The following is a 57,671-nucleotide window of genomic DNA, read 5'->3' as shown; positions in this document are numbered from 1 at the left end:
CAGGGGTAAGTAATAATACCCCTGCAATTACAACGCATATTCCGGTAAATAGTTCTTTGGCTGGCATTTGCCCTTGCGCCATTTGCGCTTGTACGTTTTGCAGCGCACCCATACCTTGTGTTTTAACCATTTTGGCACCTAAAATCGCGGTAATAACAACAAGTGCAATTGTTGCAAATCCGCCAATCACATCGCTTACTTGAATCAGCAAAGCGATTTCGATAATAGGGATGATGATAAACAACACAAATAAAAATCTAAACATAGCGCTCTCTAAATAATGACACTCAAAAGAGTTGATGAAATATAAATGAGGGTGACTAGGTCTCTTTTCAAGGTTAGGGCATAGGTATAGTCATTTTACTGATATTTAAGCGTCTACACATTGTATCGGCTATCAGATACTATGAAGCTAGACACTGTCCAATAAGAATAGGTTCATAATGACTACGCATTTTAAAATGATTTTTACGACCTGCAAAGACGAAGCAGAAGCACGCAGCCTAGCAAGGGCGTTGGTAGAAAAAAAGCTAGCAGCTTGTGTAAATATTTTACCTAACATGGGCTCTATTTATATGTGGGAGGGCGAAGTAGCAGAAGCAACTGAAGCCAAGCTACTTATAAAAACAAAAGCAGATAAAATGAACGATGTGTTTTTAACAATAAAAGAGCTACATAGCTACGAAGTGCCGGAGATTCAGGTTGTAGAAGTTTCAACTGGTAATTTGGCGTATTTTAATTGGATGGACGAGGTACTGAATTAATGCGTTTTTTCTTTTTATTGTTGGTTACATTATTAACCGTACCCGTAAAGGCTGCAACTAATAATGTGCTTGGTGATCTACTTGGGCCTCCTCAACAGACTTTTTTACCTGTAGACCAAGCGTTTGTTTTTGATTTTGACCAACAAGGCAGTACCTTGTTTGTAGGTTGGGATATAGCGCCAGACTATTATTTATATAAAAAGAAAATAGAAATTATCGCCAAAGGTGCAAACATTCAAGTAGGCGACTCTGGCCGTGGCGAAATTATTGAAGATGAATTTTTTGGTAAAACAGAGGTTTTTTTTAATTCCGCGAGTGTTATTAGTAAGCTAAGTAATGTAACCGAAGGCGCTGTGGTTAAAGTTCGTTACCAAGGCTGTGCAAAAGCAGGGCTTTGCTATCCACCAGAAGTAATTAGCATCCCACTTAGTGTTATTAGTGGTGCACAGGTTAAAAATGTAGACCAAAATAACACTACAGATGAAGCAGCAACTGCGCAAAGTACATTTGCAGCACTCAACGAGCCAGCTACTGAACCTACAACAAATTCGGATGATACCGAAAAAGACCTTACTTTTACTGAGCAATTAGCAAGTCAGGGCTTAATAACTAATTTACTTATATTTTTTGTTGTTGGTGTAGGCCTTGCTTTTACGCCTTGCGTATTTCCAATGTTTCCTATTTTGTCGAGCTTAATTGCGGGTCAGCAAAACCTTTCAACTAAAAAAGCGTTTGCGTTGTCGTTTGTATATATACAAGGCATGGCAGTTACCTATGCAGCGTTTGGTTTAGTTGTTGCGGCGCTTGGTGGGCAAGTGCAGGGGTATTTACAGCATCCATTTGTATTAGTTAGCTTTAGTTTACTATTTGTATTATTGGCTATGTCGATGTTTGGTTGGTACGAAATAAAACTGCCAAGCAGTATGATGAGCAAGCTAACTCAGGTAAGTAACAATCAAAAAGGCGGCAACTACGTTGGCGTATTTTTAATGGGCGTACTGTCGGGGCTAATTGCATCACCATGTACTACAGCGCCACTGTCGGCGGCACTCTTATTTGTTGCGCAAAGTGGTGATTACTTAGTAGGTGGTTTAACACTATACGTGCTTAGTTTAGGTATGGGGTTACCACTTTTATTACTTGGTACATCTGGCGGTAAATTGCTGCCTAAAGCAGGTGGTTGGATGGAGCAAGTTAAAACCTTGTTTGGTTTTGTGATGCTCGTTGTGCCGCTTATATTACTTGAACGCCTAATCAGCGCCGACATTATATTATTAATGGCAGGTGTGCTTGCATTAGCAACGGCACTTTACCTACATCACTGGCAAAGTAGCCAAACACAAAGCAAGTTAAAAACTGCATTATGGTTTGCTGCAACGCTATTAGTTATGACAGGGTTTACGTTAACTAAAAACTACTTTTGGCCAGTACAAGCTGTGCAAGTAAGCACACAAAGTAATGAGTTTAAAAAGGTGGCGGATTTAGCTGAGCTAAAAGAGGCCGTAGCGCAAGCGAGTAATGAAGGTCGAATGGTTATGGTCGACTTATATGCTGACTGGTGTGTGGCGTGTAAAGAGTTTGAGCATTACACGTTTCCAGATGCCAAAGTGCAAAGTGAATTTAGCCATTATCAGCTAATTCAAGTTGATTTAACTAACAGTGACAATAAAACAATTGAGTTAATGGAAGAGTACACCGTGTTTGGTTTACCTAGTATTTTGTTTTTTAACACCCAAGGTAAAGAGCTAACTACACAACGTGTAACCGGCTTTTTAAACGCAGAAGATTTTGCTAAACACCTTGCTACAGTGCGCGCCAGCGCACAATAATAGTGCAATAGAGCCACTTGGATATACCAAGTGGCTTACGACTCCCTCCTAGTTATTCGTTCCCAAAATAGAGATTGGACCAGTATTTTGCTGCTATTTACATCGAAATCACTATAATAGTTGGTTAACGTGAGAATTTGTTGCTACATTACTTTTTTCTGCTTACTTAAAAGCGAAAAACTACTTAGCAACCGCTTAACTCATTACTTATAGGATATATCGCGTATTATGGCTGCAAAATTTAACCTTTTAGTTATAAATGGTCCAAATTTGAACATGCTTGGCAAACGTGAACCGGATAAATACGGTTTTCAAACGCTAAGTGAAATTATGAGCGAACTAACCAGTGCCGCTGATAGTCTAGATGTTGAGTTAGCACATTTTCAAAGTAATAGTGAGCAAGCCCTCATTGAGCGAATACACAGTGCTTGGCAAGCGGTTGATTACATAATAATTAACCCTGCTGCATTTACGCATACAAGCGTTGCATTACGTGATGCATTGCTAAGTGTTGATATTCCGTTTTTTGAAGTGCACTTAAGTAATGTGCACGCACGTGAAGCCTTTCGTCATCATTCGTATTTTTCTGATGTGGCACAAGGCGTGATATGTGGATTAGGTGCAATGGGTTACCACGCAGCATTAAATGCCGCTGTGAGCCGGTTGAAAAACTCGATTTAATTTTAAATTAACACACAAACAAACAGGCGGGTCGTGTAATGGATATTCGCAAGATAAAGAAGCTTATCGAATTAGTAGAAGAATCAGGTATTGCTGAGCTAGAAATCACTGAAGGTGAAGAATCAGTACGTATTAACCGTAACAACATGAGCGCAGGCCCTGGTTACCCGCAATTTGCTCCACAGCAATATGCACCGGCGCCAGCAGCCCCAGCTCCAGTTGCAGCAGCTCCTGTAGCAGTTGAAGCAGCAGCTCCAGCAGAACCTACTGGCCATCAAGTTAAATCACCAATGGTTGGATCTTTCTATGCAGCAGCGTCTCCTGAAGCTCCAGCGTATGTAGAAGTTGGTCAGCAAGTTAAAGTTGGCGATACGCTTTGTATTATCGAAGCTATGAAAATGATGAACCAAATTGAGTCAGATAAAGCCGGTACAGTAAGAGCTATCTTAGCTGAAAATGGCGAGCCAATAGAATTTGATCAACCTCTATTCATCATTGAATAATAGCGTAACCTAAAAGGCCAACTCTAATGTTAGATAAAGTAGTCATTGCAAACCGAGGTGAAATTGCACTTCGTATATTGCGCGCCTGCAAAGAGCTTGGGATCAAAACGGTTGCTGTGCATTCAACGGCGGATCGCGATCTTAAGCATGTATTGCTTGCAGATGAAACCATCTGTATTGGTAGACCATCAGCAACTGAAAGTTATTTAGATATCCCGCGCATTATTGCTGCGGCTGAAATAACTGACGCTGTAGCGATTCATCCAGGTTACGGTTTCCTTGCAGAAAACGCTGATTTTGCCGACCAAGTTGAGCAAAGTGGTTTTGTATTTATTGGTCCAAAAGGTGACACTATTCGCCTTATGGGTGATAAAGTTTCTGCTATTTCAGCAATGCGTAAAGCAGGCGTTCCATGTGTACCAGGGTCTGATGGTCCGGTATCAGATGATAAAGAACGTAACATGCAAATCGCTAAACGAATCGGTTACCCGGTAATCATCAAAGCCGCTGGTGGCGGTGGTGGTCGTGGTATGCGTGTTGTTCGTAGCGAATCTGAACTTATTGATTCAATTGCATTAACACAGCAAGAAGCTAAGCAGTTCTTTGGTAATAGCATGGTTTACATGGAGAAATTCCTTGAAAACCCACGCCATATCGAAGTTCAAGTATTAGCAGATGGCCAAGGTAATGCAGTACATTTAGGTGAACGTGATTGTTCTATGCAACGTCGTCACCAAAAAGTAGTTGAAGAAGCACCAGCGCCAGGTATTACTGCAGAAACACGTAAATTTATTGGTGAACGCTGTACACGTGCATGTATCGAAATCGGTTACCGCGGTGCAGGCACGTTTGAGTTTTTATACGAAAACGGCGAGTTTTACTTCATCGAAATGAATACACGTATTCAGGTTGAACACCCTGTAACTGAAATGGTTACTGGTATTGATTTAATCAAAGAGCAGTTAAAAATTGCTGCGGGTCAACCATTATCATTCACGCAAGACGACGTTGTTATTCGTGGTCATGCTATTGAGTGTCGTATTAATGCTGAAGACCCTGAAACGTTTATCCCTTCACCGGGTAAAATTACACGTTTCCATCCTGCTGGTGGCTTAGGTATTCGTTGGGACAGCCATATTTACGCTGACTATACGGTTCCACCACATTACGATTCAATGATTGGTAAGTTAATCACTTACGGTGAAAACCGTGACGTAGCTATTGCCCGCGCGCGCAATGCACTTAACGAGCTAGTAATTGACGGAATTAAAACTAATACTCCTTTGCATAAGAGAATTCTTGCAGATGAAAACTTCCAAAATGGTGGTACTAACATCCACTATCTTGAGAAGAAATTAGGATTGTAATTCTAGCCTGTAAAAAGGCGTTTTATCTTAGTTAATAACCCGAGTTATTAAGCTGATTTAAATAATTAAAAATCCGATATCAGGAGACTGATATCGGATTTTTTAATGCCTGTAATTTAAGTTTTATAGGCAAAAAAAAGTCCATAAAATATACTGCAAAGAGTAAATTCGATGGACTCAATATTTATACAATATGTTGAACTAACATTAAACTAATTTAGATTCAATTAACTGCAGTGCTTCTTCTAAAATTGTTTCTACTGCTTTTTTAGCGCGTTCAGGGTCGCGTGACTTTATGGTCTCTAAAATATCAGCGTGCTTAGCAACGTCTGCGCCCGGTACACCTTTAATGTGGTTTGTATAACGAATACTTACTCTAAGGGCTGTACTAATAAACTCAGTTAACTGCACAAAAAAGCGATTGTTACTGGCAACTAATATGCTGGTATGAAAAGCAATGTCGGCTTCTAATGGGTCGTCTAAGCCTTCGTCTGCTTCAGCCATACGGGCTAAGGCGCTATCTATATCAGCGAGTTGTTCAGCAGTTGCATTTAGTGCTGCAAGAGCGGCCGCTTGTGGTTCAAGGGCTACGCGTACTTGAGTAAACTCTTTTAATAACGACAGTGATGGCTTACTGCTTAAAATCCAACGTAGTACGTCGGTATCAAACATGTTCCAGCTACTTTCAGGTAATACACGAATACCTTGCTTAGGACGCGATGAAATTAACCCTTTAGCAGAGAGCATTTTTACCGCTTCGCGGGTAGCGCTGCGACTTACATCATACTTTATACATAAATCGGCTTCAGAAGGCAGGCCTTCGCTTACAGGGTAAACACCACGCACAATAGCAAAACCCAAATCGTGGGTTAATTGTTGTGTTAAATTTTGACGGGGTTGGCTTTTCATTGCGCAGGATTCCGAGTTGATATATTGCTTTATTATATATCATATATCATATTAATGTACTCAAGGATATGATATAAACTTTTAATTAGCTAAATATTTTAACACAGCAATAACGACTTAGTTTGGCTCTTTATACTGTAAATGTAAGTTTATAAAGAGTTTAAATAAAATTGAAAATGCGCTGTATGGAGAGTTGAATTTGAACACCCTAGCTCAATATCATAGTCTTTCTGGTAAAGTTATTTTTATTACAGGCGGTGCATCAGGCATTGGTAGAGCAATGGTTAAATCCTTTGTAAACCAAAATGCAAAAGTAGCATTTATAGATATTGATGATAAGGCAGCGCAATCGCTTATTCGTGATTTACCCAATGCAAAACTATGGTATAGGCAAGTTGATGTAACTGACTCTCATGCACTTCAGCAATCACTTGTGGATGCATGCGCCGCTTTTGGTGCCATTAATGTACTAGTTAATAATGTAGCGAACGATCGCCGTCAAGCAAGCGAAGACGTTACAGTGCAAGACTGGGATCAGTGCTTACAAATAAACTTAAACCCTGCATTTTTTGCCTCTCAAGTTGCTATGTCTTTTATGAAGGGCGATGGAGCGGGCAGTATCATTAACTTTAGTTCTATTAACGCTATTATGGGGCAACCTCAAATGGCAGGCTATGTAACCGCAAAAGCAGGCCTAATTGGTATGACTAAGGCACTGGCTCGCGATTACGGCGAGTTTGGTATTCGCGTTAACGCTATTTTACCAGGGTGGGTGGCTACCGACCGTCAACTAGCAAGCTGGTTTACCGAAGAAGAGCAAGTTAAGTGGATGGAAGCCATGGCGCTTAAAAAATTAGTAACTCCTGAAGATGTTGCTAATTTGGCACTCTTTTTAGCCGCCGATGAAAGCAGTATGATCACCGGGCAAAGTATTAAAATTGACGGTGGGAGGCTTTAAAGCTTGGCTACTTCATCTCTTTTTATTGCTGTTGACTGGGGCACGAGCCATTTACGCGCTTATTTGTGCGAAGTACGAGCGCAATCAACACTTAAATTATTAGCACAACGTGATGGCCCAGGTGTTGTTAAAGCAAATCAAAATTTTGAGCAAACCCTAATCGACACCATTGAGGTGTGGAAGCAAGAATATGGAAGCTTACCTATATATATTGCAGGACAAATTACCTCAAGCATCGGCTGGCACGAAACACCTTATTTAGAATGCCCAATTAATCCCGAAGGGTTACTTAATGCTGCTGTTAGCTTTGATTGCGATGGACATATTATTAAAGCGTTACCTGGCACAAAGTGTACGCTGCAAAATGGCTTGTTTGATGTAATGCGCGGTGAAGAGCTGCAAATTTTAGGGTTTTTAAAGCAAAACCCAGAGTATCAACAAGGTAAAATATTACTCTGTTTGCCTGGCACACATACCAAATGGGTGCTTATAAACAATGGCGAAATCATTTGCTTTAAAACAGCCATGACCGGTGAGTTATATGATTTGTTATGTCATCAAAGTGTTTTAATTCCTAACGACTGTGCAGAAGGTGAGTTTGACTTTAAAGCATTTGAGCAAGGCTGTGAGCTAACTTTAGGTAGTGATAGCGGTAACTTGGCACATGGTATTTTTAGTGTGCGTACCCGCCAGCTTTCAAAGGAGTTAACGCCAGTACAAGCTAAAGCCTATTTGTCGGGTGTATTAATTGGCAGCGATGTACGAGCAGCTCGCCACGCTAGTGAATGGCAATTATTAAGTGATACACAAGTTGTGGTGATTGGCACAAAGCAGCTGAATAAGTGTTTTACTACGGCGCTTAACCAAATAGGTGTGAAGTGTGTTGAGTTTGATATTAAAACAGCGACGCTTAGTGGCTTTAATTATTTATTTAATTTAGAGTCAAAAAAATAAACCCCTTTATAACGGTTAAATTATAAAGGGGTTAACAGGAAGCTATTATAACTTGATAGTTAAGCGCTTTTAGCTGCTTGGTTATGCTCAATATAATCATTAAGCGCAGCAACTTGCGCCTCATTAAAACGTAGTCCTAATTTACTGCGGCGCCATAAAATATTGTATGCGTTTTCTGCCCACTCTTCATTTAGCAAGTAATCTACTTCTGCTGCAAATAAACCATGGCCAAAATCCTGGCCTAAATCACTCAGCCCAGTTGCACTACCTAAAATATGTTTAGCACGAGTACCATAAGTGCGTACAAAGCGTTTAAGTGTTATTTCAGGTAGCCATTCGTATTTTGCTTTTAGCTCTGATTTAAGTGCTTCTACAGAGCTAAAATCACCACCAGGGAGCGGACTATGTTTGGTCCACGCATTGCTCATTTGCGGATAAAAATCTTCAAGCTTATTAACCGCAGCTTCGGCAAGTTTGCGATAAGTTGTAATTTTTCCGCCAAACACACTCAGTAGAGGTGTTTGCTTAGCATCACTCGAAAGCTCTAATTTATAATCGCGAGTAACGGCTTGTGCATTAACTGATTCGTCATCAAGTAATGGGCGTACACCAGAAAAGGTATGTACTATGTCTTCGCGTTTAATCGGTTGTTTAAAGTAGGTATTAGTAATATCAATTAAGTAATCAATTTCTTCATCACTAATTTTAACGTCTTGTGCTTCACCTTTGTGCTCAACATCAGTCGTGCCAATAAGTGAGTAATCATCTTCAAACGGAATAACAAACACAATACGCTGATCTTTATTTTGTAAAATATAAGCTTGTTTTTCATCGTGAATACGAGGCACTACAATGTGGCTACCTTTTACAAGGCGAATATTTTGTGGTGATTTTTCTGTTAGTGCTTCGTCAAATAATTTAGCAACCCAAGGACCCGCAGCATTAACAATCCCTTTGGCAGAAATGGTGTATTTAGCTTTACTCTTTTGCTGCTCAAGCGTTACCTGCCATTTACCTTGCTCACGTTTAGCATGTACACACTTAGTTTGCGTAGTAATAACAGCACCTTTTTGCTGCGCTGCTAGGGCGTTTAAAACGACTAGGCGAGAGTCATCAACCCAGCCATCTGAGTATTCAAAACCTTTAGTAATAGAGGGTTCTAAAACGCTATTTTCACCAAATTTAATGCTTCGAGAACCCGCTAGTGTTTCGCGTTTTGCTAGGTTGTCATACATAAACAAGCCAATACGAATCATCCACGCAGGGCGGAGGTGTTTTTGATGCGGCAATCTAAAGGTTAGCGGCCACATAATATGAGGTGCGTTTTTAAGTAGCACTTCACGCTCTGCTAGCGCTTCTTTTACTAATCTAAATTCGTAATGCTCAAGGTAGCGCAGACCGCCGTGGATCAGCTTAGAACTGTTTGAAGATGTTGCACAGGCAAGGTCTGATTGTTCGCACAATAGAACTTTTAACCCTCTGCCAGCTGCATCAGCTGCTATTCCAGTGCCGTTTACACCGCCACCGATGACTAGTAAGTCATATTCGTTATCTGCTAATTCCACCGAGCTAACCTTTTTATTTGTAATATAAATAAGACATAAACATCATAAAGCTGCTGTTTTCATTTGACAATAGAAAACCCAGTTTTTTATTCGTTAATTTTGACGCCAATTCATTTTCAATTTAAAGCAGTAAAACATGCCTTTTAAATCTAGCATTTAGCTAAGTTAAAAAAGCAAAGTGGCTAAAGTACTGGCCTTAACCACTTAGTATTTACTGCGGGCAGTTTTTATTCGTTAAGCAGACTTGAGCTACGCAGTGCTGCCATTTTGCGTATAGATCGTTACGCTCGTCGGCACTCATGGTGGGCTCAAAGCGACGGTCGCATGTCCACATTTTAGATAACTGTTCAGTTGACTCGTACACACCTGCTTGCAAGCCTGCTAAATAAGCGACCCCTAAAGAGGTGGTTTCGGTCACTGTTGGTCGCTCAACTGTTGCACCTAAAATATTTGATAAAAAGGTCATAACCCAATTATTTTTTACCATACCGCCATCTACACGAAGCACACTTGGGCGAAGGCCATCACGCTCCATCGCTTTTTGTAAATCTTTGGTCTGGTAGCCAACTGATTGCAGCGCTGCAGCAACAATAGTGCTAATACCAGAGTCGCGTGTTAGCCCTAAAATAGCGCCACGTGCATTAGGGTCCCAATAAGGAGCGCCTAAACCAGTAAACGAAGGCACTAAAAATACACCATGATCGAGCGGTACATCTTTAACCATCGACTCACTTTCGCCAGCATGGCTAAGTAGTTTTAAGCCTTCAACAATCCACTGCATAGTTGCGCCAGCCATAAATATACTGCCTTCAATGGCGTAAGTTGGCTTGCCGTTTAATCTATAAGCAACAGTGGTCAGTAAGCGGTTTTCTGAGGTCAGTGCTTTTTCGCCAGTGTTAAGCATTAAAAAACAGCCAGTACCGTAAGTACTTTTAGCCATGCCTTGTTCAAAACATGCGTGTCCTACAAGCGCAGCTTGTTGATCGCCTGCAATACCACAAACACGAATTGGCGCGCCAAAAATGTCAGCGCTGGTTGAACCAAACTCGTCAGCTGAATCCATTACTTCTGGCAGCATAGATTCTGGAATATCGAATAACTCTAAAAGCTCTTGATCCCACTGCTGGGTATGAATATTAAATAACATGGTGCGCGATGCATTGGTTGCATCGGTTCGGTGCTCTTTACCGCCAGTTAGCTGCCAAAGTAGGTAAGTGTCAACCGTACCGAAGGCGAGTTCGCCTGCAAGGGCTTGTTCGCGTGCGCCTTCAACGTTATCTAAAATCCAACGAACTTTAGTGGCCGAAAAATAAGGGTCGAGTAATAAGCCTGTTTTATCGCTTATTGTTTGGCAAAGCTCATCAGTTGTTAGGCTTTCGCAATAGTCACTGGTGCGACGGTCTTGCCATACAATAGCGTTATAAATTGTTTTGCCTGTTTTTTTGTTCCATACCAAAGTGGTTTCGCGCTGATTGGTGATACCAATGGCAATAATTTCTTCAGGCTTTACATCGTTTTTAGTTAACACTTCGCGACTAGTGCTAAGCACTGTTTGCCAAATATCGTTAGGGTCGTGTTCTACCCAACCATTTTGTGGAAAATGCTGCGAAAATTCTTGTTGTGCTGTACCAAAAACGTCTGCATCTTTTGTAAACAAGATGGCCCGAGAGCTTGTGGTTCCTTGATCAATTGAGAGTATGTATTTGGACATGATATTTGTGTTATTTATCTTATCTTATATATGACTAGATTGCCTTTAACCGAAGTTAATGGCAATGGTTTTTTCTTAAAATAGCAGATTAAAAAATAAACACGCTGATATTTGCTGGTAACTCTTTTATATAAAAGGCGTTTTATTTTTGCATTATTTTAAGGGCGTATGCGGCTATTGATTAAAATAACCGCTTAAAGCTTATTATTACTTGGTGTGAGGTTTAGCTTGTTGCCAATCCATACCGGTAGAAAAGCGATTATCAAACCCGCGCCACTGTGGCAGCGGCTTACCATCAACAACAGCTTGGTCGCCGTTTTGTGGTAAATCTAAGTATTTACACTCGCTGGCTATGCCTTTTACGTGGCAATCCATCATGGCAAGTACAAAGTGTTTGTTGGTCTCGTTTAGTGTGCGCATAGACCACGAAGGCTCGTAGTAATGGCCTATATCTAGCTCACTGCTGCTTTGTGCAATAGCAGGGGCTGGGTGTGGTGCAATATTATGGCGTGCATTTTTGTAAGTAAGCATGTACTTATATTTGCTGCCTGTTTGTTCATAAAGACTTTTAATGCCTTCATAGCCTGAAATGTCATCTAAGTCACCAGCTACATAAAGCGAAGGTACTTTAATATTTTCCATTGCTTTGGCATCAAATATAGCGTGCTGTCCGCCCCACGGTGCAAAGGCCACCATCGCTTTTATACGAGGGTCTATTTTTGGGTTTTGGTATTGTCCACCAGCGCAGCTGTTTAGTAATTGCTGTACTTTTTTAATTTGAGCTGGGTCTTTCATACCCGTAAACATAGCCGTAGTTTGCTCATTAAAAGCGTAACAACCACCTATCGTATTTACCGCGCCATAGCCACCCATTGAGTAACCAATTACACCTGCGCTTTTGTTATCTATCTGCTTGCTGGCAAAGTTGTTTTGCTCATTAAAGTAATTAATTACAAACTGCTGATCGCGTGAGCGATTTATAAGCGTGCTAAAAAAGCCAGAAAACGGTGCGTTTTCAAAATCAACATCGGCATTGGTTGAGTCAGTATGGTCAATAGCTACCACAATGTAACCGTGCGACGCTAAATGCTCGCCAAGGTAGTACATAATTGTACGGTAACCGGTATAACCGTGCGAAAGCACTATCACAGGGTAGTGCTCTTTATTATTAATGGCGACATCACGCATTGCATCGGCTTGCAAAGTAAACTCTTTACCTGAGCGAGTTTCATCTGTGTAGCTGCTAAGTGGCGCTTTTGCTGTATTTGCAGCCGGATACCACACCTCTACTTTTAAAGGACGATCTTTTTGACCTTGTGTAGCGGGGTCAAATTGCGCAGGGTTAACTAAATCAAGTGTTTGCACACCTATATTGTAGCTACCTTTAGCTGCAAGCTCTGGCAGTACTTCGCTAGTGAGTGGCGGGTATAGCTGCTCTGGTTTATTAGATTCAGCAACAGCTACACTGGCAGATAAACTGCACGTTGCAAGTAATATGGCTTTTGAAAGCGCCTTGAGTGTGTGTGTCATTGTGTGTCCTTGTTGTGTATTTTTATTTTTTAATTAGTCAGTTCAGCCGACTCGACGACATTGCTATATTGCAACTGCCACTGTGCTCGCAAGGTATCCATTATGTTCATAACTCGTAAGCTAGTACTGAGGGGCAACACGCTGCTTTGAGTTTGTTTTTGTAATATACACTGCGTGACATGTGCAATTTCAAACTTAAAGTTTTCATCGTCGCTAAAGTCGTATTCAAGGTACTGAGGGTCTTGGTCTTTTATGTGTAGCTCTAGCGTTTGTGCACCTACAAACTGAGGTATTCGAATATAGCCAAGCTCACCATTAATACATGCTTCTGTGGGGCCACTTTGTTGTAATGCGCTGGCAAGAGATGCAAATTGCCCGTTACCGTAATCAACTATAGCAGTGCTTCGCTCATCAACGCCGGTTGTGCTTTTATGTACAAAGGAGTTGATGTGTTCAGGGGCTTTATTAAATACCACATCAGCAATCGAAATAGGATAAATACCTAAATCGAGCAGGGCGCCACCCGCTGTTACAGGGTTCATTAATCGGTGAGTGTCGGCAAAGCTGCCAGGTAAACTAAAGTTGGCATTAACACTGTGCACATTACCAATAACACCTTCACTTAGGAGCTGTTGTAATTTTACTATGGCTGGTAAAAACCGCATCCAAACGCCTTCCATTAAAAAGCAGTTTTGTTGCTTGGCAAGCTCAGTGAGACTTTGCAACTGCTTAGCATTAACGGTGATTGGTTTTTCGCTTAGCACGTGCTTATTGTGTTTTAAGCATTGGGCTATCGTTTTAAAGTGTTGATCGTGGGTATTGGCAATATAAATAGCATCTATATTTGGGCATTGCACAAGAGCTTGATAGCTTTCATAGCCTTGAATATTGTACGGTGTGGCAAATTCTTTAGCGCGCTGTATACTCGTTGATGCCGCGCCAATAAGCTGTGCGTCACTGCAATGCGCAATGCTTGTAGCAAAGGTGTGAGCTATATTGCCACACCCAATAATTCCCCAATTAACCTTTGCCATGCTTATTCCTTAAGTTTATTTAAAAAGACGTAATTTGTAATCCTGAACCCGCTGAACATACGTAAATATCAGCATTTAAATTAAAGCGTTCAAAGTAATGCTTTTCTACCGCTGCTTTAATTAGTGGTACTTCCGCATCACGACATAAACATACAATTGCGCCACCAAAACCACCCCCTGTCATACGAACTGCGCCACGCTCGCCCATCGCTTCTTTACAAATTTCTACTAAGCCATCGGTTGCAGGTACGGTTACTTCAAAGTCGTGTTTAAGTGATTGATGCGATGCAGCCATTAGCGTACGAAGTGCATCCATATCGTTATTTTGTAGTGCAGTAGTTGCTGCAATTACACGGTCGTTTTCGCTAATTACGTGGTGTGCACGTTTATATTCGTTTTCGCTTAATGTCGCTTTTACTGCTTGCAGGGCAGTCATGGTTGCTTGGCGAAGTGTTTCTACACCCATTTTTACAGCAGCTTGTTCGCAGTCAATACGGCGCTGGTTGTATTCGCTATCAACTAATTTACGCGGGTAGTTAGAGTTAACAATAACAATATTTAAATCATCAGGAACTTTAACTGATTTAGTTGCGAGGTTTTCACAATCAATTAATAGCGCATGCCCGTTTTCGCCTTTAGCTGAAATAAGCTGATCCATAATGCCGCATTGGCAATGCATAAAGTCGTTTTCGGCTTCTTGGCCAAATAGCGCAATTTGCTCTGGCGGTAAACCAAGCTGTGCAATATGGTTAAACATACCGCCTACAGCAACTTCTAGTGCGGCCGATGACGACAAGCCACTACCTTGCGGTAAGTTGCTGTCAATAAGTAGGTCGGCGCCACGCAGTGTGTAGCCCGCTCTTTTAAGAACATAAGTAACAGCACGAATGTAGTTACCCCATTGCGACTGGCCTTCAGTGATTTCTTCATCAACACTAAAGCTGTCTTTTTCGCCTGGGTAATTTAAAGAATGCACAGTAATAATATTGTCGTCGCGCTCTTTAAACATCACTTGGGTACGAAACTCTAACGAACACGGTAAAACAAAACCGTCGTTGTAGTCGGTAAATTCGCCAATAAGGTTTACACGCCCCGGTGCTGCAGCAATACCTTGAGCAGGCGCGCCATACAGTGACAAAAATTGTTGTTGGAATTCGTTAAGCTTCATCTGTGTGTCCTGCTGTATCTTTATAGTGTGTTGTACTGGCTGCTTTTAAAATAGAAGCAGCGGTTTCTGCGCTTAAATCGCGTTGGCTTTCGCCTAGCATTTCGTAGCCTACCATGTGTTTTTTAACAGTAGCAGAGCGAAGTAGCGGCGGATAAAAATGGGCATGCAAACGCCAATGTTGCTCATCAGAGCCCCTATTAGCCGGTGCATTGTGCCAACCCATTGAGTATGGGAAGCTGCAATTAAATACGTTGTCGTACTTAGTGGTTAATACTTTAAGTGCCTGGGCCAAAGAGTCGGTTTGCGCATCGTTTAGCTGGCTAAAGTTTTGAATGTTATCTTTAGTTACTAGCATTGTTTCAAACGGCCACGCTGCCCAAAATGGCACAACAACAAGCCAATGTTCGTTTTCAAATACAACACGTGTTTGATCTGCTTGCTCTTTTTGCGCGTAATCGGCAAGCATGGCTGTGCCATGCTTTTTATAATAGCTAAGCTGCTGGTTATCTTCTGCTTCTATTTCGGTTGATAAATGCGAGTGAGCCCATACTTGGCCGTGAGGATGAGGTTGCGAACAACCCATTATCTCGCCTTTATTTTCAAAAACTTGTACGCATTCGTACTGCTGTGCAAGCTCTGTGTAATTTTGTTTCCAGGTTTTTACTACTTCGTGCAATGCGTTTTGGCTAAGCTCTGGTAGTGTTTTATTATGCTCTGGCGAAAAACAAATTACGCGGCATTCGCCACTGGCTTCGTCGGCAATAAATAAATCGCTGTCTGATTCTAAGCTTTGTAATTGCTCGCTGGCATTAGGTGTGAGTGCACCAAAGTCATTTCTAAATACGTGTGTGTATTTATAATCTGGGTTACTGTCGCCATTTGCACGGGTATTACTTGGGCAAAGTGGGCAGCTTTCATCGTGTTTTGGTAATACGTTTTCGTTAACGGCTTCTGTTGCGCCTAACCATGGGCGGTTATTACGATGTGGTGAAACTAATACCCAACGACCCGTTAGCGGATTTTTACGTCTGTGAGTACTTTCTAATAAAGCCATGTTAACTCTCCAACCCACTTGGGTAATTAGTTTGCCAGCGCCATGTGTCGTTTGTCATGTCGCTAAGTGTTAGTTCTGCGTGCCAGTTAAGTGTGTTTTGCGCTTTTGTGGCATCGGCGTAGTTACAGGCAATATCACCTGCTCGGCGCGGTGCAATCTTATACGGAATATCTCTATTGGCTGATGCGCTAAATGCGTTGATCATATCAAGCACAGAATAACCTTGCCCTGTGCCTAAGTTGTAAGCATGAAATGCGGTATCTGTTTTATGCTGCATAAATGCCGCAACATGACCTTTAGCTAAATCTAAAACATGAATATAGTCGCGCACACCTGTGCCATCTTCGGTGTCGTAGTCGTCACCAAAAATATTAACCACGTCACGTTTACCTACTGCAGTTTGGGCAATAAATGGCATTAAGTTATTAGGAATACCATTAGGGCTTTCACCTAATAAACCACTTGGGTGTGCACCTACTGGGTTAAAGTAACGAAGCGCAATACCCATAAATTGACTGTTGGCATTACATACGTCTTGCATGGCTTGTTCAACCATGACTTTAGTCCAACCATAAGGGTTCGTTGCGCGTATAGGGTGCTTTTCGTCAATAGGGAGGTAGTCTGGCTCGCCGTATACTGTAGCCGATGAGCTAAATATAATATGGTTAACGCCTTCATCTTGCATGTTTTGTAGCATGCTTAATGTGCCCGACACGTTATTTTGATAATAACGCAGCGGTTGCTCGGTAGATTCGCCAACGGCTTTTAAAGCTGCAAAGTGAAAAACAGCTTCGGCTTTAGTGTGTTTTAGAGCGAGCTTAAACTGTTGCTCGTCTTGAATGTCGCCCAAAATAAACTCAAACCGAGTACCCGTAATCTTTTCGAGTTGGTCAAGTACCCGCGCACTTGCATTAGACAAGTTATCATAAATAACAGGCGTAATACCTGCTTCATGCAATGCAATACATGTGTGGCTACCTATGTAACCCATGCCGCCAGTAACTAAAACTTTCATGTTATTTCTCGAAAAGTGTATTTATATGATAAATACTACTATTAAGGTGGTTTAAAAACAATAGTTATGATTGCTGAGTAATTCAAATAAAAGCATAAAAAATATTCAGCTTAAACACTCATCTGCCTTTTAAAGGAATGCTTTTATATTAACTAACATAGGCTTAGCTTTATCAATTAATTCTATAAACTGATTCAACTATTGGCCTAATTATCAGCAGTAAGTCGGGGTGCTAATATAGCGAAAATAAAGTAAGGAGAGATCAACATGAACAAAACAATTTTACTTACCGGCGCAACCGATGGTATTGGGCTAGAAACTGCAAAGATGTTATTAGCACAAGGTCATACCGTATTATTACATGGCCGCAGCCAAGCAAAGCTCAATGCGCTACAAGTAGCTTTAACCGAGCAATACCCAAATGCAAGTACACATACTTATATTGCTGATTTAAGCGATATGAGCCAAGTTCAAACTTTGGCAAAAAATGTATTAGCCGATTTGGCCGAAAATAATAACCAGCTTGACGTACTTATTAATAATGCAGGCGTTTATCAATTAGTTGATGCTACAACAATTGACGGCCTTGATGCCCGCTTTGTTGTAAACACGATTGCGCCATATCTTCTTACAAAACTATTATTACCTGTCCTTGGTCATGATTCGCGAGTGGTTAATGTGTCATCAGCTGCGCAATCAAGCGTTAACTTAAATGCACTTATAGGTAACACTGAACTTTCTGATAGTGCGGCTTATACACAAAGTAAATTGGCTATTACTATGTGGTCGCGTCATTTAGGGCTTGAGCTTAAAGATACTGGACCATTAGTTGTATCGGTAAACCCTAAATCTTTACTGGGAAGCAAAATGGTAAAAGACGCTTACGGTATAGATGGTGGGGATTTAAAAATTGGCGCAGATATTTTTTGTCGCGCAGCGCTTAGTGATGAATTTAAAGGTGCCGCAGGCCTGTATTTTGATAACGATACAGGACGCTTTGCTCCTCCTCATGTTGATGCACTTAATAATGCTAAAAATCAACAACTAGTAGATACGTTAGACAGTATTTTAGCACAGCTTAAATTAGGTAAAGCATAATGAAAAATCATGTTACCTGGACAGTACAAGGCCAAATTAAAGAAGGTAAATACGATGAGTTTTTACTGGTAATGGCACAATTAGTTACTTTGGCTAAAAGTGAAGCGGGCACTTTAATGTATGAGTGGACAGTAAGTGAAGACAAGCGCAATGTACATATTTACGAGCGTTACCAAGATGAAGATGCTGCTAAAGCGCATCTTGCTGGTTGGGGCGAAAGTGGCCCACTATTTTTAAGCGTAGTTGATATGGATAAAGTAACGGTATTTAGTCAATTATCTGAAGAGTTTGCACAAGCCTTTGCAGGCCCAAGCAGTATATTTATGAAACCTGTGGGTGGCTTGGTAAAGTTTTAGAGAAAATACCCATTGTTGATCTAAAGAGCTCACCTCATCAGTGAGCTCTTTTTTAGTGGCATTACTGCTCTTGCTGCAAGCGCTCGTATAACCAATCTTTTAATTCTGTACGTTCGTGTTTTAATAGATGCATTTGTTCATCGCTTATGGGCGCATCTTTGAGCTCTAACACTCTAATCTCTTTATCTAGCTTGTCGTACTTATCTGCTTTTTTTGCAAATTCAGTATCGCTTTCATTTAACTCGGCAATGGTCTTTAAGTACTCTGGAAAGTCATTTGTTAATGAGTGGTCTTCGCCTAACATATTCGCTCCTTAGTAGGATATAAATGAGCTCACAAGTAAGTGAGTTGTATAAGTGAATTACTGCCTTTCATATAATACACTGGGGCTTACATAGATATAATTCAACCATCGAGCCGCTAATTTGATGTAGCACAAGCAATCTGTTTATTTTGCTCAGTAAGGCATTTCACCAAAGTATTTAATAGTGCGATCAATAAATGCACGTACTTTAGAGGTCAATAATTTATTGTTGGGGTATACAGCCTACGTAGGTGTATTAACTAATCGTAAAAAGCTTAGGGTTCGATATTATTGCTCAAGGTGCAAGGAATCTCTGGCTAGAGAAAATAAATTTAAATATCATCATGATTCAATACGTTAGTAAATCTCTTAACCAGAGTTCAAGTTAGTAAACCAATACCCGCTAAAGGCTTTTAAGCATTTTAGCTAAAAGAGTTAATTTTTAACGCTTTTTGCTAATTTATGTTGGTTAATTAATAGTGGTAGAATGCAGCGCTTAGTACCACTTGTGTAAAGTAGTGGTCAATAATTTATAAGGTCTGTTGTGTAATGCTGTTGATGATCGACAACTACGATTCGTTTACTTACAACTTAGTGCAATATTTTCAGCGTTTAGATCAAGACGTTTTAGTAAAACGTAATGATGAGCTAAGTATTGCACAAATAAAACAGTTAAACCCGCAGCACATCGTGTTATCGCCAGGGCCATGCACCCCTAACGAAGCGGGTATTTCACTAAATGTTGTTGAGCAACTAAAAGGGCAATATCCTATTTTAGGGATTTGCTTGGGGCATCAAACTATCGCACAAGCTTTAGGTGGAGATGTAATTCGTGCTAAAAAAGTAATGCACGGTAAAACATCACCCATAGTTCATACTAATAAAGGGGTGTTTAAAGGCTTAGCTAATCCGTTAACGGTATGTCGTTATCATTCTTTAGTGGTTAAAGCGCAAACTCTGCCTAAAGAGCTTGAAGTAACCGCATGGACTCAAACTGAGCAAGGCGAGTTTGACGAAATTATGGGGTTGTTACACAATGAACTTGCTATCGAAGGTGTGCAGTTTCATCCCGAAGCTATTTTAACTGCTCAAGGCTTAGAACTGCTTGATAACTTTTTAACTCGCTTCTAATGTTATAATACACATAGCATTTTATACTTTATTAATGGATTTCATGACTGAACTTGAAGCGCAACAGCGTACTGCCAAAATATTAAGCCAACGGGCTCATGACTTATTGCTTGGGCACAGCTTTGCGCATCAGCAAATTGGTTTCATTCATACATTAGATATAGATTACGGCGAACCGATGAAGCAACGTACTTTGCTTCAGGTTGAAGTGGCCGCACAGCATAAACGCCAGCAAAGCAGTACTGCACATCATAAGTATCGCGCTCAAGCGAGTGAGCAACTACACAAAACAATTGAAACAGCTATATATAAGCAGCTCGAGGATATAGATGGCGTAATTCATAGCACCATAGGCATTGAAGATGGCATTGCCAATATACTCGATATATTAGCGGTAAAGTCAGCGTCGGTAGGGCGTTTAGAGCCATTGGTTAATGATATAAGCTGGTTGGGTAGGGAGTTAGTAACGCTCGTTAATTTACCCTACTATCGTAATCAGCGTAGTAAAAACACGTCTGTAAAAGTAGATAAACCATCGCTTGCTCTTCGCTATATTGGTCTTGATAACTTACAGCTAGTTATACCTACATTTGCTACGCGTCATTGGATGCCACATAGCACCGAGCCATTTTCATTATTAAAACGTCGTTTACGTGACAGCGCGATGGCAAACGCGATTGCTGCGCAAAAAATTGCACAAATTAATAATGTGAACGACGTTCATGCATTTACCCTTGGTATGCTTTTAGATGTAGGGCGAATTGCATTGGTGCGTTTGTACTTAAAAACGTTTGAGAAAGTATGGCAACGTAAAGTGCAGTTAGCCCGAAATGAAAACCAAAAAGATTTACACACCGCATTATTAGAGCTACAGCCCGACCCGCTATTTTTAACCACTCTACTTAGCAATAAGTCGATAGAAGTAAGCGCCAAAGTAATAGACAAAATGGCTTTTAAATATTTACCGTTTAAAGGTGTAATGCAGCAGCTAGTAAATGGGGTAGATAAGGGCGATACATTACTGGCGTTAACACAAGTAATGCTAAAGGCACGGTGCTACTCTCAATATCTTAATTTAAAAGAACATCAACTTATTGAGCCTGATGAAGCTCTAAGCTGGTTTTCGCACTTTAAGTTCACTAAAACGGAACTAAAAACCCTCCAATCGAGTAATTTTACCAATTTAGCTATTCAAATTGACTAAAAATCTGAATTTTTTGTTAATTTTTTTGCGACTAACCATTCATTTTCATCTTATTGTTATATTACATATTTGCCGATTAAAGCGTGTGCGCCTCTGTACTCATGCGGTTAGTTGCCTAAAAATAAGCATAAATAGCTATGCAAATAGTTATTCACTATCTATGAAATAATATCTTTAGCCCTTTATTTTCAAGGGATACATGAAAGTTTTTAACGAGACAGATATAAGTAATTCTGAAATAATGTGCGTCTGAAAATTGAACCACAAAGCAATTTTGCGCAATTATCAGGTTACTGATCTTGCCTATAAAGTTGGTTACAAATATTAACCAAACACCTATTTTGATGTTTTGTGTTGCTCACAATTAAGAGGAAATAAAATGACAGTCAATCGCGAATTATTTGATCACGTAATGGTTCCTAACTACGCACCTTCAAGCGTAATTCCTGTTCGAGGCGAAGGCTCTCGCGTATGGGATCAACAAGGTCGAGAGTTTATCGACTTTGCTGGTGGTATTGCAGTTAACTGTCTTGGCCATTGCCACCCTGCATTAGTAGGCGCATTAAAAGAGCAAGGCGAAAAAATCTGGCATCTATCTAACGTAATGACCAATGAGCCGGCACTTCGCCTAGCTAAAAAAATGGTTGATGCGACATTTGCTGAAAAAGTTTACTTTGCCAACTCTGGCGCAGAAGCAAACGAAGCCGCGCTTAAATTAGCGCGTCGTTTTGCACTTGATAAGTTTGGCGCAGAAAAATCACAAATCATCGCGTTCAACAAAGGTTTCCACGGTCGTACATTCTTTACCGTAACTGTTGGCGGCCAAGCTGCATATTCAGATGGTTTTGGCCCTAAGCCTGGCGACATTATACATTGCGATTACAACGACCTAGCTGCTTTTGAAGCACTTATCAGCGATAAAACATGTGCCGTAATGATGGAACCTCTACAAGGTGAAGGCGGTATTGTTTCACCAACTGATGAGTTTGCTCAAGGCGTTCGCGATTTATGTACTAAACATAACGCACTGCTTATTTTTGATGAAGTTCAAACAGGTGTTGGTCGTACTGGCGATTTATATGCATACCAAGGCTTAAACGTAGTACCTGATATTTTAACTTCGGCTAAAGCACTTGGCGGCGGTTTTCCTATTGGCGCTATGATCACAACAACTGAAATTGCACAGCACCTTAAAGTAGGCACACATGGTTCTACTTATGGCGGTAACCCGCTTGCCTGTGCTGTTGCAGAAGCGGCATTTGATACAGTAAATACCCCAGACGTATTGGCTGGCGTAAAAGAAAAAGCAGCATTATTTAATGAACTACTTAGCGCGGTTAACGAAAAATACAACGTATTTAGCGAAATCCGTGGCCAAGGTTTATTAATTGGTGCAGTAGTGAACGAGCAATACAAAGGTCGTGCAAAAGAGTTTTTAGTGGCAGGTACTGAGCAAGGCCTTATGTCACTAGTTGCCGGTGCAGACGTAATACGTTTCACTCCATCTTTAGTAATTCCTGAAGCGGACATTCGCGAAGGTATGGCACGCTTTGAAAAAGCAGTAGCAAGCGTAGTAAACGCATAAGCGACTTAAGCCAACCAATTAAGGGCAAGCACCGCTTGCCCTGCAATTCCTATTTACCGTTATTTATAAGGGAGCAAGCGGACTCATGATGATCCTTCGCCCAATCCAGCAAAATGATTACTCAGCATTACTGAAAATTGCCCACGAATCGGGGCATGGTTTTACGTCTTTGCCATTAAACGAAGAACTATTGCAAAAGAAAATAGACCATTCTGTAAGTTCATTTGCTAAGCAAACGTCACAACCCGGTGACGAAGGCTACCTGTTTGTTCTTGAAGATAGCGAAACCGGTGATGTTGTAGGTACGTCTGCAATTGAAGCTGCGGTAGGGCTTGATGATGCATTTTATCATTATCACTTAAGTAAAGTGATTCACTCTTCGCGCACATTAGACGTATACAAAGCGGTTGATATTTTAACGCTATGTAACGACTACACAGGCGCTACAGAGCTTTGCACATTGTTTTTAAAAGATGGCTATCGTAAAAATTGTAACGGTAAGCTACTTTCCAAAGCGCGCTTTATGTTTATAAAGCAGCATCAAGAGCGTTTTGCACAAACAGTGATTGCAGAAATGCGCGGTGTGTCTGACGAAAACGGCAGTAGCCCTTTTTGGCAGTGGCTTGAAGAGCACTTTTTCTCAATGGATTTTCCAACAGCCGACTACCTAACAGGTATTGGCCAAAAGGTTTTCATTGCTGAACTAATGCCTAAATACCCAATTTATGTAAATTTGCTAAGTAAAGATGCGCAAGCCGTAATAGGTAAAGTACACGACAACACACGCCCAGCAATCGAGTTATTAAAAAGCGAAGGCTTTACGTTTAATGGCTATGTAGACATTTTTGACGGCGGCCCAACGGTTGAAGCAAAAGTAGATAACATTGCGACGATTCGTAATGCAAATAACTTTAACGTTGAAATTGGCGAAATGACTGGCGACACCATGGTGTTACTAGCTAACGAAAAGCTTGAAGATTTTAGAGCAACCGTTGCACCAATGACATTTGACGAGCGCGCAAAAAGCCTTATTTTATCGCAAGAAATAGCAGATGCACTGCATTTGCAAACTGGCGATATTGTTAGTGCAACCACGATTTAATTTAGGAGAAAGTATATGACTCATCCTGCACAATTTATTAATGGTCAATGGTCACAAGGCCAAGGCACAGAATTTAATTCAGTAAACCCTGCAAATAACGACGTTATTTGGCAGGCATCATCAGCAACTGCGGCGCAAGTAGACACCGCAGTAAATGCAGCGCGCGAAGCGTTTTATGCATGGGCTGATAAAAGCTTTACTGAGCGTTTAGAAATAATTAAAGCATTCGCAGCGCAATTAAAAGAAAACAGCGAAGAGCTAGCTATTACTATCGCACAAGAAACAGGTAAGCCACTGTGGGAAACGCGCACAGAAGCGGGTGCTATGGTTGGTAAAATTGCCATTTCTGAAAAAGCATTTTTAGAGCGCACTGGCGACGTAGAAAACGCAATGCCACTTGGCCGCGCGATGATTCGTCATAAGCCACATGGGGTTGTAGCCGTATTTGGTCCGTATAACTTTCCGGGTCACTTACCTAATGGCCACATTGTGCCAGCGCTTTTAGCAGGTAACACGGTTGTATTTAAACCGTCTGAACTGACTCCTAAAGTTGCCGAGCTTACGCTTAAACTGTGGGAGAAAGCAGGCTTACCAGCCGGTGTAATCAACCTCGTTCAAGGTGAAGTAGAAACGGGTAAAGCCCTTGCTGCTCACAAAGGGATTGATGGCTTGTTCTTTACGGGTTCTTCGCGTACTGGTCATATTTTACATGAACAGTTTGCGGGTCAACCGGGTAAAATTTTAGCGCTAGAAATGGGTGGTAATAATCCACTTATTATTACTGACGTTGAAGACACTAAAGCGGTTGTTCACGATATTATTCAATCAGCGTTTATCTCAAGCGGCCAGCGTTGTACATGTGCACGTAAACTGTTTTTACCTAAAGGTAGCAAAGGCGATGTAATTTTAGAGCGCCTTATCACTGCAACTAAAGCGATTAAAGTAGGTAACTACGATGATGCAGACCAGCCATTTATGGGCTCTATGATCTCATCAGCGGCAGCAGCGGGCATGGTTAAAGCGCAAAACGAGCTTGTTGAGCTTGGCGCTCAAGTATTAGTAGAGCTTGAGCACACAGCTAATACTGGCTTTGTAACACCAGGTATTATTGAGTGTACAAATATTAGTGACTTCCCAGATGAAGAGCATTTTGGACCACTTTTAAAAGTATTCCGCTTTGACGACTTTGACCAAGCCATTGATAAAGCAAACGATACAACCTTTGGTTTATCGGCTGGTTTATTAAGTGATAGTGCAGCAGATTACGACCATTTTTTACGTCGTATTCGCGCTGGTATTGTTAACTGGAACCGCCCAATTACTGGCGCGTCAAGCGCAGCACCATTTGGTGGTATTGGTGCATCGGGCAATCACAGAGCAAGCGCGTATTACGCAGCTGATTACTGTGCATACCCAGTTGCTTCAGTAGAGCTTGAAAAAGTAGCGATGCCAGCAACACTAAGCCCAGGCTTAAAAATAGATTAAGCAGTAATACTACTTAATCATTATAAAAGCAGCTTCGGCTGCTTTTTTTGTATTGCTATCGTACAAGGCTAGTAATTATCGACTCTTTCTGCTTAAATCAGCATAATTAAATATATTTAGGTGGTTCGCATAATGGTTTTAGATAGGCAAGGGTACGATGATTTGATCATGTATCTAACTCAAAATTTAGCATTGTTTGAGAAGCCAGGCGAAATAAAACCAGGCGCTCCAACAGTAATGGAATTAATCGAAGACGTCATTGCACAAAATGTGATGCTTATTTGCGAGCAGCACACAGACCTCAACACAGAGCAGCGTAGTCAAATTGTACGTGAAGTTGATGGCATAGTTTACGATTTAGAAGAAGTCCTCAGCAGCATCACCTCACAGCCTGTCACGGTTGAACAGCATGCCTTTATAGATGAATTTGCAGGTTTAGTGAAAAACCTCTTTGATAGCGCTTTAGCACAACAATCTTAGTCATTTTATAGCCCTGCGTTGCATTTTCATTTGCAACTACGGCTAAGTTGCTTACAATCAAGAAAATATTTTTTTGAGATATAACAATGCAAGCAAATGTAAAATGGGTTGAAGGCGATACGTTTATTGGCCGTTCTAATTCTAACCACAATGTTGTGTTTGATGGCGGCAGCGATAGCGCAGCACCAAGCCCAATGGAAATGGTTTTAATGTCAGTTGGCTGTTGCTCATCAGTTGATGTGGTTAGTATTTTAAAAAAAGCTAAACAAGATTTTTCAGACGTGCAAGTGCAACTCAGTGCAGAACGCGCCGAAACAGCACCGCGCGTGTTTACCAAAATCAACTTACACTTTGTTGTTAAAGGCAATAATGTGTCTGAAAAGCACCTTGCACGTGCAGTTTCACTCTCTGCTGAAAAGTATTGCTCGGTTGCATTAATGCTTGATAAAACAGTAGAAATTACGCATAGCCACGAAGTTGTGCAAGATCAAGCAAAATAACGCTTTTTCCACGAGGAAAATTCGTATAAAATCCGCAAACTTTTCATTCTGCAGGTGCAGAACCCACTAATTTATAGGTTGGTTTATTATGAACAAACCCTTCGATAAACTTAAACTTCATGGCTTTAACAATTTAACCAAAAGTTTAAGCTTTAGTATTTATGATATTTGTTACGCAAAGACCGAGCAACAACGTAAAGAATATATTGAATATATCGATGAGCAGTACAGTGCAGATAGACTAACCGATATTTTAGGTGAAGTTGTTGATATTATTGGTGCTAACATTTTAAATGTAGCGCGCCAAGATTATGAACCGCAAGGCGCAAGTGTAACTATTTTGGTTTCAGAAGAACCAGTAGAAGAGCAGCAAAATTACGATGCTGACGAAGCACCAGGCCCATTACCTGATTCAGTTGTTGCACACTTAGATAAAAGCCATATTTGTGTACACACATACCCAGAAGCTCACCCTGATGATGGTATTTGTACATTCCGTGCTGATATTGAAGTATCTACCTGTGGCATTATTTCGCCACTTAAAGCGTTAAACTTCTTAATTCATAGCCTTGAGTCAGACGTAGTAACAATAGACTACCGCGTACGTGGTTTTACCCGCGACATAAACGGTGTTAAGCACTACATTGATCATGCTATTAGCTCGATTCAAAACTTCATGACAGAAGATACAAAAGAAGCGTACCAGATGATGGACGTGAACGTGTATCAAGAAAACCTGTTCCATACTAAAATGATGTTAAAAGAAACCGACTTAAATACCTATTTATTCGGCCTTTCTACTGATGAGTTATCGGACGAAGAAGAAGACGAGATCCGCTCTAAGCTGACTCGCGAAATGCAAGAAATATTCTATGGCCGTAACCTGCCAGATACAGAATAATAGCAACGAATTAAATTAAAAATGGCGCTCAGTGAGCGCCATTTTTTTGCTTTATTTTATAAGCAATAATTGTGTTTGTCGGCCATTTAAATACCAGACACCGCTTTTATCAAAAATAGCATCTTCCTCTAGCATTATTCTTATTTCTTTATTCCACTGCTTTATAAACACCGCATTGTTAAGCTCAATTGAGTAAGCCGTATTTAAATGTAGCGGATAGTCCCCATCTCCCGGTACACCTTGCTGAGAATCCCACATACCTAATGTAGTACCAGCAGCATGACCATGATAGCCAAGAGGATGAGTATAAATAGTGGGTTTTAATCCCTGAGCAATAGCGGCTTTTCGTGCTGCAGCTAAAACTTCATTACCGGTTTTTCCTACCGCAAATTGATTGGTAAATATATCTTGGAGTTTATTACCGCTTTTTAGTGCTTCAACTAAGTAACTAGGCGCACTCGTTTCGTTTTCTTTGAGCACATACGCATGCTGCTGCGTGTCGGTATTTAAGCGTAAATAAGTAATCCCAAAATCGACATGAAGTAAATCACCGGCTTGTATAACGTTATCATCGTAGCCATTGGTAAAGCTTTCTTCATGATTAAACGACTTCGCATCGGCGCGTTGAATAGCAACGCTTGGATGAAACCATGTTTGTAGTTTTAGCTCTTTTACACGCTCTCTAAACCACCATACCAAGTCATCGCTAGTTGTTTCACCCGCCGTAATTGTTTTACCCGAAAACCCCTCTGCAATAATATGATGAGCAATAGCCACAATATGTTTATACATTTTAACTTCTTCAGGAATGCGTTGTTCTAACCACGCAACACCAAGCGGCTCTGCAGAAATTATTTTATTGTGATAAGTGGCGGGTAAGTTAGCCATTAAGGTTTTGTAATCGCCTAGCACAAGGCCATCGGCATGTGCCCAGTCGGTAGAAGTATTAAGCGCAATGTTGCGAGGTTTGTATTGCTCAATAAGTGTATTGAGTGCTTCCCACTGGCTTGGTTGTGTTTGTTTATCCCAGCCTTTTTTAAATACGTTACCTATTTTATAAGGCGCAATAGCGTAAGCATCAACACCACCTTGTTTATTAAGTGCAAATAGCAAAATAGTGGTGCGTCTGGCTGAAAGCCATGTTGCAGGCAGCATTGTTTTTAATATTGGGTCTTCATTGTATTCGCGGCTTATAAGAAGCCACATATCAGTGTTGTGCTGCTTCATTAACGAGGGCATTAAGCTATTGATTCTAAGCTCAGTTATTTTATCTATAAACGCTGCGCGCTCTTTCATTGATAAAATTATTGGAGGTTCTGAGGCTTTAACTAAAGGGCTTACAAATAGTGTTGCGAGCAAACATGCGCTTATTAGTAATAATTTATTGTATTGCATAGTTGGGCTATTTTTAGGCTAATTTGTACTTAACATGCCAGAACCCACACTATAAAAAAATAATTTGAGACAAAGCGTACAAACAAAAAAGCCCAGCTAATTAAATTAGCTGGGCTTTTGAATATATAGCGTATTAATTAATCATGCTGTAAATAAGTGCAAATACAGCAAGCGAGCCAACCGCTAATATAAATAGCGTGCTAAAGCGATTTCGGTATTTATTAAGTGCAGGTACTTTATAAACTGCAATCATTGGCATAATGAATAAAATCATCGCAATGATAGGGCCCGATAACTGATCCATCATGTCTAAAATACTTGGGTTTTTAACCGCACAAAACCAAATAGCTAAAAACATGATTAACACACCAATTTTATCGGTAACGCCAGCGCTTAAGCCTGTTTGTTTAGTTACTAAACCCGTAAAGCTTTCACGCGCTCCTAAAAAGTGACCCAAAAACGACGATGTAATAGCAATAAAGGCAACAAGCGGCCCAAGTGTGGCAATAAACGAGTTATCAGTAATGTTAGCAAGGTAGGATAAAACCGATACGTTAGCGGCTTTAGCAGCGGCCATTTGCTCGCCTGTAAGCGACAGCACGCAAGAGAACACAAATAACAGTACAAAGGTAATAAGTAGTAAGCTAGTGCGCTTTAAAATCGCCTCAGATTTATGTGTAGCTTGTTCACCGTAGTGACCGCGTTGCACGTTTACAAAGCTTGAGATAGCCGCTGCGTGGCTAAACGAAAACACAATAATAGGAATAGATAACCACAACGTTTTACCAAAGCTGCCCATTTCAGGCATTGTCATATCTGGCATTTGCCAGCTAGGGATTAAATAAAGTGATAAAAAGAACAATATACCCACAAGCGGATAAACTAAAATAGCAAAGGCACGCAGCATTAAGCGCTCTCCGCCCATCATTAAGCTAATCATACCTGCAACTAATACACCCGAAAGCAACACGCGAGAAGGTGATTCCATCCCCATTTGATTAACCATAAAGCTATCAACGGTATTGGTTAAGCCCACACCGTAAATAAGCAAAATTGGGAATATAGATAAAAAGTACAATAAAGAAATTAACCGCCCCGCAGTCACACCAAAGTGTTCTTCAACTACATCGGTAAAATCGGCATCTTTATTTTTTGATGAAAGTACAAAACGCGCTAATCCACGGTGTGCACAAAAGGTCATTGGAAATGCTAAGCATGCCAAAATAATTAACGGCCAAAAACCGCCAATGCCAATATTAATAGGTAAAAATAAAATACCCGCACCAACGGCGGTACCAAAAAGGCTTAAAGTCCACTGCGTATCGTGCAGGTTCCATTTAGAAGTGGGTGTGTTTGAAGGTGTGTGTGCACCTGTTGTTGATGCATTTGAAAGCGTTGCATCTTGAGATGTTGTCATGTGTGTGTTTATCCATTATTTAAATAACAATCGCGCGCAAGAATATAGTTTTTAGCTAAAAATTTCATGTTTTGAGAGGATTTGTAGACTAATTAATTAGACCAAATTGAAGGGTAAGTGTCATGAATACGAAACAGCGGTGTAAAAGTGAGCAAACCCTTAAGCGCCAACACCACATTATAATTTTAAAGTAGGTTGATTAGAGCGCAGCGAAACCCAACACGCTATAGTGTCACGCGAGCAGCAAAGCCGAGGTAGGCGGTTTTCATAACGTAAAAATAGGGGAAGGTCATTTTTATTGGTTTTCATTTAAAAATCAGAATCTGCCCCGAAAAGCTGTTAAGTAGAAGCCATTGATCTGAACTTCATAAGAGATTTTTATTAAACTCCGTTATACTTCCTGCAATTGAATATGCCAAACGAAGTAAATAGGCCACTAACTGCAATGAGCAAAGAGATTCTCTTCCATACTACTTTTGCGCACGAAACCAGTAAAACATGGGTTGTATTTGTCCATGGAGCAGGTGGTAGCTCGGCAATTTGGTTTCGTCAGCTTAAAGCCTATAAAAAAGAATATAATGTATTGCTGCTAGATCTTCGTGGTCACGGTAAATCGAATAACTTAGTACAAAACTTTGTTGATAATAATTATTCATTTAATAATGTCTCTAAAGACATCATCGATGTGTTAGATCATAACAATATCTCCAGCGCACACTTTGTTGGTATTTCATTGGGTACAATTCTTATTCGAAATATTGCTGAAATTGCGCCGCAATATGTTTCTAGCATGGTGCTAGGTGGAGCGGTTACTCGTTTTAATACTCGCAGTAATACATTGGTTTATTTAGGTAATACTTTTAAACACTTCTTGCCTTATATGTGGCTGTATCGCTTATTTGCTTTTATTATGATGCCGAAAAAGCGTCATAAAGAATCTCGACTTTTGTTTGTTCGTGAAGCAAAACGCTTGTGCCAAAAAGAGTTTATAAAATGGTTCAAATTAGCCATGGACGTAAACCCCTTAATGCAGTACTTCAAAGAAAAAGACATTGATATTCCCATTCTTTACATTATGGGCAAAGAAGATCATATGTTCCTTGGCCCTGTTAAAGAAATGGTTAAGCGTCATAAAAACAGCGTACTGCAAACTATTCACCATTGCGGCCATGTCTGCAATGTAGAACGTCCTGACTTATTCAATCAGCACTCGCTTGCTTTTATCGCCCAGCAAAATCGTTAAGGGTTGTTGCTTTTAAAAAGCGTTTAATTAATGGCAAGTCTTAAAAACGTATAATAGCCATCACTTGTTGATTGGAAACGGTCATTCTTTTGCCTTTATCCTCAAGCTAAAAACACTGTATTGCTTCATGCCACACCCTTTTACACACAGTAAAATACCTCGATTAAATATAATTTTATAATTGGCAATCACTTACACAGTTTGTTACTAATAGATATTCACAAAATAAGAACACGCTCATGTTAACTATAAGGGTGTGATTTGAGCAAGTTACTAGAATGCAGGGAAGTGTGTGAGAACATTTTTAGTTTTAATATCATTCCTTCTTAGTGGGTGCTCTCCAATTTGGGAGGAGCAACCTTATAAAGTGTATTAATTGACGGTACCAAAAGGTTAGGTTACAGCCTTGGTCAGGGCGCATATATTGGGCGACTCGATGAACCAATAAATATTAAGTCTAACGAGCAATATATTTCGGTTTATGCTTGTCCGCATAAAACTTGTGCTTTTTACTATATTGATAAAATCAAAGATAACAAGTTTGCTGAACACAAGAAGTTTGTTTATGGGCCATACACAAAAGCTCAATTTGCAGCGATAGCCAAAAAGTTAGGGTTACCGACTACAAATTCCGGCGTTAAAACCGCAATTTAATAAAGGCTAAAACTTTACTTAGATTTTCACTGGCTACAATAGCGCCAAATCAGTTAACTAAAACGCCTTTTAAAGTTTATAAGTATAGAACTTAAAGAAAAGCAAAGGCAGTAAAGAGAGTTCGCATGGATAAAAAGAAAGCCATTGTTATATTATTCGGCATAGTATGGTTTATATTAGGAGCTGCTTTTTTCATAGGTTTTGAGTCAGTAGAAAAGTTGTTGTTTTGTGTGTTTGTATTTTTCTTTTGTTATAGATATATCTATGCATTTATATTAAAGAGAAGTATTTATGCACCATATACCGGTGAGGAAATTCCTCCTACTGAAGGTAATTTAATAAAGCGGCTCTTTATGCTGATTATAGGCATCGGTGTGTGCACCTATTTTACTTTCTTTATCCCTTAAAAAGTATATTTGCCCAGTAGCTCTTTATATTATTAGGTGTCGGCAGGATGAAAAATAAAGATAACGGATATCCTTATCTCAATATAGACCGACTTACGTATATTTATAAATGTGTTAAGTGCAAAGCTCATATTAAAAAAGGCATGGCAACCTGTTATAGATGTGGCTATGAATTCACATCTAGCGATATTGATAAAATGCTTACAGAGTATAAAGAAAACTATTCAAAAAACTGGCATGTTAAGATTTATTTTGTGCTATTTGTTGGAGGGATAGTGCTTTTAGTGCTGAATATAAATTAAATGTACTCTATTAAAAAAGAATTAGGATCAGTTTTTTACTTTCACTCAAAACTATAAATTAGAAGGTTGTCATGGGTAAATTATTGTTATTTTTATCTATTTTTCTGGCCTGTGCCTGCACTTCAACTCATAAGATAGATTCAAACGTTCAATTTAAACGACTCTATGCAGCACTCAAAATAGAAGAGATCTTAAGTTCATTTGAGGGAGAAATGAATATTAGTCCTGAAAAGATACTTTCAGGAGTACTAAGAGATTTACCAGAAAGCCAAAAGCGGGCCTTCATTGAGTCAATGCCTTCAAAAGTTATGGCTGACCCAATTAATGTCAATGCAGCTAAAATTATTTTTAAAAGCAAACTCACTTCATTATTAACTGCACAAGAGTTAAAAATTGCTGCTGACTTTTATTCTAGTAGTATTGGTTTAAAGGCGCATCGAGCTATTATAGATGCAGAGATAGCCGTTTCAGAATCGTTAAACTGATGAGTTTATGTAAGTAAATTAATTTCTCATTTCGAATGAAACAAAAGGAATTTAATAAATGGCACTTTTATCGATTTCAGTGGGCGTTGCATTTTTTGCAGTTGCTATTATTTGGGTTGGGTTTAGCGCTATATTCAGCCAGATGGAAAATTTAGGTTTAGCATATAACTTGATATTGGGTATGTTCCCTGCGTTTATTGGCTTAGTTTTAATAGTGCCTAGTACGCTTTACCGAACGGCTTTTGTATTTGCCCAAAAGCCTGAGCAAACCCTAAAGGAAAAGGTTAGTTTATCGCTTGGTTTGTTTATAACTTTGCTGTGCTTTAGTACGCTTATTAAATTAATTTATACATAACAAATAACTTAAGCATTCCTAAGTATTTGCCTTTATGCTCACTGATCAACTTTCATAGTAAAAGCTATCAATTGTCTTTTTAACAACCGATAGCTAACCACTCAAAACTGCGCTTACTCTTCTATCGCACTCACAATAAAATACGGATTTAAGTACTCATCTTTGGTGTTATAAATAAGTGGGCTGCCATCAAGCTTAGTGACTTTAGCACCGGCTATTTCAGCGATTGCATGGCCTGCGCCTGTATCCCATTCGCAAGTTGGACCTAAGCGCGGGTAAATATCGGCGCTGCCTTCGGCGACTAAACACAGCTTTAGTGAGCTGCCTTTTGACACCATTTCAACCTCATCAAAGCGTTTCACAAACTCGGCTAAATCGGGTGATGGGTGCGAGCGGCTGCCTACAACACGAATTAACCCTTTGTTAGGTTTAGTTGTTACTTTAAGCTCAATTCGCTCATCGCCTTTATCTTTAAATGCGCCAATGGCTTCGGCGGCTAAGTACGATACGCCAAGGGCAGGTGCATCTACTACGGCTAAAATAGGAATGCCGTTTTTGATTAAGGCGATGTTTACTGTAAATTCACCGTTCTTTTTAATAAATTCTTTAGTGCCGTCGATTGGATCAACTAACCAGTAGCTTTTCCACGTTTGGCGTACATCCCAGCTTATGTCGGCGTTTTCTTCACTGAGTATTGGAATGTCGGGTGTGAGCTGTTGAAGCCCTGCCACAATCAGTTTATGAGCTGCTAAATCGGCGTCGGTTACGGGGCTTTCATCGGCTTTGTACTCAACGTTAAAATCCTTTTCGTAAATTCCCATTATCGCTTGGCCTGCTTTGCGGGCAAGGATGAGGGTTTCTTCTAGCAGTTCGGTTTGATTCATGGGGTTAACCTATATTATGTGCTTTTGTTTTAGATACGTTATCAGTTGTGTAACCGATTGGTCTAGGGTGTTTTTACTTGTATCTAAAATTATTTCTGGATTGTTTGGCACTTCGTAGCTTGAATCGATACCAGTGAAGTGTTTTATCTCTCCAGCGCGGGCTTTTTTGTATAAGCCTTTTGGATCGCGGCTTTCGCATACATCCAGTGGGGTATCGATAAATACTTCGATAAATTCGCCTTCGTCTACTAAGCTGCGCACCATGTCGCGTTCTGCTCTAAAAGGCGATATAAACGCAGTAAGTACTAACAAGCCAGCGTCGGTCATTAGTTTTGCGGTTTCGCCTACGCGGCGTATGTTTTCAATGCGGTCTTCGTCGCTAAAGCCTAGATCTTTACACAAACCGTGGCGTACGTTGTCGCCATCGAGCAGGTAAGTGTGCGTACCTTGCTGATTAAGCGCCGCTTCTAGTGCGTTTGCTACGGTGCTTTTGCCAGAGCCTGAAAAGCCGGTAAACCATAAAATAGCGGGCTTATGTTTTTTTTGCTCACTACGCTGTGCTTTTGTAGTTGCGTAGTTATGCCAAACTATATTTTCATCCATAGGGAGAGTCTCTTATGCTGTGAGCGCAGGTATTAAAACGGAAATACCAGCGGGATCAGGGTTAATACCGTGATTGAATAAATAATAGAAAGGGGTAAGCCCATCACTATGTAATCTTTTAAGCGATAGTTACCCGCGCTATAAACCATTAGGTTAGTTTGATACCCAAATGGCGATATAAAGCTGGCTGATGCGCCAAAGGCAACCGCCATAATAAACGGTAGTGGGTCTACATTAAAACCAACCGCGAGCGAGTAAGCAACAGGGAACGACAAGGCAGCTGCTGCGTTATTAGTAATAAGCTCGGTAAATAATACGGTCATTAAAAATATGGCAATAAACGCGCCGTACGGACCAAAGTCGCCAAGTACCATAAACATGGCGTCGGATATTTGCCCGGCAAGTCCGGTGCCTATCATTAATTTAGCAAGGCCAATGGCGCTACCTACAACCACCAATAACTCGATAGGGAAACGGCGTTTTACTTCGTTAAGTTTTATGGTGCCACTGAGCATTAAGCCAATCAGTAACACTAATAAGCCTTTAACTAGCGGCACTATGCCAATAATGCTTAAACCCAGTACTGCAGCAAAGCTTAGTAGCACAATATTTGATTGTTTAGGCGCAAGGTGGGCTTGTAAGTCAAACCCTGAAATATACACAAATTCGCGCTTTAAATTAGGCAAAGTGTAAAAGTTTTTGCCTGGTGCGAGTATAAGTGAGTCGCCAGCTTGTAATTGCACTTGCCCAAGGCCGCCTTGTAAGCGGTCATGTCCACGGCGAATGGCAATAACAGCTGCATGAAACTGCTCTCTAAAGCGGGCTTCTTTTACGGTTTTGCCAATAAATTTTGAAGATTGACTTACGACTACTTCTACTAAGTGTTCTATGTCTTTTTGGTGATTCTCGTGCACTACTTTTAAACCGTCAAAACGGGTAAGTAATGGCACCGATTTTATGTCACCTACAAACAGCAGCACGTCGTCTTTTTGAATAATTTGCTGCGGAGTGACTGCGCAAATGCGGCTCTCGTCGCGAATAATTTCAGCAAGGAATAAGTCTTTTAAATCACGCAGGCCGTTTTCTTCTACGGTTTGGCCTATTAATTTTGAGCTTGCTTGTACTTTACCTTCTAGGTAAAAAGGCACGACTTCTTGGTCGCTTTTACCGTTGTCGGGTAAGTATTTAAGCATTACTAAAATAGTAATTAGGCCTACGCTTAACGCGCCTAAACCCACTAATGTAAAGTCAAAAAAGCCCAGCGGTTCCATACCCGCATCTACTGCAAAGCCATTAACGATTAAGTTGGTTGATGTACCAATAAGCGTGATAGTGCCGCCCAAAATAGCAGTGTACGACAGCGGTAATAATAGCTTTGAAGGGGAGTGATTAGGATTGTCTTTTATCGCGGTAATAAGCGATGCAACAACGGCAGTATTGTTAGTAAACGACGATAAAAAGGCGGTTGATAACCCTAATTTTGTTACCGATTTTACTAAACTACCTTTAGATAGCGATTGCGCTAACTTTTGAATTAGGGTGGTTTTTTCTATTGCGGTCGACACTAACACCAATAGTACTAAAGTGATAAGCGACGGGTTAGCGTAGTTAACTAACATACTTTCAAGATCAATTAGCCCTGCTAAGTAGCTGGTACCAATAGCGCTTACAAATAACCATGCTGGATTAATACGGGTGCCAAAAAGGCACCCGACTAAGGTAAGCATAATGCCTGTTAAAACGAGCTGTTCTACCATGCTTTTAAATTCCTAACAGGCTAAAGTTAACTTATAACTTAGAAATATCAAGCGCTTGCCAATGCGGGAAGTGCTTGCGTACTAAGCTGTTAAATTCAACTTCAAATTCGCTAAAGTTACTTTGCTTTGTTTGGCTTTGCAGTACTTGCTCAATCATACCGGCAGCAACAGTTAGGTTTGATAAGCGATCGATTAGGATAAACGAGCCTGTTTCGTGATTGCTGTGGTACTCGTCTGCCAAAATAGTTTCGGTTAGTTCAAGCGTTACAATCGCAATTTCGTTTAGCTGTAATGAGTCGCTAGTGCCGTGCTCAAGCGTGTTTACATCAATTGTGTAGTCAATCTTTTTAATAATAGCTGAGGTGTTTTTGCTACCTAGTTTTAGGTTATAGCTTTTACCTAACACTAATGGCGATTCATGCATCCACACAATTTTAGCTTGCAGCTGGTTAGTAACAGCGGCCGTTGAATTTGCAGGTACGATTACATCCCCTCGGCTAATATCAATCTCGTTATTTAGGGTAACGGTAATTGCTTGGCCTGCTTCGGCGCTGTCCAGATTACCATCAAAGGTAACAATTTCTTTAATGCTTGATGTTTTACCCGACGGTAATACTTTTATAGCATCGCCTACGTGCATCTTGCCCGATGTCAGTGTGCCCTGAAAACCACGGAAGTTTAAGTTAGGACGCACGACATATTGCACCGGTAGGCGCGCTTCAAAGCCTGTATCTGTTTCGGCTGCTGGCGAATCTTCTAATAACTCTAGTAGCGGCTTGTCGGTGTAATACGGTGTATGTGCAGAGCGTGTTACTACGTTGTCGCCTTTAAGCGCCGACATAGGCACAAACTTAATGTTTGATACGTTAAGTTGCTCAGCAAATTTAAGGTAATCGGCCTTAATTTTTTCATATACGGTTTCGTCAAAATCAACGATATCCATTTTATTAACGGCAACAACAAACTGTTTAATGCCCAGCGAGTCACAAATAAAGCTATGGCGCTTAGTTTGTACTTGTACGCCGTAACGCGCATCAACCAAAATAATGGCGACATCGCTTGTTGATGCACCAGTTACCATGTTGCGCGTGTATTGCTCGTGCCCAGGCGTGTCGGCAATAATAAATTTACGCTTAGCCGTTGAAAAGTAACGGTACGCTACGTCAATGGTAATACCTTGCTCACGCTCAGCTTGTAGGCCATCAACTAATAAAGCAAGGTCAAGATCTTCACCTGCATTACCTACTTTCTCGTTATCTTTATGAAGGGCTGCTAGCTGATCTTCATAAATTTGGTGGCTGTCGTGCAGTAGGCGGCCAATCAGTGTTGATTTACCGTCATCTACGCTGCCACAAGTAAGCATGCGTAATAAGCTTTTGTCTTGTTGGCGTGCTAGGTAGGCGTCTATGCCTATTTCTTTTACTTCGTTAAATGTATCGTTATTTTGGCTAGACATTAAAAATACCCCTCACGTTTTTTCTTCTCCATTGAGCCGGCTGAATCATGGTCAATAACACGACCTTCACGTTCAGATGACGTAGATAGCAGCATTTCTTCGATGATTTCGGTTAAAGTACTGGCTGTTGATTCAACTGCACCGGTAAGTGGGTAGCAGCCTAATGTACGAAAACGTACAGATTTCATTTGCGGTACTTCACCTTCATTAAGAGGCATACGCTCATCGTCAACCATAATTAAAGTACCGTCGCGCTCAACTACTGGGCGATCTTTAGCTAGGTACAATGGCACCATTTCGATGTTTTCTTGATAAATGTATTGCCAAATATCAAGCTCAGTCCAGTTAGATAATGGGAAAACACGAATGCTCTCACCCGGATTAACTTGGCTGTTGTAGGTATTCCAAAGCTCTGGGCGTTGGTTTTTAGGGTCCCAACGGTGGTGTTTGTCGCGGAACGAATAAACACGCTCTTTTGCGCGTGACTTTTCTTCGTCTCGGCGTGCGCCACCGAATGCTGCATCAAAGCCGTATTTATCTAGCGCTTGCTTTAAGCCTTGGGTTTTCATTATGTCGGTATGTTTACCCGAACCATGCGTAAACGGGCCTACGCCCATTTCAATGCCTTCTGGATTTTTGTGTACCAGTAGATCAAAGCCGTATTCTTTAGCTATACGGTCGCGAAACTCAATCATTTCACGAAACTTCCAGTTGGTGTCTACGTGTAATAACGGAAACGGAATTTTTGCAGGGTAAAATGCTTTACGCGCTAAGTGCAAAAGTACCGACGAATCTTTACCAATAGAGTAAAGCATTACTGGGTTCTCAAACTCAGCGGCGACTTCGCGCATGATTTTGATACTTTCAGCTTCAAGTTGCTGAAGGTGAGTTAAAGCCATTGTTAGTCGTCCTACTAAAATGATTAAAAGTTACAAATTTAAAATTCGGTTATGTATTTGATACATCTGTTAGCGGCTGTGCAAAGCTGCTTGTTTGCTCGTTTTTCCCAAACCACGCTAGTTGCGAGTGCAGGGCGGCTACTTCACCAATAATGAGTAGCGCAGGCGATATAATGCTGTTGCGTTCAATTAAGTCGGCAAGTTCGCCTAATTGGCCTGTTACTACACGCTGATTTTTACGTGTACCGTTTTCGATAATGGCAACAGGGGTGTCGGCTTTGCGGCCATGTTTTAAAAGCTCGCCTTGTATGTGCGGCGATTTAATTACGCCCATGTAAATAGCCAGCGTTTGATTTGCTTTTGCCAGCGATTGCCAATCAAGTTCTTGACCGTCTTTTTTACAGTGGCCAGTTACAAATTGAATGGCTTGTGCATGGTCGCGATGCGTAAGCGGAATACCCGCGTAAGCACTACAACCTGCAGCGGCTGTAATACCTGGAACAATTTGATAATTTACGTTGTTAGCAGCCAGTACTTGTACTTCTTCGCCACCACGGCCATAAATAAACGGGTCACCACCTTTAATGCGGCACACTTTTTTGCCTTGTTTAGCAAGGTCGACCAGCATTTGGTTGGTATCTTCTTGAACAACACTATGATCGCCCAAACGTTTACCTACGCAAATAAGGTCAGCATCGCGGCGCACTAGTTCCATAATTTCGTCAGAGACTAAAAAGTCATAAACGACGACGTCGGCTTGTTGCATAAGTTGTAGTGCTTTAAGTGTTAAAAGCTCTGGATCGCCAGGGCCTGCGCCTACTACATATACTTCGCCTTCAGGTTCTGCTTTAGCATCTAGCATATGCTCTAGTTGCTGCTGTGCGGCTTGGGTATCGCCGGTTTGTACTTTACTCACGACAGATGAGTCGAACACGCCTTCCCAAAATTGGCGGCGGTCTGAAAAATGCTTAAAGCGTTTTTTTACTTTGTCTCTAAAGCCACCGACAAGTGTTGCAAGTGGGCCAATATGATGTGGAATAAGAGTTTCGAGCTTTTCGCGTAAGCGACGTGCAAGTACGGGCGCTGTGCCAGCACTTGATATAGCAATCGTAATTGGGTCACGGTCAACAATGGATGGGAATATAAACGTACATTTAGGTTGGTCATCAACCACGTTTACAAACACATTGCGGGCATTGGCAAGTTCAAATACGTTGTTGTTTACTTCATCGCGGTCGGTTGCTGCAATAACAAGCATTTTGCCATCAAGGTGCGATTCATCAAAATAAGCATCAATAAGCGTTACTTCATTATTATGTGCATGCTCTTTTATTTCGTCGCAAAACCAAGGTGCTACTAAAGTAACGCTTGCTCTCGCTTTTAAAAACGCGCGACATTTGCGTAATGCGACCTCTCCACCGCCAACAACCAATACTGGTTTGTTGTCGAGTTTGGTAAAGATAGGTAAATACTGCACGTTAATAAGACCCCTAAACAAATTCAAATATAAGAAAACGCTTTATTCTGATAAGCAGAATATAGTGGCTATCAATAAGTAAAAAATAATTAAAACCAAGTTGATATAACCAAAAGTTATAATAGGTGGGCTTTTTAGGCCTAAGAGCTAGTTAACAAGGGATTGCGCGGAGTTACAAGTAAAATAACCAGCTTATAGTGTTTGGTTATGAGCTATAGCGAGTTTAGTTTAATTTGTTAATATGGAGGCATATCAAATTTTGTACTTATACCATTTGCATTAAATTAGTGATCTATTATAGCGACGAGAAAATAGCTCAATAACAAGGCTAAAATTATGATACATAGTTGTTCTATATAAATAGTTTTTAACCTAGTTAGTGCGTTATTTAATACGCTAAAATGATCATGTTTTTAATAAAATTGGTATTACATAAGCAACGGAGCTCTAATGACACAACACCAAAAAGATGCCGCATTAGCAGTCGCACTGATGGATTTAACAAGCTTAAACACCAGCGATACCACCAAAAGCATTCAAGCACTTGTTGATAGCATAAATCCTACCTTAGGTACGCCTGCCGCAGTATGTGTTTATAGCGATTTTGTTGATGATGCAAAAATAGCACTCGCAGCGCGTGAGCTTAACCATGTTAAAGTCGCAACAGTCACTAACTTTCCAACGGGTGATGCACCACTGAGTGATGTAATTAACGAAACACTTATTGCTATAGAGCGCGGCGCAGAGGAAATTGATTTGGTTATTCCTTATAAAAAACTAATAGCGGGCGATGCTCAAACTGTACTTAGCTATGTAAGCGAAAGTAAAAAAGTGTGTGGGTCGCGCGCGCAACTTAAAGTAATAATAGAAAGCGGCGAGCTAAAAACTGACGCGCTTATTACTCAAGCCACGAAACTTGCAATTGAAGGCGGTGCTGATTTTGTAAAAACCAGTACGGGTAAAGTGGCTGTAAATGCCACGCTTGAATCAACAAAAATTATGCTAACAGCCATTAAAAACTCAAACAAACGTGTGGGCTTTAAAGCGGCTGGCGGTGTTAAAACTGTTGCCGATGCTAGTGATTATTTAGCACTAGCACGCGCAATAATGGGTGATGATTATTTGCAAGCAAATACATTTAGGTTTGGCGCGTCAAGCTTGTTAAGTGACGTTTATAAAACCATAGGGAAATAATCAATATCTTTGGATTGTAGGTTTATCTAACCGATTAAATTATTAGCAGTTTAAACAATAATGTAATTAATTAATTAGATTTTCCAATGTGGGTATCTTTTAGGCTTGTGTTAATGAACTGCGTAAGTATAATAGGCATCCACTTTGCAGGGGCGTAGTTCCAATTGGTAGAACAGCGGTCTCCAAAACCGATGGTTGGGAGTTCGAATCTCTCCGCCCCTGCCAGTTTTACTTGTTATTTGAGTAGTCTGAGATTAAAAACCGGTTTAAATTAAGTCTGTTTTTAAGTTTAGATTTTAATGGATTAACCCTGCCGTAGTGTAGGGTTGTTGTGTCTGTAGTTAAGGTAATAATATTATGAGCACGAATGTAGAAACACCATCAAGTGCGATGGAGTCAGTAAAGTGGTTAGTAGCAATCGCGCTACTTGCAGGCGCAGTTGTTGGTAATCACATGTATGCAGATCAATCTGTATTACTACGTGCTATTGGCGTTGTTGTTGCAATAGCGGCCGGATTAGCAATTGCCTCGCAAACATTTAAGGGACGTAACTTTCTTGCTTTCGCTAAAGAAGCTCGAATTGAAGTACGCAAAGTTATTTGGCCAACGCGCCAAGAAACTACCCACACGACATTAATTGTAATGGTTGCAACAGTGATTATGGCACTTATCCTTTGGGGATTAGATGGCATTTTATTCCGCGCTGTAGGCTTTTTAACTGGATTGGAGATCTGATCCCATGTCGGATGAGAACGAGAACAAAGAAATTAAGTTACGTTGGTATGTAGTACAGGCCTTTTCTGGTTACGAAAAGCGTGTAGCTCAAACGTTAATTGAACATATTAAAATCGAAGGTCTAGAATCGAGCTTTGGTGAGATATTAGTACCAACTGAAGAAGTTGTTGAGATGCGCGCTGGCCAAAAGCGTAAATCTGAGCGTAAATTCTTCCCAGGTTATGTATTAGTACAAATGGATATGAATGACGCAAGCTGGCACTTAGTGAACAGCACAGAACGCGTTATGGGCTTTATTGGTGGTACGTCTGATCGTCCTGCTCCTATCAGCCCTAAAGAAGCTGAGCGCATTCTTAATCGCCTACAAGAAAATGCTGAAGCACCTAAACCTGCTACATTATTTGAACCAGGTGAAGTTGTACGCGTTACAGATGGTCCATTTGCAGATTTCAGTGGTGTAGTTGAAGAAGTTGACTACGAAAAGAGCCGCGTAAAAGTATCTGTACTTATTTTTGGTCGTTCTACGCCAGTTGAGCTTGAATTCGGTCAAGTTGAGCAAGATAAGTAATTGATTAAAAAAGCTTCGCTAATTTTTATTTAAATTTTGGCATGAAGCTTGAAAAAGGCCGCTGATTAACTTATAATCAGCGGCCTTTTTGTATTAAGGTAAAATTTATTTTTTACTGTGCAAAAAGTACGAAACCAATTTTTAAACTGGGAAGCCGTTAGAGTACGCGTCCTCGCGCGCACAAGGCTGAGACCCACCAAATGAGGTATTTATAATGGCTAAAAAAGTTGAAGCTCTAATCAAGCTACAAGTTGCCGCTGGTATGGCTAATCCTAGTCCTCCAGTAGGTCCTGCACTAGGTCAACACGGTGTAAACATCATGGAATTCTGTAAAGCGTTTAACGCACGTACAGAGTCTATCGAAAAAGGCGCTCCAGTTCCTGTAGTGATCTCTGTTTACGGTGACCGTTCATTTACGTTCGACATGAAAACGCCACCTGCTGCTTACTTACTTAAGAAAGCTGCTGGTATCAAGTCAGGCTCAGGCCGTCCTAACACTGATAAAGTAGGCACAGTAACTCGTGCTCAACTTGAAGAAATTGTTGAGACAAAACGAACTGACCTTACAGCTGCCGATATGGACGCAGCGGTTCGCACTATCGCAGGTTCTGCGCGTGCGATGGGCTTGAACGTAGAGGACTAAGAAATGGCTAAATTAACTAAACGTATGCGTACTATCCGCGAAAAAGTGGAAGTAACTAAAGATTACGAAATCAATGAAGCAGTTGCTCTTTTAAAAGAGTTAGCGACAGCTAAATTCGTAGAAAGTGTTGACGTTGCCGTTAACCTTGGTATCGATGCTCGTAAATCTGATCAAAACGTTCGTGGTGCTACTGTACTACCTAACGGTACTGGTCGTGACGTTCGTGTTGCTGTATTCACACAAGGCGCTAATGCAGAAGCTGCAAAAGAAGCCGGTGCTGAATTAGTAGGTATGGAAGATCTTGCTGAACTAGTTAAAAAAGGCGAGATGAACTTTGACGTTGTTGTTGCATCACCAGACGCTATGCGTGTTGTTGGTCAACTAGGTCAAATCTTAGGCCCACGTGGTCTAATGCCAAACCCTAAAACTGGTACTGTAACGCCTAACGTTGCAGAAGCAGTTAAAAATGCTAAAGCAGGTCAAGTACGTTACCGTAATGACAAAAATGGCATCATCCATACTACTATTGGTAAGGTTGATTTCACTGCAGAGCAGTTACAACAAAACCTTGAAGCTCTAATTGTTGCGCTTAAGAAGGCTAAACCTTCTCAAGCTAAAGGTGTTTACTTGAAGAAAGTAACTATCTCTACAACAATGGGCGCAGGTGTTTCTGTTGACCAAAACACTTTAAGCACTATTGTTGCTTAATTGAGTGTTTACATGGCGTGAAATTTGTACTATAATTTCGCGCCATTTTGTTGATTAATTTATTAATTTGCAAAGTAAAGAATTCGGGTTGAAGTCCATAATTTCGTTAAGCCTTCGGGGTTAACGATAAATTGGGCTTCCGTCCAAGACCGTAGGTGGCTTCGGCCTTAATATTCACCTACGTAGACGGTGTAGACCCCAGATAGATTTTTCCTAATCCTTCTGGCTCTCGCCGTAAAAAGCATCTCTACCTTGTTTGGTAGGGAAGAGTAGAACAGGGGAATCCGATAATCGGTACCCCCATTAAACCAGGAGTAACACCCATGGCTTTAAATCTTCAAGGCAAAAAAGCAATAGTTGCTGAAGTCAACGAAGCAGCCAATGGTGCTCTATCTGCAGTTGTTGCAGATTCTCGTGGTGTAACAGTTGGCGCAATCACTGCCCTTCGTAAAGAAGCTCGTGCAAATGGTGTTTGGATGAAAGTTGTCCGTAACACTTTAGCAAAACGTGCTCTTGAAGGAACAGATTTTGAGTGTCTTTCTGATTCATTTGTTGGTCCAAGCTTAATCGCTTTCTCATCAGAGCACCCAGGTGCTGCTGCGCGTATCTTTTCAGATTTCGCGAAAAAGAATGAGAAATTCGAGCTTAAAACGGCCGCTTTTGAAGGAAATGTTGTTGATGCAGCAATGCTTGCTACATTACCTACATACGATGAAGCTGTTGCACGCTTAATGAGTGCTATGAAAGAAGCGTCTGCTGGCAAATTGTGTAAAACAATTGAAGCAGTACGTGTACAGAAAGAAGAGCAAGCTGCTTAATTTTAAGCTGTTTAATCTCACTTTCGGTGTAAAATTTATTTGGACTTAATGTCCGTTAATTATTAGGAAATTTGTAATGTCTGTATCTAAAGACCAAATCCTTGACGCAATTGCTGAAATGTCAGTAATGGACGTTGTTGCTCTTATCGAAGCAATGGAAGAAAAATTCGGCGTAACTGCTGCAGCTGCAATGGTAGCTGGTCCAGCTGCTGAAGCTGCTGAAGAGAAAACAGAATTTGACGTAATCCTTACTGGCGCTGGCGCTAACAAGGTTTCTGCAATCAAAGCTGTTCGTAGCGCAACTGGCCTTGGCCTTAAAGAAGCGAAAGCTCTTGTTGAAGCTGCTCCTACACCTGTTAAAGAAGGTGTATCTAAAGAAGAAGCTGAAGCACTTGCAAAAGATCTTACTGAAGCTGGTGCTGAAGTTGAGGTTAAGTAATTTAGCTTTTGCTAAGTTCGCTGCCTGAGAAATCAGGCAAGGGCTGGTGATTATTTAATCACCGGCCTTTTTGCGCTATAGAGTGATGCACTCTTTTAGTTCAAATAAAATCTGATTTTTTCTTTACTTTCAACGCTTTATAGTTTGCTAGTGTTAAAGTGGGATCTAATTAGAACAACAGTTAAATGTTGTAAAATCTTGGCATAGCTGCCAGTTAAGTCTGTTCTTACAAGAACAGGTCGGGTCAAAGATCAGCAAGCTGAGGAACCCCATGGCTTACTCTTATTCTGAAAAGAAACGTATCCGTAAGGATTTTGGTAAACGTCCACAAGTTTTGGATATACCTTTTTTACTGTCTACACAGTTAGAATCGTTTAAAAAATTCTTAGTGCCGGACGCTGATGGCGATCATGGTTTGGAAGCTGCCTTCCGTTCTGTGTTCCCTATTAAAAGCTACTCGGGAAATTCTGAGCTTCAATACGTAAGTTACCGTATTGGTGAGCCAGTTTTCGATGTAAAAGAATGTCAAATTCGCGGTGTGACTTATTCTGCTCCACTTCGCGTGAAACTGCGTCTTGTTGTTATGGACAAAGAAGCACCAGGCACAGTTAAAGACATTAAAGAGCAAGAAGTTTACATGGGCGAAATTCCGCTCATGACAGATACCGGTACTTTTGTAATCAATGGTACAGAGCGTGTTATCGTTTCTCAGCTACACCGTAGCCCTGGTGTATTCTTTGATAACGACCGCGGTAAAACCCATTCATCGGGTAAAGTATTATATAACGCACGCGTTATACCTTACCGTGGTTCATGGTTAGACTTCGAATTTGATGCAAAAGATAACTTATATGTACGTATTGACCGCCGTCGTAAATTACCGGCGTCTATCATCCTACGTGCACTAGAGTATTCTAGCGAAGAAATCCTAGATATGTTCTTCGATAACACTACGTTTGAAGTAACGAATGGTAAAGTTCTTATGGAACTTGTACCTTCGCGTTTACGTGGTGAAACTGCCGCTTTTGATATCAAGAGCGAAGACGGTGAAGTATTTGTTGAAAGCGGTCGTCGTGTTACGGCTCGCCACATCAAGAGCATCGAGAAGAAAGGCATTAAGCAATTAGAAGTACCACATGAGTACATCATTGGCCGTATTGTAGCTAAAAACTATGTTGATGAGTCAACTGGTGAAGTTATTGCAAATGCAAATGACGAGCTAACTCTAGAGCTAATGGCTGAATTGGTTAAAGCCGGTCACACTAAAATTGATACGTTATATATCAATGAAGTGGACAGCGGTGCTTACATGTCAAATACATTGAACATTGACTCTTCAAGCAGCCGTTTAGAAGCACTAGTAGAAATTTACCGCATGATGCGCCCAGGCGAGCCACCGACGAAAGACGCGGCTGAAGCCTTATTCCAGAACTTGTTCTTCTCTGAAGAGCGTTATGACTTATCTACTGTAGGTCGTATGAAGTTCAATAGCCGTGTTGGTTACGATACAGACACAGGCCCAGGCACATTAAGCAAAGAAGACATCGTGTCTGTTATGAAAGTATTAATTGCTATTCGTAACGGTCAAGGCGATGTTGATGATATCGATCACTTAGGCAACCGTCGTATACGTAGTGTTGGCGAAATGGCTGAGAACCAATTCCGTGTTGGTCTAGTACGTGTTGAACGTGCTGTACGTGAGCGTTTAAGCTTAGGTGACCTTGACGCGATAATGCCACAAGATCTTATTAACGCTAAGCCTATTTCGGCAGCGGTTAAAGAGTTCTTCGGCTCGTCTCAGTTATCACAGTTTATGGACCAAAATAACCCACTATCAGAAGTTACGCATAAACGTCGTATCTCTGCATTAGGTCCGGGCGGTCTAACTCGTGAACGCGCAGGCTTTGAAGTACGTGACGTTCACGTAACTCACTATGGTCGCGTATGTCCAATCGAGACTCCTGAGGGTCCAAACATCGGTCTAATTAACTCGTTGTCTACGTACGCACGTACAAATGACTACGGTTTCTTAGAAACACCTTACCGCAAAGTGGTAGATGGTGTTGTAACTGATGAAGTTGATTACTTATCAGCCATTGAAGAAGGTCAGTTTGTTATCGCACAGGCGAACTCAAACTTAACTGAAACCAATGAGTTTGTTGATGAACTTATTCCATGTCGTCACAAAGGTGAATCTACCTTTATGGGTCGCATGGACCAGCAGTATATGGATGTATCACCACAACAGGTGATCTCTGTAGCGGCAGCACTTATCCCGTTCCTAGAACACGATGATGCTAACCGTGCATTGATGGGTTCAAACATGCAACGTCAAGCAGTACCAACATTGAAAGCGGATAAACCGTTAGTAGGTACTGGTATTGAGTTAACACTAGCGAAAGACTCTGGTGTAACTATCGTTGCTAAACGTGGTGGTGAAGTAATGTATGCTGACGCAAGTCGCATCGTTGTAAATGTACATGAAGAAGAACGCATCCCTGGTGAAGCGGGCATCGACATCTACAACTTAACCAAATACACACGTTCTAACCAAAATACATGTATTAACCAAAAACCAACTTGTATGGTTGGCGAACCGGTTACTCGTGGTGACGTGTTAGCAGATGGTCCTTCGACTGACTTAGGTGACTTAGCCCTTGGTCAAAACCTTCGCGTGGCATTCATGCCATGGAACGGTTACAACTTCGAAGATTCAATCTTGTTATCAGAGCGCGTAGTTGAAGAAGATCGTCTAACGACTATCCATATTCAAGAACTACAGTGTGTTGCCCGTGATACTAAATTAGGTCCTGAAGAGATCACTGCAGATATCCCGAATGTGGGTGAGTCTGCGCTAGGCAAGCTTGATGAATCAGGCGTTGTATATATTGGTGCTGAAGTTAAAGGCGGCGATATCCTAGTAGGTAAAGTGACTCCTAAAGGCGAGACACAGCTTACACCTGAAGAGAAGCTACTACGTGCTATCTTCGGCGAAAAAGCGTCTGACGTTAAAGACAGCTCTTTACGTGTACCAAACTCTGTAACTGGTACTGTAATTGACGTGCAAGTTTTCACCCGTGATGGTGTTGAAAAAGATAAACGCGCGTTAGAAGTTGAAGATATGCAGCTTCGCGAAGCGAAGAAAGACTTCAACGAAGAGTTCCGTATTTTAGAAGCAGGCGTTTTAGACCGTGCACGCAAGCTACTTATAGCTGCTGGTTTTGATGAAGAAAAACTTGCATCTCTTAATGCTGAAAAAGTACTTACGCAAAGCCTTGCTGAAGAAGACAAGCAAGCTGAGCTTGAGCAACTAGCTGCACAGTACGATGAGCTTAAAGCTGAATACGATAAAAAGTTTGAAAACAAACGTCGTAAAATTACCCAAGGTGATGATTTAGCACCAGGCGTACTTAAGATTGTTAAAGTATACCTAGCTGTTAAACGTCGTATCCAACCGGGTGATAAAATGGCGGGTCGTCACGGTAACAAAGGTGTTATCTCGACTATCGTACCAGTAGAAGATATGCCTTACGATGACAAAGGTCGTACGGTAGATATCGTATTGAATCCACTAGGTGTACCATCGCGTATGAACATCGGTCAGATCCTTGAAACACATATGGGTCTTGCTGCACGTGGTATCGGTGAACGTATTGAAGAGATGATGAAAGAACAACGTGAGCTTCATGAGCTACGTGAATTCATCAAGCAAGCTTACGAAATTGGTGAATCTCGCCAAGTTGTAGACATTGCTAGCTTCACTGATGACGAAATTCGTCGTCTAGCTGAAAACTTAAAAGGTGGTTTACCAATAGCTACTCCTGCATTTGATGGCGCGAAAGAAAGCGAAATCAAAGACATGCTTGAGCTTGGTGGATATCCTCGAAGTGGTCAGGTTACACTTTATGATGGCCGTACTGGCGATCAGTTTGAACGTCAAGTAACTGTTGGTTACATGTACATGCTTAAACTTAACCACTTGGTTGACGATAAGATGCACGCACGTTCTACTGGTTCTTACAGCCTTGTTACTCAGCAGCCGCTGGGTGGTAAAGCACAGTTCGGTGGCCAGCGTTTTGGTGAGATGGAAGTATGGGCACTTGAAGCTTACGGTGCTGCTTACACTCTACAAGAAATGCTAACAGTGAAATCGGATGACGTGAACGGTCGTACTAAGATGTATAAAAACATCGTTGATGGTAACCATAAAATGGAACCAGGTATGCCAGAATCGTTCAACGTATTGTTGAAAGAAATCCGCTCACTGGGTATCAACATCGAGTTGGAAGAAAATTAAGCCAATTAGATGCTGCAGTTAACGCTGCAGCATCTGTTATGGCTGAATAGAATGTAGGGACGAGACTATCCGTCCTCAAGATTAACTCCGACAGGAGAGCTAAGGTGAAAGACTTACTTAAGTTTCTGAAGCAACAAAATAAGACCGAAGAATTCGATGCAATTCGCATTGGTCTTGCTTCACCAGACATGGTTCGTTCATGGTCATACGGTGAAGTAAAGAAACCTGAGACTATTAACTACCGTACTTTCAAGCCTGAGCGCGACGGCTTATTCTGTGCCCGTATTTTCGGCCCAGTGAAAGATTATGAGTGTTTATGTGGTAAATATAAACGCCTTAAACACCGTGGTGTGATCTGTGAAAAGTGTGGCGTTGAAGTAACACTCACTAAAGTGCGACGCGATCGTATGGGTCATATCGACCTTGCGAGCCCAGTTGCACATATATGGTTTTTAAAATCATTACCGTCACGTATTGGCTTAATGCTAGATATGACGCTTCGTGATATTGAACGTGTTCTTTACTTCGAATCATTCGTAGTAACTGAGCCTGGTATGACAACGCTTGAGCGTGGTCAACTATTAGGTGAAGAAGAATACTTAGATTCACTAGAAGAGCACGGTGATGAATTTGAAGCGAAGATGGGTGCTGAAGCAGTTTTAGACTTGCTTCGTGAACTTGATCTTGCTCAATTAATTGCTGAGATGCGTGAAGAGTTACCAACAATTAACTCTGAAACTAAGCGTAAAAAAATCACTAAACGTCTTAAGTTAATGGAATCGTTCCACCAATCAGGTAATAACCCTGAGTGGATGATCATGACAGTACTTCCAGTATTGCCACCTGATCTACGTCCATTAGTACCATTAGACGGTGGTCGTTTTGCGACATCTGATCTAAACGACCTTTACCGTCGTGTTATTAACCGTAATAACCGTCTTAAGCGTCTACTAGATTTAGCAGCACCAGACATTATTGTACGCAACGAAAAACGTATGTTACAAGAAGCGGTAGATGCGCTACTTGATAACGGTCGTCGTGGTCGTGCAATTACAGGTTCTAACAAACGTCCTCTTAAATCTCTTGCTGATATGATCAAGGGTAAGCAAGGTCGTTTCCGTCAGAACTTACTTGGTAAGCGTGTAGATTATTCAGGCCGTTCTGTAATCACAGTAGGTCCTACTCTTAAGCTTCACCAATGTGGTCTTCCTAAGAAGATGGCACTAGAGTTATTCAAACCATTCATCTATGGCAAATTAGAGCGTCGCGGCATGGCTACGACAATCAAAGCAGCTAAGAAGATGGTTGAACGTGAAGTTCCGGAAGTATGGGATGTACTTGACGAAGTAATTCGTGAACATCCAGTATTACTTAACCGTGCACCAACACTTCACCGTTTGGGTATCCAAGCGTTTGAACCTGTGCTTATCGAAGGTAAAGCGATTCATTTGCATCCATTAGTATGTGCGGCCTACAACGCCGATTTCGATGGTGACCAAATGGCGGTACACGTACCGTTAACAATCGAAGCACAGCTTGAAGCTCGTGCCTTAATGATGTCAACAAACAACATTCTATCTCCTGCGAATGGTGAGCCAATCATCGTTCCTTCACAGGATGTTGTATTGGGTCTTTATTACATGACTCGTGACCGCATTAACGCTAAGGGCGAAGGCGCGATATTTAAAGATCCAAAAGAAGCAGAAAAAGCATACCGCAGCGGCAATGCAGACCTTCACGCAATCGTGAAAGTACGTATTAGCCAATCAGTTAAAAACGAAGACGGCATAGTAGAAGATACTGTTACTGTTATCGATACAACTGTTGGTCGTGCAATTCTGTCTCTAATTTTACCTAAAGGCATGCCGTTTGCGTCAATCAACCAGCCGCTAGGTAAAAAGCAGATTTCTGGCTTATTGAATGAGTGTTACCGTCGTCTAGGTCTTAAAGATACAGTTATCTTTGCTGACCAAGTTATGTACACCGGTTTCCATTATGCAATGAAGTCAGGTGTTTCTATCGGTATTGATGACTTAGTTATCCCACCGATTAAAGCACAGATAATTGAATCAGCTGAAGCTGAAGTGACTGAAATCAACCAACAATTCCAATCAGGTCTTGTAACGGCTGGTGAAAAGTACAATAAAGTTATCGATATCTGGTCACGTGTAAACGAAAACTTATCACGTGAGATGATGGCTAACTTGTCAAAAGATACAGTTATCAATGCAAAAGGTGAAGAAGTAGAGCAACCGTCATTTAACTCAGTGTTTATGATGGCCGACTCAGGTGCTCGTGGTAGTGCTGCACAGATTCGTCAGTTGGCGGGTATGCGTGGTCTAATGGCACGTCCAGATGGTTCAATCATCGAGACGCCAATCACAGCTAACTTCCGTGAAGGTCTAAACGTACTTCAGTACTTCATCTCAACGCATGGTGCGCGTAAAGGTCTTGCCGATACAGCACTTAAAACAGCAAACTCGGGTTACCTAACGCGTCGTCTAGTAGACGTTGCACAAGATTTGGTAATCAATGAAGATGACTGTGGCACAGAAGATGGCTTAACAATGAAACCGCTTATTGAAGGTGGTGATGTTGTAGAAGCACTTCGCGAACGTGTTTTAGGTCGTGTTGTTGCTGAAGATATTGTAATTCCAGGTACTAATACTGTACTTGTTGAACGTAATGTTATGCTTGACGAAAAACTGTGTGACCTTTTAGAAGAGCACTCAGTAGATGAAGTTCGCGTACGTTCTGTTATCACATGTGATAATGACTTTGGTGTTTGTGCTAACTGTTACGGTCGTGACCTAGCACGTGGTCACATCATTAACGCTGGTGAATCAGTGGGTGTTATCGCGGCTCAATCAATCGGTGAGCCGGGTACACAGTTAACAATGCGTACCTTCCACATCGGTGGTGCGGCATCTAGAGCATCTGCAGAAAATAATGTACAAGTTAAAACTAACGGTACATTAAAACTTCATAACTCTAAGTACGTATTAAACACAGACGGTAAGATTGTTATTACCTCTCGTTCTACGGAAATTACTATCATCGATAGTCATGGTCGTGAGAAAGAGCGTTATAAAGTACCTTACGGTGCGGTACTAACAGTGCAAGACAATGCAGAAGTTCAAGGTAACGACATCGTTGCTACTTGGGACCCGCATAGTCACCCAATCGTTCTTGAGCATAAGTCAAAAGTATCGTTCAGCGATATCGATGATTCAAATACTGAAGCACAGACAGATGAACTAACCGGTTTAACCCGTGTAGTTGTTAAAGACCTTGCTAAAGTAAATACGAAAGAACCAAAGCTTATCATTGAAAGTGAAGAGCGCGGTCTGCAAGAAACACGTCTTCCTTCATTCACTACGATTGAAGTTATTGACGGCGTTACAGCAAACCCAGGTGACGTGTTAGCACGTATTCCGCAAGAAGGTTCGAAAACTCGTGATATCACGGGTGGTCTACCACGCGTAGCCGACTTATTTGAAGCTCGTAAGCCAAAAGATCCAGCTATATTAGCTGAAGTAACTGGTACAATTAGCTTCGGTAAAGAGACTAAAGGTAAGAAGCGTTTAGTTATTACTCCAGCTGAAGGTGATCATTACGAAGAGATGATTCCTAAGTGGCGTCAACTTAACGTGTTTGAAGGTGAGCAAGTGTCTAAAGGTGAAGTTATTGCCGATGGTCCTGAATCACCGCATGACATCTTACGCCTACGTGGTGTGACTCATGTTGCTAACTATATCGTTAACGAAGTGCAAGAGGTTTACCGTTTGCAAGGCGTTAAGATCAATGACAAGCACATTGAAACAATTATCCGTCAAATGTTACGTAAATGTACCATTATGCACGGCGGTGATACTGACTTCTTAGCCGGTGAACAAATCGAAGTGGCGCGCGTTAATATCGCAAACCGTGACCTTGAAAAACAAGGTAAGATACCAGCTAAGTTTGAAATCCAGTTAATGGGTATCACAAAAGCATCACTAGCAACAGAATCTTTCATCTCTGCAGCGTCTTTCCAAGAGACAACACGTGTTCTTACAGATGCGGCAGTGAATGGTAAGAGCGATGAGCTTCGCGGTCTTAAAGAAAACGTAATTGTGGGTCGTTTGATCCCAGCCGGTACCGGTTTTGCATATCATCAAGAACGTATGGCTCGCCGTAAACAAAGCAAAGTAGTAGTAGAAGAGCAAACAGTAAGTGCAGAAGAGGCGACTCAAGCACTTACAGACGCTCTAAATGCTGATTTGTCTGGAAATCAATAAACTGTTCTTAATCAATAGATTAAGTGATCGTAAGGCAGTTATATGCTGTCTTACGATTAGTTTAGGTTGACAGGTTAAACTTTGCTCATTAAAATTCCGCCACCCATTTACTTGTGTGCTTAATGCAGGCTCGTAAATAAAGGGCGGATTTTTTATTTTTTTTCAGTAGTAATTTTAATTTCAGGAGCTATTTAAATGGCAACTATTAACCAGCTAGTGCGTAAGCCACGCCGTAGTAAGGTTACGAAAAGTAACTCAGCTGCACTAAAAGCGTGTCCGCAAAAGCGCGGTGTATGTACTCGCGTATATACAACTACACCTAAGAAACCAAACTCGGCGTTACGTAAAGTAGCACGTGTACGTTTAACTAACGGTTTCGAAGTAACTTCATACATTGGCGGTGAAGGTCATAACCTTCAAGAGCATAGTGTAATCCTAATCCGTGGTGGTCGTGTTAAAGATTTACCAGGTGTGCGTTTTCACACTGTTCGTGGTGCACTTGACTGTGCAGGCGTTAGCGATCGTCGTCAAGCTCGTTCTAAATACGGTGCAAAACGCCCTAAAGGGTAATTGTATTCCGTTAGTAAGGCCAAGCACTAAATATTTATAATTATTGTTTTGGGTGATTGACTCGAAAGAGCAAACCTGAATAAACCGGAGATACAAAATGCCTAGAAGACGCGTAATCGGTCAACGTAAAATTCTTCCAGATCCTAAGTTCGGATCGGAACTTCTTGCTAAATTCGTTAACATCGTGATGTTAGACGGCAAGAAATCTACTGCTGAAAAAATTGTTTATGGTGCGCTAGACGTGGCTGCTGAGAAATCAGGCAAGTCGCACCTAGAAATCTTTGAAACTGCACTTGATAACATCCGTCCACAGGTAGAGGTTAAATCTCGCCGTGTTGGTGGTTCAACTTATCAAGTACCAGTTGAAGTACGTCCAGTTCGTCGTAACGCATTAGGTATGCGTTGGTTAGTAGACGCTGCACGTAAGCGTGGCGAAAAATCTATGGGCTTACGTTTAGCTCAAGAAATCGTTGACGCTTCTGATAATAAAGGCACTGCGGTTAAGAAACGTGAAGACGTTCACCGTATGGCTGAAGCGAATAAAGCATTCGCTCATTACCGTTGGTAATCTGTCTTTAACCTTTAAGAGGATCATATGGCACGTACAACTCCACTTGAGCGCTATCGTAATATAGGTATTGTTGCTCACGTAGATGCAGGCAAAACCACCACAACAGAACGTGTTCTGTTCTACACAGGTCTTTCTCATAAGATCGGTGAAGTACATGATGGCGCTGCAACTATGGATTGGATGGAGCAGGAACAAGAGCGTGGTATCACAATCACTTCTGCTGCAACAACGTGTTTTTGGAAAGGGATGGACGCTCAATTTGACGCCCATCGTATCAATATTATTGATACTCCAGGACACGTAGATTTCACTATCGAAGTAGAGCGTTCTTTACGCGTATTAGATGGTGCGGTAGTTGTTCTTTGTGCTTCATCTGGTGTACAGCCGCAAACTGAGACAGTTTGGCGTCAAGCGAACAAATACGAAGTTCCGAGAATGATCTTCGTAAATAAAATGGATCGCACGGGCGCAGACTTCTTAGCAGTGGTCAGCCAGGTGAAATCTCGTCTTGGAGCAACGCCTGTTCCAATTCAGTTGCCTGTAGGCGCTGAGGACGACTTTAAAGGTGTTATTGACCTTATAAAAATGAAAGTGATTAACTGGAACGAAGCGGACCAGGGTATGACTTTCTCTTATGAGGCAATACCGGCAGAACTTCTGGAATTAGCTGAAGAATGGCGCGCTCATTTAGTTGAAAGCGCTGCTGAAGCAACAGAAGAACTAATGGATAAATACTTAGAAGGTGAAGAGTTAAGTGAAGCAGAAATTAAAAATGCTTTACGCCAACGAACATTAGCAAATGAGATTGTTCCAGTTACTTGTGGTAGCGCATTTAAAAACAAAGGCGTTCAAGCTGTGCTTGATGGCGTTGTTGAATATATGCCGTCACCAGAGCAAGTGAAACAAATCCAAGGTATCTTAGAAAATGGTACTGAGGAAGAACGTCCAGCTAATGATAAAGCGCCGTTTGCTGCACTCGCATTTAAGATTGCAACAGACCCGTTCGTTGGAACCTTGACCTTTTTCCGTGTTTACTCTGGTACTGTTAAACAGGGTGACACGGTATATAATCCAGTAAAAAGTAAGCGTGAGCGACTTGGCCGTATCGTACAGATGCATTCAAACTCTCGTGAAGAGATCAAAGAAGTTTTCGCAGGCGACATCGCGGCAGCTATTGGTCTTAAAGACGTAACAACAGGTGAAACACTGTGTGATCCGAATTCTATTATTACGCTTGAGCGTATGGAATTCCCAGAACCAGTAATCTCTATTGCGGTTGAGCCCCGCACTATAGCTGACCAAGACAAGATGGGTATCGCACTAGGTAAACTAGCTGCTGAAGATCCTTCTTTTCGCGTACAAACTGACGAAGAATCAGGCCAGGTTATAATCTCTGGCATGGGTGAACTTCACCTAGATATCATCGTCGACCGTATGAAACGTGAATTCAGTGTTGAATGTAACGTTGGTAAGCCGCAGGTCTCATACCGAGAAGCTATTCGTTCAACTGTTAAGGTTGAAGGGAAGTTTATACGTCAGTCAGGTGGTCGTGGCCAATATGGACACGTTTGGATTAAACTTGAACCGATGGATATTACGGATGATGAGTCACCAATTTACGAGTTCGTTAACGAAACCGTAGGTGGTTCAGTTCCTAAAGAATTCGTTCCTGCGGTAGACAAAGGTATCCAAGAGCAAATGTCTCAAGGTGTACTGGCAGGCTACCCATTACTTGGCGTTAAAGCGACTTTATATGATGGTTCATTCCATGATGTAGATTCGAATGAAATGGCATTTAAAATAGCAGGTTCACTGGCAATGAAAAACGGGGCGCTTGAAGCTAACCCTGTACTTTTAGAGCCAGTAATGAAGGTTGAAGTACTCACTCCTGATTCAAATATGGGTGATGTAGTTGGCGACTTAAACCGTCGCCGCGGCATAATCGAAGGCATGGAAGATGCATTAGGTGGACTTAAGCAAATTAATGCGCAAGTTCCTCTTTCTGAAATGTTTGGTTATGCAACTGCTTTACGATCTGCAACACAGGGCCGTGCCTCATACTCTATGGAGTTTGTGAAGTACGCTGAAGCCTCTAAAAATGTCGCAGATACAATAATTTCAGCTCGCGCTGTTATATAATTTTAGCTTGTCTGGCTCAATAGTGAGTCAGGCTTTAATTTCTTTATTAGGAATTTTTTAAGATGGCAAAAGAAAAGTTTGAACGCGTAAAACCGCACGTAAACGTTGGTACAATCGGCCACGTTGACCACGGTAAAACTACACTAACTGCAGCAATCACTAACGTACTTGCAAAAGTATACGGCGG

The 57,671-nt window shown here is 41.2% G+C and carries 53 protein-coding genes and 1 tRNA gene (1 of these 54 running past the window's edge); 36 read left to right on the top strand and 18 right to left on the bottom strand.

Annotated elements, in window-relative coordinates; genetic code table 11:
- Window positions 1-265 carry the 5' portion of an FxsA family protein gene (locus H5161_RS12010; RefSeq protein ID WP_002958838.1) on the bottom strand. The gene continues 212 nt to the left of window position 1, outside the view, so 265 of the gene's 477 nt are visible here — the first part of the coding sequence; it begins with the start codon at window positions 263-265; its stop codon lies beyond the left edge, outside the window.
- Between the two features lie 178 nt (window positions 266-443).
- Here H5161_RS12010 and cutA point away from each other — a divergent pair, with 178 nt between their 5' ends.
- The 5 genes from cutA (at window position 444) to accC (ending at window position 5,144) form a co-directional block, all read left to right on the top strand.
- Window positions 444-764 carry a divalent-cation tolerance protein CutA gene (gene cutA / locus H5161_RS12005; RefSeq protein WP_002958839.1) on the top strand — a complete coding sequence of 107 codons (321 nt, stop codon included), beginning with the start codon at window positions 444-446 and terminating at the stop codon, window positions 762-764.
- Window positions 764-2,593 carry a protein-disulfide reductase DsbD gene (locus H5161_RS12000; RefSeq protein WP_182769397.1) on the top strand — a complete coding sequence of 610 codons (1,830 nt, stop codon included), beginning with the start codon at window positions 764-766 and terminating at the stop codon, window positions 2,591-2,593. The genes cutA and H5161_RS12000 overlap by 1 nt, the downstream gene beginning before the upstream one ends.
- Window positions 2,594-2,821: 228 nt before the next feature.
- On the top strand, window positions 2,822-3,274 hold the full coding sequence (gene aroQ, locus H5161_RS11995; RefSeq protein WP_002958841.1) for a type II 3-dehydroquinate dehydratase: 453 nt from the start codon (window positions 2,822-2,824) through the stop codon (window positions 3,272-3,274).
- A 38-nt stretch (window positions 3,275-3,312) separates the two neighbouring features.
- Complete coding sequence (gene accB / locus H5161_RS11990) at window positions 3,313-3,777, top strand: acetyl-CoA carboxylase biotin carboxyl carrier protein (protein ID WP_002958842.1); 465 nt, start codon at window positions 3,313-3,315, stop codon at window positions 3,775-3,777.
- Between the two features lie 26 nt (window positions 3,778-3,803).
- Window positions 3,804-5,144: an acetyl-CoA carboxylase biotin carboxylase subunit gene (gene accC, locus H5161_RS11985; RefSeq protein WP_002958843.1), complete on the top strand. Its 1,341-nt coding sequence runs from the start codon at window positions 3,804-3,806 to the stop codon at window positions 5,142-5,144.
- Window positions 5,145-5,351: 207 nt separating this feature from the next.
- Here the strand turns inward: accC and H5161_RS11980 are convergent, their stop codons facing one another.
- Entirely contained in the window at window positions 5,352-6,053 is a 702-nt protein-coding gene (locus tag H5161_RS11980) for a FadR/GntR family transcriptional regulator (RefSeq protein WP_024596672.1), read from the bottom strand.
- Window positions 6,054-6,252: 199 nt separating this feature from the next.
- Here H5161_RS11980 and H5161_RS11975 point away from each other — a divergent pair, with 199 nt between their 5' ends.
- Window positions 6,253-7,011: an SDR family NAD(P)-dependent oxidoreductase gene (locus H5161_RS11975; protein ID WP_002958845.1), complete on the top strand. Its 759-nt coding sequence runs from the start codon at window positions 6,253-6,255 to the stop codon at window positions 7,009-7,011.
- 3 nt (window positions 7,012-7,014) lie between these two features.
- Complete coding sequence (locus tag H5161_RS11970) at window positions 7,015-7,965, top strand: 2-dehydro-3-deoxygalactonokinase (RefSeq protein ID WP_182692713.1); 951 nt, start codon at window positions 7,015-7,017, stop codon at window positions 7,963-7,965.
- Window positions 7,966-8,024: 59 nt separating this feature from the next.
- On the opposite strand, the gene glpD is transcribed toward H5161_RS11970, so the two are convergent.
- From glpD to galE, 7 genes are all read right to left on the bottom strand, one after another.
- Window positions 8,025-9,530, bottom strand: a complete 1,506-nt coding sequence (gene glpD, locus H5161_RS11965; RefSeq protein ID WP_182769396.1) for a glycerol-3-phosphate dehydrogenase — start codon at window positions 9,528-9,530, stop codon at window positions 8,025-8,027.
- Window positions 9,531-9,741: 211 nt separating this feature from the next.
- Complete coding sequence (glpK, locus tag H5161_RS11960; protein ID WP_033013631.1) at window positions 9,742-11,241, bottom strand: glycerol kinase GlpK; 1,500 nt, start codon at window positions 11,239-11,241, stop codon at window positions 9,742-9,744.
- Window positions 11,242-11,448: 207 nt separating this feature from the next.
- Window positions 11,449-12,771, bottom strand: coding sequence for a dienelactone hydrolase family protein (locus H5161_RS11955; protein WP_182749049.1), 1,323 nt, complete (start codon window positions 12,769-12,771; stop codon window positions 11,449-11,451).
- Between the two features lie 29 nt (window positions 12,772-12,800).
- Window positions 12,801-13,805, bottom strand: a complete 1,005-nt coding sequence (locus H5161_RS11950) for a Gfo/Idh/MocA family protein (RefSeq protein WP_182749050.1) — start codon at window positions 13,803-13,805, stop codon at window positions 12,801-12,803.
- Window positions 13,806-13,824: 19 nt separating this feature from the next.
- On the bottom strand, window positions 13,825-14,973 hold the full coding sequence (gene galK / locus H5161_RS11945) for a galactokinase (RefSeq protein WP_165723685.1): 1,149 nt from the start codon (window positions 14,971-14,973) through the stop codon (window positions 13,825-13,827).
- A complete protein-coding gene (locus H5161_RS11940; protein WP_182769395.1) occupies window positions 14,963-16,027 on the bottom strand; it encodes a UDP-glucose--hexose-1-phosphate uridylyltransferase in 1,065 nt (354 codons plus the stop codon). Before H5161_RS11940 ends, galK begins: the two co-directional genes overlap by 11 nt.
- A gap of 1 nt (window position 16,028) precedes the next feature.
- The gene (gene galE, locus H5161_RS11935; protein ID WP_182733781.1) at window positions 16,029-17,042 is read right to left on the bottom strand and encodes a UDP-glucose 4-epimerase GalE; all 1,014 of its coding nucleotides are present in this window, start codon (window positions 17,040-17,042) and stop codon (window positions 16,029-16,031) included.
- Between the two features lie 267 nt (window positions 17,043-17,309).
- On the opposite strand from galE, the gene H5161_RS11930 reads away from it, so the two are divergent.
- Complete coding sequence (locus H5161_RS11930) at window positions 17,310-18,140, top strand: SDR family NAD(P)-dependent oxidoreductase (protein ID WP_182769394.1); 831 nt, start codon at window positions 17,310-17,312, stop codon at window positions 18,138-18,140.
- On the top strand, window positions 18,140-18,496 hold the full coding sequence (locus H5161_RS11925; protein ID WP_182769393.1) for a putative quinol monooxygenase: 357 nt from the start codon (window positions 18,140-18,142) through the stop codon (window positions 18,494-18,496). Before H5161_RS11930 ends, H5161_RS11925 begins: the two co-directional genes overlap by 1 nt.
- A gap of 61 nt (window positions 18,497-18,557) precedes the next feature.
- On the opposite strand, the gene H5161_RS11920 is transcribed toward H5161_RS11925, so the two are convergent.
- Window positions 18,558-18,800, bottom strand: coding sequence for a YdcH family protein (locus H5161_RS11920; RefSeq protein ID WP_002958856.1), 243 nt, complete (start codon window positions 18,798-18,800; stop codon window positions 18,558-18,560).
- 549 nt (window positions 18,801-19,349) lie between these two features.
- On the opposite strand from H5161_RS11920, the gene H5161_RS11915 reads away from it, so the two are divergent.
- The 8 genes from H5161_RS11915 (at window position 19,350) to speD (ending at window position 27,188) form a co-directional block, all read left to right on the top strand.
- Window positions 19,350-19,931 (top strand): aminodeoxychorismate/anthranilate synthase component II, encoded by a 582-nt coding sequence (locus H5161_RS11915; protein ID WP_024596662.1) that lies wholly within the window; start codon window positions 19,350-19,352, stop codon window positions 19,929-19,931.
- A 43-nt stretch (window positions 19,932-19,974) separates the two neighbouring features.
- Window positions 19,975-21,135, top strand: coding sequence for an HDOD domain-containing protein (locus H5161_RS11910; RefSeq protein ID WP_182769392.1), 1,161 nt, complete (start codon window positions 19,975-19,977; stop codon window positions 21,133-21,135).
- 379 nt (window positions 21,136-21,514) lie between these two features.
- Complete coding sequence (locus H5161_RS11905) at window positions 21,515-22,720, top strand: aspartate aminotransferase family protein (RefSeq protein WP_182769391.1); 1,206 nt, start codon at window positions 21,515-21,517, stop codon at window positions 22,718-22,720.
- Between the two features lie 85 nt (window positions 22,721-22,805).
- The gene (gene astA, locus H5161_RS11900) at window positions 22,806-23,822 is read left to right on the top strand and encodes an arginine N-succinyltransferase (protein WP_182769390.1); all 1,017 of its coding nucleotides are present in this window, start codon (window positions 22,806-22,808) and stop codon (window positions 23,820-23,822) included.
- A 15-nt stretch (window positions 23,823-23,837) separates the two neighbouring features.
- The gene (astD, locus tag H5161_RS11895) at window positions 23,838-25,307 is read left to right on the top strand and encodes a succinylglutamate-semialdehyde dehydrogenase (protein ID WP_182693187.1); all 1,470 of its coding nucleotides are present in this window, start codon (window positions 23,838-23,840) and stop codon (window positions 25,305-25,307) included.
- Window positions 25,308-25,439: 132 nt separating this feature from the next.
- Window positions 25,440-25,787, top strand: a complete 348-nt coding sequence (locus tag H5161_RS11890; protein ID WP_002958862.1) for a DUF3802 family protein — start codon at window positions 25,440-25,442, stop codon at window positions 25,785-25,787.
- A gap of 86 nt (window positions 25,788-25,873) precedes the next feature.
- On the top strand, window positions 25,874-26,287 hold the full coding sequence (locus H5161_RS11885) for an OsmC family protein (RefSeq protein WP_002958863.1): 414 nt from the start codon (window positions 25,874-25,876) through the stop codon (window positions 26,285-26,287).
- An 88-nt stretch (window positions 26,288-26,375) separates the two neighbouring features.
- Window positions 26,376-27,188, top strand: a complete 813-nt coding sequence (gene speD / locus H5161_RS11880) for an adenosylmethionine decarboxylase (protein WP_024597058.1) — start codon at window positions 26,376-26,378, stop codon at window positions 27,186-27,188.
- 51 nt (window positions 27,189-27,239) lie between these two features.
- Here speD and H5161_RS11875 read toward each other — a convergent pair whose 3' ends face one another.
- Both H5161_RS11875 and H5161_RS11870 read right to left on the bottom strand, forming a co-directional pair.
- Entirely contained in the window at window positions 27,240-28,583 is a 1,344-nt protein-coding gene (locus H5161_RS11875; protein ID WP_182769389.1) for a M24 family metallopeptidase, read from the bottom strand.
- 133 nt (window positions 28,584-28,716) lie between these two features.
- Entirely contained in the window at window positions 28,717-30,000 is a 1,284-nt protein-coding gene (locus H5161_RS11870) for an aromatic amino acid transport family protein (RefSeq protein WP_182769388.1), read from the bottom strand.
- A gap of 445 nt (window positions 30,001-30,445) precedes the next feature.
- Between H5161_RS11870 and H5161_RS11865 the strand changes: the two genes are divergently transcribed.
- The 5 genes from H5161_RS11865 to H5161_RS11845 all read left to right on the top strand — a co-directional run bounded on the left by H5161_RS11865 (window position 30,446) and on the right by H5161_RS11845 (window position 33,446).
- Window positions 30,446-31,243: an alpha/beta fold hydrolase gene (locus H5161_RS11865; protein WP_165723694.1), complete on the top strand. Its 798-nt coding sequence runs from the start codon at window positions 30,446-30,448 to the stop codon at window positions 31,241-31,243.
- A gap of 779 nt (window positions 31,244-32,022) precedes the next feature.
- Complete coding sequence (locus H5161_RS11860; RefSeq protein ID WP_076925765.1) at window positions 32,023-32,304, top strand: hypothetical protein; 282 nt, start codon at window positions 32,023-32,025, stop codon at window positions 32,302-32,304.
- 47 nt (window positions 32,305-32,351) lie between these two features.
- Entirely contained in the window at window positions 32,352-32,606 is a 255-nt protein-coding gene (locus H5161_RS11855; RefSeq protein ID WP_076925764.1) for a hypothetical protein, read from the top strand.
- Between the two features lie 71 nt (window positions 32,607-32,677).
- Window positions 32,678-33,091: a hypothetical protein gene (locus H5161_RS11850; RefSeq protein ID WP_182769387.1), complete on the top strand. Its 414-nt coding sequence runs from the start codon at window positions 32,678-32,680 to the stop codon at window positions 33,089-33,091.
- A 58-nt stretch (window positions 33,092-33,149) separates the two neighbouring features.
- Window positions 33,150-33,446, top strand: a complete 297-nt coding sequence (locus H5161_RS11845; protein ID WP_182769386.1) for a hypothetical protein — start codon at window positions 33,150-33,152, stop codon at window positions 33,444-33,446.
- A gap of 113 nt (window positions 33,447-33,559) precedes the next feature.
- Here the strand turns inward: H5161_RS11845 and cysQ are convergent, their stop codons facing one another.
- From cysQ to cysG, 6 genes are read right to left on the bottom strand one after another with little or no spacing between them, the layout of a single operon-like run.
- On the bottom strand, window positions 33,560-34,330 hold the full coding sequence (gene cysQ, locus H5161_RS11840; RefSeq protein ID WP_024589584.1) for a 3'(2'),5'-bisphosphate nucleotidase CysQ: 771 nt from the start codon (window positions 34,328-34,330) through the stop codon (window positions 33,560-33,562).
- 9 nt (window positions 34,331-34,339) lie between these two features.
- Window positions 34,340-34,933 (bottom strand): adenylyl-sulfate kinase, encoded by a 594-nt coding sequence (cysC, locus tag H5161_RS11835; RefSeq protein ID WP_007378439.1) that lies wholly within the window; start codon window positions 34,931-34,933, stop codon window positions 34,340-34,342.
- Window positions 34,934-34,965: 32 nt separating this feature from the next.
- The gene (locus H5161_RS11830) at window positions 34,966-36,690 is read right to left on the bottom strand and encodes an SLC13 family permease (protein ID WP_165743935.1); all 1,725 of its coding nucleotides are present in this window, start codon (window positions 36,688-36,690) and stop codon (window positions 34,966-34,968) included.
- A 31-nt stretch (window positions 36,691-36,721) separates the two neighbouring features.
- Window positions 36,722-38,146 (bottom strand): sulfate adenylyltransferase subunit CysN, encoded by a 1,425-nt coding sequence (gene cysN, locus H5161_RS11825; RefSeq protein ID WP_182769385.1) that lies wholly within the window; start codon window positions 38,144-38,146, stop codon window positions 36,722-36,724.
- Window positions 38,146-39,045, bottom strand: a complete 900-nt coding sequence (cysD, locus tag H5161_RS11820) for a sulfate adenylyltransferase subunit CysD (protein WP_002958873.1) — start codon at window positions 39,043-39,045, stop codon at window positions 38,146-38,148. Before cysD ends, cysN begins: the two co-directional genes overlap by 1 nt.
- A gap of 49 nt (window positions 39,046-39,094) precedes the next feature.
- Entirely contained in the window at window positions 39,095-40,522 is a 1,428-nt protein-coding gene (gene cysG, locus H5161_RS11815; protein WP_182769384.1) for a siroheme synthase CysG, read from the bottom strand.
- A 450-nt stretch (window positions 40,523-40,972) separates the two neighbouring features.
- On the opposite strand from cysG, the gene deoC reads away from it, so the two are divergent.
- The 14 genes from deoC to H5161_RS11745 form a co-directional block, all read left to right on the top strand.
- A complete protein-coding gene (gene deoC / locus H5161_RS11810; RefSeq protein ID WP_182769383.1) occupies window positions 40,973-41,716 on the top strand; it encodes a deoxyribose-phosphate aldolase in 744 nt (247 codons plus the stop codon).
- A gap of 148 nt (window positions 41,717-41,864) precedes the next feature.
- A tRNA-Trp gene (locus H5161_RS11805) sits at window positions 41,865-41,941 on the top strand.
- 132 nt (window positions 41,942-42,073) lie between these two features.
- Entirely contained in the window at window positions 42,074-42,451 is a 378-nt protein-coding gene (gene secE / locus H5161_RS11800) for a preprotein translocase subunit SecE (protein ID WP_002958877.1), read from the top strand.
- A 4-nt stretch (window positions 42,452-42,455) separates the two neighbouring features.
- A complete protein-coding gene (gene nusG, locus H5161_RS11795; protein ID WP_002958878.1) occupies window positions 42,456-43,019 on the top strand; it encodes a transcription termination/antitermination protein NusG in 564 nt (187 codons plus the stop codon).
- 214 nt (window positions 43,020-43,233) lie between these two features.
- Complete coding sequence (gene rplK, locus H5161_RS11790) at window positions 43,234-43,662, top strand: 50S ribosomal protein L11 (protein WP_002958879.1); 429 nt, start codon at window positions 43,234-43,236, stop codon at window positions 43,660-43,662.
- A gap of 3 nt (window positions 43,663-43,665) precedes the next feature.
- Window positions 43,666-44,370, top strand: a complete 705-nt coding sequence (rplA, locus tag H5161_RS11785) for a 50S ribosomal protein L1 (RefSeq protein ID WP_002958880.1) — start codon at window positions 43,666-43,668, stop codon at window positions 44,368-44,370.
- Window positions 44,371-44,693: 323 nt separating this feature from the next.
- Window positions 44,694-45,188 carry a 50S ribosomal protein L10 gene (gene rplJ, locus H5161_RS11780; RefSeq protein WP_002958881.1) on the top strand — a complete coding sequence of 165 codons (495 nt, stop codon included), beginning with the start codon at window positions 44,694-44,696 and terminating at the stop codon, window positions 45,186-45,188.
- A 76-nt stretch (window positions 45,189-45,264) separates the two neighbouring features.
- Window positions 45,265-45,627 (top strand): 50S ribosomal protein L7/L12, encoded by a 363-nt coding sequence (gene rplL, locus H5161_RS11775; RefSeq protein WP_002958882.1) that lies wholly within the window; start codon window positions 45,265-45,267, stop codon window positions 45,625-45,627.
- A gap of 271 nt (window positions 45,628-45,898) precedes the next feature.
- Complete coding sequence (gene rpoB, locus H5161_RS11770; RefSeq protein WP_024597281.1) at window positions 45,899-49,924, top strand: DNA-directed RNA polymerase subunit beta; 4,026 nt, start codon at window positions 45,899-45,901, stop codon at window positions 49,922-49,924.
- Window positions 49,925-50,028: 104 nt separating this feature from the next.
- Window positions 50,029-54,204 carry a DNA-directed RNA polymerase subunit beta' gene (rpoC, locus tag H5161_RS11765; RefSeq protein ID WP_002958884.1) on the top strand — a complete coding sequence of 1,392 codons (4,176 nt, stop codon included), beginning with the start codon at window positions 50,029-50,031 and terminating at the stop codon, window positions 54,202-54,204.
- 195 nt (window positions 54,205-54,399) lie between these two features.
- Window positions 54,400-54,774, top strand: a complete 375-nt coding sequence (gene rpsL, locus H5161_RS11760) for a 30S ribosomal protein S12 (RefSeq protein WP_002958885.1) — start codon at window positions 54,400-54,402, stop codon at window positions 54,772-54,774.
- Window positions 54,775-54,871: 97 nt separating this feature from the next.
- Window positions 54,872-55,342 carry a 30S ribosomal protein S7 gene (gene rpsG / locus H5161_RS11755; protein ID WP_010555004.1) on the top strand — a complete coding sequence of 157 codons (471 nt, stop codon included), beginning with the start codon at window positions 54,872-54,874 and terminating at the stop codon, window positions 55,340-55,342.
- A gap of 27 nt (window positions 55,343-55,369) precedes the next feature.
- Window positions 55,370-57,484, top strand: coding sequence for an elongation factor G (gene fusA, locus H5161_RS11750; RefSeq protein ID WP_002958887.1), 2,115 nt, complete (start codon window positions 55,370-55,372; stop codon window positions 57,482-57,484).
- 62 nt (window positions 57,485-57,546) lie between these two features.
- A partial coding sequence (locus H5161_RS11745; RefSeq protein ID WP_033023824.1) for a GTP-binding protein occupies window positions 57,547-57,671 on the top strand: 125 nt, incomplete at its 3' end.

It is taken from the genome of Pseudoalteromonas sp. SG43-5, assembly GCF_014164345.1.
Lineage (GTDB): Bacteria > Pseudomonadota > Gammaproteobacteria > Enterobacterales > Alteromonadaceae > Pseudoalteromonas > Pseudoalteromonas distincta.
The sequence above is the reverse complement of the archived record's forward strand: the minus strand, read 5'-3'. Positions and strand labels throughout refer to the sequence as shown.

Coding starts and splice junctions, on each gene's coding strand:
- cutA (WP_002958839.1), top strand. CDS start 444: ATGACTACGCATTTTAAAATGATTTTTACGACCTGCAAAGACGAAGCA.
- H5161_RS12000 (WP_182769397.1), top strand. CDS start 764: ATGCGTTTTTTCTTTTTATTGTTGGTTACATTATTAACCGTACCCGTA.
- aroQ (WP_002958841.1), top strand. CDS start 2,822: ATGGCTGCAAAATTTAACCTTTTAGTTATAAATGGTCCAAATTTGAAC.
- accB (WP_002958842.1), top strand. CDS start 3,313: ATGGATATTCGCAAGATAAAGAAGCTTATCGAATTAGTAGAAGAATCA.
- accC (WP_002958843.1), top strand. CDS start 3,804: ATGTTAGATAAAGTAGTCATTGCAAACCGAGGTGAAATTGCACTTCGT.
- H5161_RS11980 (WP_024596672.1), bottom strand. CDS start 6,053: ATGAAAAGCCAACCCCGTCAAAATTTAACACAACAATTAACCCACGAT.
- glpK (WP_033013631.1), bottom strand. CDS start 11,241: ATGTCCAAATACATACTCTCAATTGATCAAGGAACCACAAGCTCTCGG.
- H5161_RS11955 (WP_182749049.1), bottom strand. CDS start 12,771: ATGACACACACACTCAAGGCGCTTTCAAAAGCCATATTACTTGCAACG.
- H5161_RS11950 (WP_182749050.1), bottom strand. CDS start 13,805: ATGGCAAAGGTTAATTGGGGAATTATTGGGTGTGGCAATATAGCTCAC.
- galK (WP_165723685.1), bottom strand. CDS start 14,973: ATGAAGCTTAACGAATTCCAACAACAATTTTTGTCACTGTATGGCGCG.
- H5161_RS11940 (WP_182769395.1), bottom strand. CDS start 16,027: ATGGCTTTATTAGAAAGTACTCACAGACGTAAAAATCCGCTAACGGGT.
- galE (WP_182733781.1), bottom strand. CDS start 17,042: ATGAAAGTTTTAGTTACTGGCGGCATGGGTTACATAGGTAGCCACACA.
- H5161_RS11930 (WP_182769394.1), top strand. CDS start 17,310: ATGAACAAAACAATTTTACTTACCGGCGCAACCGATGGTATTGGGCTA.
- H5161_RS11925 (WP_182769393.1), top strand. CDS start 18,140: ATGAAAAATCATGTTACCTGGACAGTACAAGGCCAAATTAAAGAAGGT.
- H5161_RS11920 (WP_002958856.1), bottom strand. CDS start 18,800: ATGTTAGGCGAAGACCACTCATTAACAAATGACTTTCCAGAGTACTTA.
- H5161_RS11915 (WP_024596662.1), top strand. CDS start 19,350: ATGCTGTTGATGATCGACAACTACGATTCGTTTACTTACAACTTAGTG.
- H5161_RS11910 (WP_182769392.1), top strand. CDS start 19,975: ATGACTGAACTTGAAGCGCAACAGCGTACTGCCAAAATATTAAGCCAA.
- H5161_RS11905 (WP_182769391.1), top strand. CDS start 21,515: ATGACAGTCAATCGCGAATTATTTGATCACGTAATGGTTCCTAACTAC.
- astA (WP_182769390.1), top strand. CDS start 22,806: ATGATGATCCTTCGCCCAATCCAGCAAAATGATTACTCAGCATTACTG.
- astD (WP_182693187.1), top strand. CDS start 23,838: ATGACTCATCCTGCACAATTTATTAATGGTCAATGGTCACAAGGCCAA.
- H5161_RS11890 (WP_002958862.1), top strand. CDS start 25,440: ATGGTTTTAGATAGGCAAGGGTACGATGATTTGATCATGTATCTAACT.
- H5161_RS11885 (WP_002958863.1), top strand. CDS start 25,874: ATGCAAGCAAATGTAAAATGGGTTGAAGGCGATACGTTTATTGGCCGT.
- speD (WP_024597058.1), top strand. CDS start 26,376: ATGAACAAACCCTTCGATAAACTTAAACTTCATGGCTTTAACAATTTA.
- H5161_RS11875 (WP_182769389.1), bottom strand. CDS start 28,583: ATGCAATACAATAAATTATTACTAATAAGCGCATGTTTGCTCGCAACA.
- H5161_RS11870 (WP_182769388.1), bottom strand. CDS start 30,000: ATGACAACATCTCAAGATGCAACGCTTTCAAATGCATCAACAACAGGT.
- H5161_RS11865 (WP_165723694.1), top strand. CDS start 30,446: ATGAGCAAAGAGATTCTCTTCCATACTACTTTTGCGCACGAAACCAGT.
- H5161_RS11860 (WP_076925765.1), top strand. CDS start 32,023: ATGGATAAAAAGAAAGCCATTGTTATATTATTCGGCATAGTATGGTTT.
- H5161_RS11855 (WP_076925764.1), top strand. CDS start 32,352: ATGAAAAATAAAGATAACGGATATCCTTATCTCAATATAGACCGACTT.
- H5161_RS11850 (WP_182769387.1), top strand. CDS start 32,678: ATGGGTAAATTATTGTTATTTTTATCTATTTTTCTGGCCTGTGCCTGC.
- H5161_RS11845 (WP_182769386.1), top strand. CDS start 33,150: ATGGCACTTTTATCGATTTCAGTGGGCGTTGCATTTTTTGCAGTTGCT.
- cysQ (WP_024589584.1), bottom strand. CDS start 34,330: ATGAATCAAACCGAACTGCTAGAAGAAACCCTCATCCTTGCCCGCAAA.
- cysC (WP_007378439.1), bottom strand. CDS start 34,933: ATGGATGAAAATATAGTTTGGCATAACTACGCAACTACAAAAGCACAG.
- H5161_RS11830 (WP_165743935.1), bottom strand. CDS start 36,690: ATGGTAGAACAGCTCGTTTTAACAGGCATTATGCTTACCTTAGTCGGG.
- cysN (WP_182769385.1), bottom strand. CDS start 38,146: ATGTCTAGCCAAAATAACGATACATTTAACGAAGTAAAAGAAATAGGC.
- cysD (WP_002958873.1), bottom strand. CDS start 39,045: ATGGCTTTAACTCACCTTCAGCAACTTGAAGCTGAAAGTATCAAAATC.
- deoC (WP_182769383.1), top strand. CDS start 40,973: ATGACACAACACCAAAAAGATGCCGCATTAGCAGTCGCACTGATGGAT.
- secE (WP_002958877.1), top strand. CDS start 42,074: ATGAGCACGAATGTAGAAACACCATCAAGTGCGATGGAGTCAGTAAAG.
- nusG (WP_002958878.1), top strand. CDS start 42,456: ATGTCGGATGAGAACGAGAACAAAGAAATTAAGTTACGTTGGTATGTA.
- rplK (WP_002958879.1), top strand. CDS start 43,234: ATGGCTAAAAAAGTTGAAGCTCTAATCAAGCTACAAGTTGCCGCTGGT.
- rplA (WP_002958880.1), top strand. CDS start 43,666: ATGGCTAAATTAACTAAACGTATGCGTACTATCCGCGAAAAAGTGGAA.
- rplJ (WP_002958881.1), top strand. CDS start 44,694: ATGGCTTTAAATCTTCAAGGCAAAAAAGCAATAGTTGCTGAAGTCAAC.
- rplL (WP_002958882.1), top strand. CDS start 45,265: ATGTCTGTATCTAAAGACCAAATCCTTGACGCAATTGCTGAAATGTCA.
- rpoB (WP_024597281.1), top strand. CDS start 45,899: ATGGCTTACTCTTATTCTGAAAAGAAACGTATCCGTAAGGATTTTGGT.
- rpsL (WP_002958885.1), top strand. CDS start 54,400: ATGGCAACTATTAACCAGCTAGTGCGTAAGCCACGCCGTAGTAAGGTT.
- rpsG (WP_010555004.1), top strand. CDS start 54,872: ATGCCTAGAAGACGCGTAATCGGTCAACGTAAAATTCTTCCAGATCCT.
- fusA (WP_002958887.1), top strand. CDS start 55,370: ATGGCACGTACAACTCCACTTGAGCGCTATCGTAATATAGGTATTGTT.